The sequence below is a fragment of the Microbacterium sp. MYb72 genome (assembly GCF_002979415.1).
Classification (GTDB): Bacteria; Actinomycetota; Actinomycetes; order Actinomycetales; family Microbacteriaceae; genus Microbacterium; species Microbacterium natoriense.
This window is the reverse complement of sequence record NZ_PCOT01000002.1, coordinates 1-56,548: the sequence shown is the minus strand read 5'-3', so window position 1 is coordinate 56,548 and position 56,548 is coordinate 1. Positions and strand designations below refer to the sequence as shown.

Genomic DNA, 56,548 nt, shown 5'->3' with positions numbered 1-56,548 from the left:
TTCGGGCTGGTCGCGCTCGGTGTCGTGGCATGGGCCATGATTCAGCGGCGAAGTGGCCGTCACTCGCATTCGAACATCGTCTCGTTGTCTGCACTGTCTTTCGGCGTCCTCCTCGTCCTCGCAAATGCCCTCAACGGCGGCATGACCGTCCGCACCCCTCAGTTCGCGTTCATCTCGGATCCCAACCTCCGCACGTGGGGCGAGAACGTTCGAGACGCCGTGCCGACAGGGGAGATCATCATCGCGTCCCCGCGGACGGAATGGGTGAAGCTCGTCACGCAGCGCGCGGTTGTCGTGGATTGCAAGGATGTGCCCTACGGCGGCGAGGCGTGGACGCAGTGGAACGATCGTTTGGACGATCTCGGGGGCTGGCAGCAGTGCGTTGGTCCACTCCTGTATGACGCGATGTCTGCGGAAGAGCTCGTCGCTGCCGCAGACAAGTACGGGTCAGACTTCATCTCCATTTCCGCGAGCGTGCCCGAAGAGGTACCTGGTGACCTCGAGGATCTGGGGTGGCGGCCTGTCGTAGAGCCGGTCGGCGCCTCGGGAACAACGATCTATCAGCGCGGGTAGTACCGTTTCTGCGCTTCGCCACCTCGCGGGACGCTTCGTCGGTTCGGAATCGTCGTCAGAGGCGAGGCGGAGAGACCCACAGGGCGAGCGTGCGACGCGCCTCAACCCGAGGCGAAGAGGTCATGCGCGAGTCCATGCGAGGGCCAGAGACGCGGTGAGCGGCCTCACCGCGTCGTGTGGTCTGTGTGCGGCTCAGAGGCCGACGAGCGCAACGAGAGAGTTTGCCGCGCTGCGTGCATCATCGACCGCTCCGGACGTAGCGCCGCCCGAGACGACCGCGGTGCGGAGAGCGGCGAGCTTCTGCACATAGGCGTCGACGCCGTCGCGCCATGACTGCTCGATGGATGAAGGTGCTTGCGCATCCGACAGTCGCTGCCCGTCCTCCTGGAGAGTGTCGATCACGGACAGGGCATCCTGTCCGCCTGCTTGGGCGATGATATCGAGACCGCGCCCTGCATCTCCGAGCCAGCCGCCGACTTGCTGCCGGAACGCGTCGACGGTCGGATCCGCCGTGGGAGGCGTGCTCACGGGAGGGATCGAGGGAGAAGACGTCGGCGAGGACGAAGGAATCGGAGTCTCGGCAGACGACGGAGTGGGAGAGGAGGTCGCACTCGCACCAGGCGAAGGGGTCTCGCCGCGGGGGAGGAGGAAGAACAGCAGAACGCCGACGATCAGCAGAGCGGCGACCACGAGGCCGATCACGAGCCACACGCGTCCCTTGCGGGACGGCTTGGGCGGGATCGGCGCCCAGCGGAGCTCGGGCTGCGGTTCTTCGCTCATCGTCATGCCTCCAGTGGCGCCATGGGCTGCCAGGAGCGATCGCGGCTGAGCCGGCCGCCCTCCTTCAGCCCGCGGAAGAGGTTGCTGGTTCCGCGCACCGTGCGCTCGACGAAGAAGAGCCGGATGAGCTCCTTCGCGAACGTCATCGACGTGCCGAGACCGAAGAGTACCGGGTTGTAGTTGCCGTGCACGCGGTAGTACTTCTTGATGTACGCGCGGTTGCGCATGATGTAGAAGCGGTACGCGTTGCTCGAGGCGTTCATGTGGCGGATGCCCATGTCCCACTGCTTGATCTCGCGGGTGCGGCGCAGGACGAACTCGTCGACGATGACGGCAGTGGTCTTGCGGGAAGCGAGCCAGCCGTACATCTGGTCATCCCAGTAGATGAAGAACCGGGGGTCGGGGAGTCCGATCTGCGTCACGATCGAACGGTGGATGAACATGCCCTCGAAGCAGCCGCTGTTCATCTCCTTGAAGCCGGAGCCGTCGAATCCGGAGGGTGCGAACGGGATAGGGATGCCCATCCGTTCGGCGATGCGGTACTGCCAGTAGAACTCGCTGCCGTCGTAGTCGTAGCGGCGTCCCTGGATGCTCTTGAACCGAGGTGCCCACTTGCCCATCTTCGCCAGGCCGTCCGGCAGGACCTCGACGTCGTCATCCATCATCCAGATCCATTCGGACCCGAGTTCGTACGCGGTGCGCATGCCCTCGCTGAATCCGCCGGATCCGCCGGTGTTGGTGTCGAGGCGGCGATAGACCAGTTCGGTGCCCAGCCGCGGACGGAAGGAGTCGACGACCTCGGTGGTGTCATCGGATGAGGCGTTGTCGATGATCACGACGTGGCCGGGCTTCGGATCCATCGTGATGATGCTCTCGAGCAGGCCGGTGAGGAGGTGCGAGCGGTTGAACGTGACGATGACGATCGTCGCGGATGCCGGGTCGAAGGGGACGTTGGTCACGAGTGGGATCTCCGAAAGCTTTCGGCCCGCAGGACGCCGCGAGCGATCTCAAGCCTACCCGGCGCAGTTCAGAATCCCCCGAGGGCGCGGCGGGGCACTCAGCCCTCGGCGCGCAGGGTGGGGATCACGCCGGTCTGGGCGGCGTCGATGTTCTCTCGCCAGGAGCGCGACTGCCCGGCGCGCAGCGCGCACAGGACGAGCATGAACCAGCCGGCCCCGACGATCGTGAAGCTCTCGAACATGGACTCGACCGCCAGAGTCACGAGCATGAGGGGCGTCCAGGCGTACACGACCGAACGACGCACGCTGGCCACGAGCCAGGAGCGCACCAGGGCGACTCCGCCGAGCAGCAGGAACAGCACCAGACCTGCGGCGCCGAGCTGCAGCAGCACATCGAAGTAGGAGTTGAGGGCGCTCTGGTGGTGGTCGTCGAGCTGGAAGTTGATGTAGGTGAAGGGGTACTCGCCGCGTGCCCAGGAGCCGAACCAGCCCCAGCCCTGGATCGGCTTCACCGCGCTGAAGTCGAGGATCGTGTTCCACAGCGTCGCCCGGATGGAGAAGTCGGAGCCGGCGTCCATCAGCGCGATGATCGGATGCCGCAGCGCGAACGCGGCGGCGAGCGCCAGCGCGACGAGGACGCCGAGCACCCACTGCACGATGTTGCGTCGCTCTGCGGGGGCGTGCCGCACGATCGTAAGCGCGACGGTGACGACGCCGACGGCGAGGGCGAGGACCAGCACGGTGGGGGAGGCCGAGAGGATGGCCAGCATGGCGGCGAGGGCGATGGAGGGGATCGCGATGCGGGAGGTGAGGGATTGGGAGCGCCATTCGATCACGAAAGTGATCAGAGCGATGACCGTGACGAAGCCCAGCATGTTGCGGCTGCCGAAGATGCCCTGCACCGGACCGCCGCTGGCGAGGTCGCCCTGGATGCCGAGGAACGTGAACGGGATGTCGAGGAGGACCCCCGACAGGATCTCCAGCCCGAGCGAGATGAGCAGCAGCACGCGCAGCGTGTCGCCGAGTGCCCGCACGGTCTGCAGGGTGTCCCGGATGTGCCCGACCGTGATGGCGAGGAAGCCGTATCCGAACAGCGCCATCCAGCCGAACAGCGTGTCGGACCGGTCGGTGGTCCAGAGGACGCTGACGAGCGCCCAAGCGAGGAAGACGAGAAGGGAGGTGGGGGCGAGTCGCAGCAGCGACAGCTCCTCTCTCCGCACCCAGAGGATGGCCGCGCCGATCGCGCACAGCACGGCGAGGATCGTCGCCTGGGTCACCGGCGACGACATCCGCTCGATCGTGAACGCCGAGAACACGGCGGCGAGCACCGCGATCGTGAAGGCCCTGGCCATCTCGGCGGAGGTGAGCAGCCGCCTCATGCGCTGACCCGGCGTCACGGCACCCGCCGGCGCCGCTCGCCCCGCTCGATCACGTGCTCCCGCTCGCCGATGCCGACGAGCGGCGTGGTCTTGATCTTGAACGACAGCAGGATGAGCAGCATCCACCCCCAGAGCATGATCGGGGTCGACTCGGTGAGGCCCTGCACGAGCAGCGCGACGGTGAGCAGGCTCGGCAGCAGCGTCAGCGGAGAGTACTCGCGGTCGGACGCGAGATCCCACCGCGGGCGGTCGATCGCGAAGAACCAGGAGCGCCAGAGCAGGCTGAGGAACGCGATCGCCACGAGGACGAGACCGACGACGCCGAGCTGCATGAACACGTCGAGCCACATGTTGTGGGCGTGGAACACGGTGATGTCGTGGTCTTCGATCCACCCCGCGAATGCGGGATCGGTGGGGAGCCAGGGGCTCGAGAAACCGTTGCCGAAGACCGGATGCTCGGACGCGCGCTCGATGACGGCGGTCCAGATCTTGTTCGAGCGTCCGGTGAGGTCGGAGTCGCGGCCGAGGAGGGCGAGCAGGGGCTTCTGGAGGAACCAGACCGCGGCCGCCGCGATGGCCCCGCCGCCGAGGAAGACCACGTAGAGCCGGGTGCGGGCGCCGGGGGACTTCGCGCGACGCATCAGAAGCGCGACGACGAGGACGACGGCTGCGGCAGCGGCGCAGGCGAACGCCGTCGCCGACGAGGCGCGGAGCAGGAAGAACGCGGCCAGCAGCATCCACAGCGCGAGCGTGGTGCGCCAGCGGGCCCGGGCGGCGAACAGGACGCCGAAGGTGAGCAGGGCGAACAGGCTGATGATTCCCAGCAGGTTCGCGTTGCCGACGATGCCCTGGAGGCGCCCGCCGTCGAAGAGGTTGCCGCGCACCCAGTACCACTGCGGGTCGAGCTTGCCCTCCGGCAGGTCGGCGAAGTTGGGGAGAAGCGGAGCCTTGACGACCAGCGACACCCAGAGCTCCAGGAGGAGCGAAAGCCCGAGGATCCACTTGAAGGCGGACGCCATCGCGCGGATGATCTCGCGCCAGGTCAGGACATGGGCGATGAAGAGGGCGTTCACCGTCACCGTGGCGAGCAGGACCCAGGTGATCGCCGTCGCGAAGGGCCAGCGCGACCACGCGAGCGAGGCCAGTGCGAGCACGGTGTAGCCGATCGCGGACCACGGGAGCCGTCGCCAGGCGAACGTCTGCGGGCGATTCCTCGCGAGCATCGGGATGCCGATCGCGAGCGTCGCGACGAGGAACACGCCCAGCGTGATGCCCGCTCCCTCCATGCCGAGGAGGTTGTACACCGCGGAGTGCGCGAAGGTCGCGAACATCACGAGGATGATGTAGCCGCGCAGCAGGAGATGCCCCGTCGACTCGCGCTCTGGCGCGGTGGGCGGGGCGGAGATCGGGTGCTTCGTGTACTGCGCCATCGCGTTCAGGCTACCGCGCCGGGCTGGACTCTCACCTGAGCGCGGCGTCCTTTCTCGCGAGCGGCTTCCGTGGCTCTACGCTGGGGGCATGCTGCTGAGCCTGTCGAACACGCCCCGCGACTACGCCTGGGGATCCCGTACTCTCCTCGCCGCTCTCGAAGGCCGTGATCCCGCAGCGGGTCCCGAGGCCGAGGTGTGGTTCGGCGACCACCCCGGCGACCCAGCTGACGTGGCAGGCGGAGGGACGCTCGACGCCGTGACCGGCGGCTCGCTGCCCTATCTGCTGAAACTGTTGGCCGCGGCTTCGCCGCTGTCGATCCAGGTGCACCCCACGATCGCGCAGGCGCAGGCGGGGTGGGCGAGGGAAGCCGGGATGGATGCCGCCGACCCGCGACGCAACTACCGCGACGACAACCACAAGCCGGAGCTGATCGTCGCGCTGAGCGAGCGTTTCGAGTCGCTGAGCGGGCTGCGTCCCGTGGGCGACACGCTGCGGCTGCTCGCGCTGCTCGGCGACGGCCCCGGCGTCGCCGCGCTTCGGGATCGGCTCCTCGCCGAGGGGGACGTGCTGCGCGACGCGATCGGATGGCTGCTGTCGGGTGACGCGCGCACCGAAGTGGACGAGATCATCGCTGCGGTGCGCCACGCCGCCGCGACGAGCACGGGGGAGTGGGCCGAGGGACTGCGTGCGATCGCCGGTATCGCCGACAGCTACCCCGGTGACCCCGGTGTGGTCGTCGCACTGCTGATGAATCACGTCGTGCTGTCCAGGGGCGAGGGTCTCTTCCTGAGAGCGGGGCTCCTGCACGCGTACGTCTCGGGCCTCGGCGTCGAGATCATGGCCGCGAGCGACAACGTCCTGCGCGGCGGCCTCACGCCCAAGCACATCGACGTCGCCGAGCTGCTGTCCATCCTCGACACGACGCCGGGGGAGGTGCCGGTTCTTCGTCCCGCATCCGACGGAACGATCACCGACTACCCGGTCGACGTGCCGGACTTCGCCCTGCGTCGTGTCGTGCTGAGCGGAACCCCGGTGCGCGTCGAGGTGTCGGGTCCGACGATGGTGCTCGCGACCGGCGGTCGGGTGTCGGCGAGCACGGCGGATGGGGAGAGCGTCGACGTCGCCGTCGGCGCCGTGGCATTCGCAGGCGTCGAGGAGACCGCCCTGACGATCTCGGGCGATGGTGAGGCCTTCATCGCGACCCCCGGGCGCTGATCGCGACACGCCGATGCGCCGTCAAGAACCTTCAAGATCTGATTGAGGGTTTACCATCCGCGACTTGACCGCAGCGAATGACACGGGTGTAATTAGTTGAGCACGGCCCGCCGGGGGGCGGAGACAAGGGTTGGAGGGATCGACATGACGGGATACCGTTCCGAGGTACCGGAGAACTGGTTCGTCGACCCGGTCAACCTCGGAGTTCCAGGGGTTCGCAGTGTCCAGGCTGACGACGACAACGCCCTCGCCTGGCAGAGCGACGCACTGTGCGCGCAGACCGACCCGGAGGCGTTCTTCCCCGAGAAGGGCGGATCCACGCGTGACGCGAAGAGGATCTGCACCTCCTGCGACGTCCGCGGCGAGTGCCTCGAGTACGCGCTCAACAACGATGAGCGCTTCGGCATCTGGGGCGGACTCTCCGAGCGCGAGCGCCGGAAGCTCAAGCGCCGCGCCAGCTGATCCACCGCATCGCGCATCACCGCTTCGCGGGCGCGCCGCACCCGCTGCTCCAGCCGCCCCTTGTGCGCGCTTAGGCTGACGACGTCATGCCAGCCCGAGTACACGCCATCATCGTCGCGCGCCCCGGATCATCGGCCCGTGCCCAACTGCTCCGCACCCTGGACGCACTGCGCGCTCAGTCGACCCCGCCCGCGGCGATCACGCTCGTTGTGTGCGGTGATGCCGGATCCATCCGCCAGAGCGAGGTCGTCGCGGCCACGGTCGAGGGGATCATCGCAGCCCGCAGCGGCACGTCGTTCGCCGACGCCGTCGAGCTCGCACGTCCTCGTGTACTGGAGGGCAGCGCGATCTGGCTGCTCGCTCAGGACACCGCGCCTCACCCCCGTGCGCTCGAACGCCTCGTCGGCAGTCTCGAGCGCTCGCCGTCGGCGGCGATCATCGCGCCGAAACTGGTGCAGACCGACGACGATCGGGAGATCGTCTCGCTCGGCGTGGGCATGACCGCCCTCGGGCGCTCCGTGGAACTCGCCGCGGGCGAGCTGGATCAGGGGCAGCACGACGGCAGGGACGATGCGCTGGGGGCCGACATCCGCGGCATCCTGATCCGCGGGGAGGTGCGCGACGCCCTCCGGCCGGATCGCGCGCTCGCGGGGGCGGACGAAGGCCTCGACCTCGGCGTGCGCGCGCGTCTCGGCGGGGGCCGTGTCGTCCTCACGCCCTCCGCGCGCATCGCCGTCTCACCCGACGGTCCTGCCGCGCTGCCTGCAGGGGGCGCCCGTCGTGCGTACGCGACCAGGACGGCCCAGCTGCATCGGCGTCTCGCCTACGCGCCGGCGATCGCGCTCCCGCTCCACTGGCTGACCCTGCTTCCTCTCGCTCTCTGGCGGTCGATCACCCATCTCATCGGAAAACGCCCTGAGGCCGTCGCTCCGGAATGGGGAGCAGCGCTGACCGCGATGTTCCGCTTCGGCGCCGTCAGCCGCTCGCGGCGCGGCATCCGCTCCTTCCGCACATCGAGCTGGGCGAGCGTCGCCCCTCTCCGCGTCACCCGTGGCGACCTCCGGCGCAGGCTGGACGACGGCCACGGAAGCGAGGGCGGCGCGGTCAGCGAACTCCGCTTCTTCTCGGGTGGTGGGGCCTGGGCCGTGCTCGCAGCTCTCGTGGTGAGCATCGCGACGTTCACGACCCTCCTCGCCTGGCCCGTGCTGGGCGGCGGCGCTCTGCTGCCCTTGCGCACGACGGTCGCGGCGCTGTGGGCGGATGCGGCGTGGGGCCTGCGCGGCGTCGGCGTCGACCTGATCGGACCGGCGGATCCGTTCGCGGCCGTCGTCGCCGTCCTCGGCTCCCTGTGGCCGGCCGGACCGTCCTTCTCGCTCGTGCTGCTGTGGATCCTCGCTCTGCCGCTCGCCGTCCTCGGCGGCTGGTTCGCGGCCACCCGGGTGACGGATCGCTCCGGGCTGCGGATCTTCGCCGGCGTCGTCTGGGCGCTCGCGCCCACCTTCCTCGCCGCGCTCATGGACGGGCGTCCCACCGGCGTCCTGGTCCACCTGCTGCTTCCCTGGCTCTTCCACTCCGCCGTCGTCGCGCACCGCTCCTGGGGAGCAGCAGGCGCGGCATCCCTCCTCTTCGCAGCGGTCGCCGCCTGCTCGCCCTCTCTCGCCCCGGCCCTGCTCCTGCTCTGGGTGGTCGCGATCGGCATCACCCTCGGCGGCGCACGCATCCGGGGCGCGGTGCGGCTGCTCTGGCTGCCGGTGCCCGCGATCGCACTGTTCGCGCCGATCGTCATCTGGCAGCTCCGGCACGGCAGCATCCTCGCTCTCCTCGGCGATCCCGGTCAGATCTGGGCGGGTCCGCAGGCCGGCGCCGACGCCGCAGGGCGCCTCGCCCTCGCCACCGGCTTCCCCACGGCATCGTTCGGAGACTGGACCGCCGTGGTGGGAACGCCGCTGGGCACATGGGCGGGCGTCCTGCTCGCCCCGCTCGCGCTCCTGGCGCTCGCCTCGGCCGTGGCACCGCGATGGCGGGCCGGGATCACGCTGCTCGTCGTCTCGCTGGCGGGGCTCGCGACCGCGTTCCTGGCCGTCGGCATCGCCGTCTCCTTCGCCCAGGGGACTCCCGTCGCGATCTGGCCCGGGGCCGGACTCAGCCTCGCCTGGATCGGCCTGACCGGGGCCGCTCTCGTCACGCTCGACACCATGCTCACGATGCCCCGCGTGCGCGTCGTCGCCGCGGTCGTATCCGCCCTCGCCGTCCTCGTCTGCGCCGTACCGTCGCTGCTCTCGTTCCACGGCGAAAAGCCGGTGCTCACCGACGGTCCCTCCTCGACGCTCCCCGCATATGTGGCGGCGCAGGCGGAGGGCGAGAAGCCGGTCGGAACGCTCGTCCTCACCCCGCAGAACGACGGAGGTCTCGCGGCGGAGGTCGCCTGGGGCGTCAGCGAGACGCTCGGAGCGCAGAGCACGATGCTGACGACAGCGACCGACATCCGCGGAACCGACATCACCACGCTCTCCGTCGATCTGCTCTCGGCGCGCGATTTCGACGCCGCGGGGAAGCTCGGAGAACTCGGGATCGGATACGTCCTCCTCGCGAAGGTCGCAGACGGGGAGGGGGATCGCGCGCTCACGCTCCGCACGTCGGCGGTCACCGCCCTCGATCAGCGGGCGGGCTTCGTGCAGGCCGGCAACACCGCGCGCGGCGTGCTCTGGCACCTCGAAGCGGATGCCGCCGATCGGGCCGAGCCCTCCGCGAGCGAGCACGCGACGGCGCGCCTCGTCACGACGGTGCAACTGGTGCTGGTCTTCGCCGCGCTGCTGCTCTCCATCCCCACGCGCTCCTCCCGCCGCGCGGCCCGTGCGCAGTCGCGCATCGCGGGACGCACGCCGGACGAGCCGATGGTTCTGCCGCGACACGCGGAGGACAGGGAGTTCGAAGACGCCTACCCCGCGGGCGAGCCCGCACCCGATGATCGCGCGACTCAGGATCCGGAGCCGGTCGATGACCCGCAGCCGACGGATGCCGGCGCAGAGACGGCGCCGACCGATGCCGGTGAGGAGCCGGAGCCGGACGAGCCGATGGTGCGGGATCGCACCGAGACGCCGGAGGAGGAACGATGAGCGGCAACCGGACGATCCGCGTGGTGGCGACGAGCGCCCGCCTCCTCACAGGGGCCGCGGTGGCCGTGGCCTGCGTGGCCGGGGTGGTCGTGGCGATCACCGCGCCTTGGCCGTCGGTGTCCTCCCGACCCGCGCAGGCGGAGGTGACGCCGCTGCCCGGCGACACCGTGCTCGTCTGCAACGGCGACTTCCGCGCGCTCGGGCGTGACACATCCGATCCGCTCCGCATGGACTCCGCGGCGAGCCCCCGCTTCACCATGGAGGGCACCGAGGGCGAACCGGAGATCGGCTCGCTGACCGCGGGAGACCTCGCGGGCGCCGGTGAGGTGCGCCGTCTGACCGGGGCCGTCGAAGGGCGGAAGGCGCCGCTCATCGGCGCGACGGAGTCGGTGACGCTCCAGGCGGAGGACCTCTCCGGATTCGCGGCGGCGCCGTGCCGCGAGGCGAGCACGGAGTCCTGGCTCATCGGCGGGGCCGTCGTGACGGGCGCCGAGGATCTCGTCGTTCTGACGAACCCCGGTGCGGTGCCCTCCACCGTGACCCTCACCGTGTACGGGACCACGCGCACGTCGACGACGTCGATCGTCCCCGCAGGCGCCCAGGTCGCGCTTCCGCTCGCGGCGATCGCCGGCGGCACCGCTGCTCCCGTGGTCAATGTCACGGCCACCGGGTCTCCGGTCCGTGCGGTTCTGCAGTCGTCGCTCATGCAGACCCTCGACCCCGTCGGCGTGGATCTCCAGGACGCCGTCTCCGCCCCGCAGCAGCATCCGGTGATCCCCGGGGTGCAGATCTTCCAGAACGAGGGCGACGACAGCTCCGCCAACATGCTGCGGCTCTTCTCGCCGGAGACCGAGACCCAGGCCACCGTCACGATCCGTGCGGTCGGCGACGTCGAGGCGTCGGCGGTGTTCCAGATGGACATCCCCGCAGGGGTCGCGACCGATGTCGGGCTCCCCGACCTCGACCCGGGCCTCTACACCGTGCAGGTCGACGCGGAGTCCGCGGTCCTGGCCGGCGTGCGCGTGCAGGACGGTGCAGGTCCTGGCAGCGACTTCGCCTGGGCGATGCCCGCACCGGAGTTCACCGGTGAGACTCTCGTCGCCGTGCCGTCGGGCCCTGCCGCCGTCCTCGTCCTCACGAATGACGAGGCCGAGGACGTGCAGGTCACCGTCGGCCCGGTGGGCGGAGGCGGAGGGGAGGAGCAGGTGACCGTGCCCGCTGGCTCTTCGGCGTCGGTCGACGTGACCGACGGCACCGTCTACTCGGTTCGCAGCGCGGCGCCCGTGCACGCGTCGGTCTCCATGACCGGTGACGGCGCGCTGGCGGTCTGGCCCGTGTGGCCCCCTGCAGGGGCGGAGAAGAGCGTCGTCGTCTACCCCTGAGCCGCGTGCTCAGTGGTCGTGGCCGAGGTCCCAGGGCTCGCGGCCGACGTACTCCGCCGCTGCGCGGAACACGGCGCCCTCTATGGCCATGCGCCGATGGGCTGCGTCGTCGTGACCGGGCGGCAGCAGCCGCTCGATCGGCAGCCGGAACAGAACGATGCGCCGGTTGTCGCGGTCGAGGTACCAGCGGGGCACCTCGTCTCCCGATTCGTACAGCGGCATGGCGCCGATCTCGAAGCGCACGTCCTGCAGTTCGGTCCACGTGCCGCGCAGGAACTCCACCGCCGTGCCGACGGTGAGGTCGAACCGGTCGATCCGCCCGTCGAGCGGGGCGAGGGGAGGTCGGACCACCTCACTGCGGCCGAGGCGGCCGTGTCGGCCGTGACGGGCGCCCCTCCGCGGAGCGGCGGAGGCGCGATCGGCGCGACGACGGGGCATGTTCAGAAGTCTAGGCGGTGTGCCTCCGCATGCGGCGCGGCATCCCCCGACCGGCGTCCGCCGGACGTAGCCTGGCGGTGATGGACGGAAGACTCTGCTCGAAGGTCGGCTGCGCTCGCGAGGCCGTGGCGACGCTCACCTACGACTACGGCGATCAGATGGCGGCTCTGGGGCCGCTCGGCATCGCGCACCACGCCAACGCCCACGACCTGTGCGCGCCGCACGCCGACAGGCTGTCGGTCCCCGCAGGCTGGCTCGTCGTGAGGCACGAGGCTCTTCGCGCCTGAACATTTCTCTATACCCGGAAACTATTTTCTGGTTATGCTGACTCCGGGCGCGCCATGGTGGCGTGGCCGGAAAGGCAGCCGTGATCGTCTGGCGTCGCTGGATCTTCCCTCTCCTTCTCGTCATCGTGCTCGGCGCGACTGCTGTGGCGCTCGTGAAGATCGCGTTCTTCCCTGACCAGACCGTGGCGGCGGTCGTACCCGAGGCGGCGATCACCGATCCGGTCATCGCGGTCGAACGGGGATCCGTCGTCAACGAGCTCTCGCTCAGCGGCAACGTCGCGCGCGACGACGCGTTCACCGTGCGCAGCGAGATCACCGGGGCCGTCACCGCGGTGCACGTCGGCGAGGGCGCGACGGTCACCGCCGGTCAGAAGCTCTTCACGATCAAGCAGGACGATCCGAAGAAGGACATCGACGTCCTCGCGCCAGAGGCGGGCGAGATCTCCGAGATCGCGCTCGTGAAGGGGCAGCCCACCAGCGTGGGGACCGAGATCTACAAGATGACCCCGGCCCGGTATCACCTGCTCGCCACCGTCGAGCCCGTGCAGCTCTACCGGCTCGTGAATGCGCCGACCGAGGCATCCGTCACGATCACCGGAGGACCCGCGCCCTTCACCTGCACCGGAGTGCGGGTCGAAGTGAGCCCAGAGGGCACGGCGAGCGTGCGATGCGCGATCCCAACCGATCAGGTCGTGTTCGCCGGGCTTCCGGCCACGCTCGATCTCGCACTCGGGAAGGTCGAGGACGCCCTCGTGATCCCGGTGACGGCGGTGCAGGGCGGAGCGGGCAGCGGCAACGTGTGGGTGGATGCCGGAGACGGCGCCGACCCCGAGGAGCGCGCCGTCACGCTCGGCGTCAACGACGGCACCATCGTCGAGGTGGTCTCGGGTCTCGATGAGGGGGAGTCGATCAGGCAGTTCGTCCCCGGCTTCGTCGCCCCCGTGCAGGAGAACTGCTACGAGGTCGCACCAGGGGTGGAGCAGTGCGACAGCGGGACGAACTGGTGACCCTCGTCAGGCTCGACGACGTCACCAAGAGCGTGACGCTCGCCGACGACTCGACGCTCGAGATCCTGCGCGGCATCAGCCTCAAGGTCGGGGCGGGCGATCACGTCTCGATCGTCGGGCGCTCCGGCTCGGGGAAGTCGACCCTCCTGAACATCCTCGGGATGCTGGACGCCCCGACCACGGGAACGGTCGCCTTCGAGGGCACGGAGGTCCGGCGCATGCGGGCGGGAAGGCTCGACCGGCTGCGCGGGAACAACGTCGGCTTCGTGTTCCAGCAGTTCAACCTGCTCCCGGGGCGGACGGCGCTCGACAACGTGATGATGCCGCTCGGGCACGCACGCGGTCATCTGTTCTGGAATCGCCGCCGGATCGCGGCCGACATGCTCGAGCGTGTCGGACTCGGGCATCGCACCGGACAGATCGCCGACCGGCTCTCCGGCGGCGAGCAGCAGCGGGTGGCGATCGCCAGGGCGCTGGTGCGCCGGCCCGTGCTGATCCTCGCGGACGAGCCCACCGGCGCGCTCGACATCGACACCGGGGCGTCCGTCATGGCGCTTCTCGACGAGGTCGCCACCGAGACGGATGCCGCGCTCGTGACGATCACGCACGATCTCCACGTCGCCGCACGCGCGCGGCGGCACTATCGACTCGATGCCGGACGCCTGGAGACGGCCGACCTCAGTCTCGCCTTCGAGGCGTCGACGCTCGCGGCGTCCGTGCCGTCATCCGCCTCCGAACCGGAGGAGGCATCGTGACCGGCATCCTCGGTGCTCTGGCCGACGCCTGGGCGGAGATCAGGGTTCACAAGCTGCGGGTGCTGCTCAGCCTGATCGGCATCGCCGTCTCGGTCGCGGCGCTCACCGCGGTCTTCGCGTTCTCGGAATATCAGCGCCAGTATCAGACGGAGCAGTCGGACAGATCCGGTGGGCGCGCAGCGACCCTGGTCGTCAGCCAGATGAGCGAGGACGGCGCACCCGTCGACCTGGACGCCTTCGACGCACGCGTCGCCGGCGCCGCCGCGCGGTTCGACTTCAGTCACGCGGCGAGGGTCGTGCAGGGGCTCAGCGTGCCCGTGGCGCTGCCCGACGGCATCGTCGACGTGTACGCACGGCTGTACGACCCCGTGTACCCGCAGATCCACCGAGAGGAGCTGCTCGACGGGCGCTGGCTCGCCGACGCGGACGTCGAGGCCCTCGCGCCGCCGGTGATCATCACGGAGGCCCTGTGGGAGAGGATCGGCAGGGTTCCCCTGGCACAGCATCCGACGCTGTCGCTCGCGGGTCCGGCCGGCGGCGCCTACCAGGTGGTCGGTGTCGTCCCGCGTCAGGGATACATGGACGACTCGCTGCGGGTGGACCTCCTCTTCGACTCCTACCGGGCGAGGGTCGACGCCCTCCCGGAAGGCGCCCAGGTGCAGTACGAGGTGTGGGTCTCGCAGAGCAGGGTCGACGAGATCGCGCCGGTGTTCGCGATGGATCTGCGGGCCGGTCTCCCCGAGGGGCAGACCATCACGGTGATCCGTTCGGACTGGGCCGCGCAGCCGGGGAACGTGAACGCGATGGCGACGTTCGAGATGGTCGTCGGAGGCATCGCCGGGGTCATCCTCGCGCTCGGCGCCCTGAGCCTGATCAACATCCAGCTCGTCGCCATGCGGCAGCGCGTGCGTGAGATCGGGGTGCGCAGGGCGTTCGGGGCGACCTCGGGGCGGGTGTTCGTCTCGGTGCTGCTTGAGAGCCTGGTCGCCACGACGGTCGCCGGAGTGATCGGGATCGCGATCGTCGTGGCCGTCCTGCGATCGGACTGGGTGGTCACCTCGATGTTCTACGGGATCCAGGACATCCCGCCCTTCCCGATGCGCGCGGCCATGATCGGTCTGATCGCCTCGGTCGCGGTCGGCGCCGTGGCCGGATTCATCCCGGCGATCGTCGCGCTGCGGGTGAAGGTCATCGACGCGATCCGGTTCTGACGGGATGACAGAATAGGGGCATGCCCGAGCTCGAGTACCGCGTCGCCGATCTGTCCCTGGCCGAAGCCGGCCGCCACCAGCTGCGGCTTGCAGAGAACGAGATGCCGGGGCTTATGGCCCTGCGCGCCGAGTTCGGCCCGGCGCAGCCGCTCAAGGGCGCCCGGATCGCGGGTTCCCTGCACATGACCGTGCAGACCGCCGTGCTGATCGAGACCCTGACCGCTCTCGGCGCCGAGGTCCGCTGGGCGAGCTGCAACATCTTCTCCACGCAGGACGAGGCCGCCGCTGCGGTCGTCGTCGGCCCGACCGGAACCGTCGACGCCCCGGCCGGTGTGCCGGTGTTCGCGTGGAAGGGCGAGACGCTCGACGAGTACTGGGCCTGCACGGAGCGGATCTTCGACTGGTCGGCATCCGGATTCGACGGACCGAACCTCATCCTCGACGACGGGGGAGACGCGACGCTGCTCGTGCACAAGGGCGTCGAGTTCGAGAAGGCCGGAGCCGTGCCCGCTGCGACGGATGCCGACTCGCACGAGTACACGATCATCCTCGACCTGCTCCGCGCCTCGCTCGCCGCGTCAGCCGACCGATGGACGAAGATCGCCGCCGGACTCATCGGCGTGACGGAGGAGACGACGACCGGCGTCCACCGCCTGTACGAGCTCGCGGCCGCCGGCGATCTCCTGTTCCCGGCGATCAACGTCAACGACTCGGTGACCAAGAGCAAGTTCGACAACAAGTACGGCATCCGCCACTCGCTGCCCGACGGCCTGAACCGTGCGACCGATGTGCTGATGGGCGGCAAGGTCGCTTTCGTCTGCGGCTACGGCGACGTCGGCAAGGGTGCGGCGGAGGCCCTGCGCGGGCAGGGCGCCCGCGTGATCGTCAGCGAGGTCGACCCGATCTGCGCCCTGCAGGCCGCCATGGACGGCTTCCAGGTGGCGCGTCTCATCGACGTCGCAGGCGCCGTCGACATCGTCGTGACGGGCACGGGCAACCGCGACGTCGTGACGACCGAGCATCTGCTGGCGCTCAAGCACCTCGCGATCGTGGCCAACGTCGGTCACTTCGACAACGAGATCGACATGGCCGGTCTCGAGGCGCTCGACGGAGTCTCGAAGGTCGAGATCAAGCCGCAGGTGCACGAGTGGCGCCTCCCGAACGGACGCAGCGTGCTGGTGCTCAGCGAGGGCCGTCTGATGAACCTGGGCAACGCCACGGGGCACCCGTCCTTCGTCATGAGCGCCTCCTTCGCCAACCAGGTGCTGGCGCAGCTCGAGCTGTTCACGAACATCGAGGCGTATCCGACCGGCGTCTACACGCTGCCCAAGGCTCTCGACGAGAAGGTCGCCCGTCTGCACCTGGATGCTCTGGGCGTGCAGCTCACGCGACTCAGCGACGAGCAGGCCGCCTACATCGGCGTCCCCGTCGGGGGTCCGTACAAGCTGGAGCACTACCGCTACTGAGCGGGATGCTCAGACGCCGACGCGACGACCGGTCAGCTTCTCGGCGCGCGCGCCGGCGTTCTCCAGCGCGCGGCGCTCGCGCTCGCGGCGCAGCACGGTGACGCCGACGAGGACGACCTCGGGCGGCGCGGCGGGGATCGGCGAGACGAACGGCGAGGCTTCGGCCAGCAGCTCCCTGGCCACGCGCTCGCGTGCGGACGGCGTGAGGCGCGGCGCGCTCACCAGGAACTGCGAGATGCGGCGGGCGAGCCGATCGGGGAGACGCGCGACGTCGGCGATCTGCGCCCAGCCCGCGAGCATCGGCGGAAGGACGGGCGCCAGGGGGACGAGCTTCGGGGTGCGCACGCGCTGACTGTACGTGCCGGCCACCATGTCGCCCAGGCGCTGCGACCGAGCGCTGAACGCGCCGGCGAGGACGGCGACGCCGCCGAGGGTCATGTAGATCTCCAGCACGCCGAGCAGCGCGCGGATGAAGGCGTGGCGGAAACCGGTCGCTCCGCCGTCGAGGCGCACGATGCGTCCTCCGACGGCGAGCTTCCCGAGGCTGCGTCCCTTCAGGACGACCTCCATCGTGATCGGCAGCACCACGAAGCTGACGATGATCGCCATGATCGAGGCGATCGTGTCGGTCGCCTCGTCGAGCACGCCGATGCCGAGCAGCCACAGACGCACGAAGATCCACATCACGAACACCGCGACGCTGACGAGGATGTCGATGATCGCTCCGGCCGCCCGCAGCACGAAGCCGATCGGCTGCACGTCGATCGCCACGGCTTCGCCGGAGAGCATCTCGTCTGACGTATCGAACGGCACGGACATGAGTACAGTAAATCAGGTGGATGCCGATGCGCTGACCGATGCACGCCGCGCCGAGTGGGAACGACTCGACGAACTGAGCCGTGCGCGGCTGGACGGCGCCGGGGTCGACGAGCTCATCGTGCGCTACCGCGCGGCATCCGCGGATCTCGCCGATCTCAAGACCTCGGTGGGAGAGTCCCCGCAGGGCGCGTACCTGTCGACGATCCTGATCAGGGCGCGGCTGCGGCTGACCGGCGCGTCCGACAACGTCCTGACCCTCGCCGCCCGCTTCTTCGCCAGGCAGCTTCCCGCGGCGCTGTACCGGCTGCGCTGGACGACCCTCGTGATCGCCCTGTCGTTCATCGCGATCGCCGTCGGCACCGCCGTGTGGATCTCCAGCGACCCGGCCCTGATCGCGACGCTCGGCACTCCGGCCGACCTGAAGCAGTACGCGGATGAGAGCTTCACCGGGTACTACACCGAGAACCCGGCTGCCGTGTTCATGGGCATGGTGTGGTGGAACAACTTCTGGATCGCCCTGCAGTGCGTCCTGTTCGGCATCACGGGGATCTGGCCGGTCTATGCGATGGTCCAGAATGCGATGGGCCTCGGCGTCTCCGGCGCGGTCATGGCCGCGCACGACCAGGTCGACGTCATGATCCTCTACATCCTGCCGCACGGGATGCTGGAGATGACGAGCATCTTCGTGGCCGGCGCGGGCGGGCTGCACCTGTTCTGGGCGTGGGTCGCGCCGGGCCATCGGACCAGGGGGGAGTCCCTCGCCGCCGAGGGACGCTCTCTCGCGACCGTCGCGATCGGCCTGATCTTCGCGCTGTTCCTCGCCGGTCTGATCGAGGGTTTCGTCACGGGATGGTCGCTGCCCTGGCCGGTCAAGATCGGCATCGGCGCCGCGGCGCTCGCCGTGTTCCTCATCTACATGCTCGTCATCGGAGGTCGCGCGTACCGTCGAGGCGAGACCGGAGACCTCGTGGAGTACGAGGCCGGCACTCCGCGGCTCGTCGCCGGCTGAGTCGACTCCTGCGCGCCGGGCGAAGGCCCCGACGTGCGAGAGATCGACGCGCGGCCGCGCGGCTCAGAGCCGTCCGGCGGCCTTCAGCTCGAGGTAGCGGTCGGCGATGCGCGGGGGGAGCGTCTCCGGATCGGAGGCGATCGCCTCGCCTCCGGCGCGTCGGATCGCATCGGCCACGTTCTCGGCGTCGCGCATGGTGCGCTCGGCCGCTGCGGCGAGGTAGACCTCCTCGCGCGAGTCGCGCCTCCTGGCGAGGTCCGAGATGCCGTCATCCGTCACCGAGCCGACGAGGATCGAGGTCGCCCGCGACGCATCGGGGAAGGCGCCGAGGAAGCCTCGGGCAGACTCCGCGGCATCCTGTGCGGTGAGCACGACGATCAGCGAGGGGCGTGTGGTGAGCGTGCGGACGGCGGCGAAGGCGCTCGGCCAGTCGGTGTCGACGAGACGCGCGTGCACGGGGGCCATCGCGTCGGTCAGCGCCGGGAGCAGCGCGGCGCCGTCGACGCCCGTGACCCTCGCGCGCACGACTCGGTCGTACATGAGCAGGTGCACGTGGTCTCCGGCGCGCGTCGCCAGGGCGGCGAGCAGAAGCGCGGCCTCGAGGGCCGCATCCACCCTGGTGCCGTCGCCGACGCGTGCGGCGGCCGTGCGGCCGGTGTCGATGATGATGACGACGTGACGATCGCGCTCGGGCCGCCAGGTCCGCAGCATCGTCGTGCCCGCGCGTGCGGTCGCCCTCCAGTCGATCGAGCGCACGTCGTCGCCGCGGACGTACTCGCGCAGCGAGTCGAACTCGGTGCCCTGCCCTCGGACCTGGATGCTCGTGTTGCCGTCGAGCTCCCGCAGCCGTGCGAGCCGCGAGGGCAGATGCTTGCGGGAGGAGAACGCGGGCAGCACGCGGATCGCACCGCGAACTCGGTGCTTCGACTGCCGGCCGGCGAGGCCGAGAGGGCCGCGCGAGCGGATCACCACGAACTCGCTGACGAGCTCGCCGCGCCGGCGGGGGAGCAGGGGGATGTCCGCGCGGCGGCGTTCGCCCGCAGGGATGCTCAGGCGCTGCCGCTCCGGCCCGGCGCCGGCGGTCGGCTGCCAGGCGTCGCGGATGAGGGCGTGCAGCGTGCGCGAGCCGAGATTGTGCACCGCGACGCTCACCGGGACCTGTTCGCCCAATCGTGCTCGCGCGGGCACCCGGCGCGTCACCACGGCTCTCGCTGGGCTCGCCGCCGTGAGCACGTCGACCGCGACGAGAACCGCGCACAGTCCCGCCCAGATGCCCAGCGCGGCGTACCCCGAGTAGCCCGCGAGTCCGGCGAGGACCAGCGGGATGATGCCGATGCCGAGAGCGACGGCGAGGCGACCGGTGACGAACACCTAGATCGGCACCCTGGTCTGCTGGACGACGGAGGTGAGCACGGCATCCGCCGAGACGCCTTCCATCTGAGCGTCCGGGCGCAGCTGGAGCCTGTGCCGCCAGACCGGTACCAGCATGGTCTGGATGTGGTCCGGGGTGACCGCGGTGGAGGAGTTCAGCCAGGCCCACGCCTTCGCCGCCGCGAGCAGGCCGGTGGATGCACGAGGGCTCGCTCCGAGCTCGACCGACGGGGACTGCCTGGTCGCCCTGGCGAGGTCGACCACGTAGCCGAGCACGTCGTCCGTGACCTCGACGAGGGCGGCCGCCGCCTGCGCGGCGCGGATCTCGTCGGCCGTCACGACGGACTCGACGCCGGTGAGCTCACGCGGCGAGAAGCCCGAGGCGTGCCTGCGGAGCACAGAGACCTCCGCGTCGCGCTCCGGCATGCCCACCACGAGCTTCATGAGGAAGCGGTCGAGCTGCGCCTCGGGCAGCGAGTACGTGCCCTCGTGCTCGATCGGGTTCTGCGTCGCGGCGACGAGGAACGGGTCGGGCAGGGCGCGGCTGACGCCGTCAGCGGACACCTGGCGCTCCTCCATGGCCTCCAGGAGCGCCGCCTGCGTCTTGGGCGGAGTGCGGTTGATCTCGTCCGCGAGGAGGATGTTGGTGAACACCGGGCCCGCGCGGAAGTCGAATTCGCCGGTGCGGGCGTCGTAGACGAGGGAGCCGGTGACATCGCCGGGCATCAGGTCGGGGGTGAACTGCACGCGCTTCGTGTCCAGGCCGAGGGCCCGTGCGAACGATCGCACGACCAGGGTCTTCGCCACGCCGGGCACGCCCTCCAGGAGCACGTGCCCGCGGGCCAGCAGTGAGACGAGCAGGCCCGTGACCGTGCCGGCCTGGCCGACGACGGCCTTGTCCACTTCCGCGCGCACGCGATGCATCGCCTGCCGCAGCTCGGCGTCGTTGAAGTTCTCAGCGGTCACGTGTCGTCCTCGGCTTCCGTCGGTGTGGAGAGGGTCATTCCGGCGTGCGCGGGCTGCGGGTCGAGTCGTCGACCGAGGTCTCCAACTCGTCGAGCTGACGCGCGAACAGGATCAGCGATGGGTCGTCTGCGGGCAGCGGTCCCGCCAGCAGGGTCTGCAGCGTGCCGCGGGGGATGCGCAGCCGGTCGGATGCGGCGTCCGCGATCTCGTCGGGGGTCGCGGTCACGGCGAGGCCGAGCCGTCTGGCGAGCCGACGTCGGCTTCCGTCGCGCAGCGCCTCGGCGGCGTGTGCGGAATCGGCCGCCTTGGCGGTCAGCCGCGCGCGGCCCTGCATGGTCTCGGATGCCCGCACCGTCACGGGAAGGGTCTCCGCCACCAGCGGGCCGAAGCGCTGGCCCCGCCACCAGGCGGCGGCGGCGCCGGCGAGGAAGAGGAGCAGAATCGCCGGTGTCACCCAGCCGGGGGTCAGGGATCCGAGGGTGTCGGGCGACTCGCCCTGGATGTCGGAGTCCTCGAAGGAGGGCACGTACCAGACGACCTTCTCGCTCTGGCCGAGCAGGGCGAGCCCGAGCGCCGCGTTGCCGTCCTCGGCGAGGTACGCGTTGCTGAAGAGGCGGCCGGCCTCGACGACGGTCCGACGGACGCCGCCGTTGTCGTCGACCAGCACGGCGGCGGCATCCGCGTCGCCGAAGCACCCCTTGACGCCGTCCGCGGGGGCGAACATCCGGTCGGGGCGGATGTCGCCGACCTTCGCGAACTCGGGCACGGTGCAGTCCGCGGAGACCGGGGTGGAGAGGCCGTTCGCGCTCGTGCCGATCCCCAGCAGGCTGAGCAGGTGCGAGCTCGTCGAGAGGAAGACGACCCGATCGGCCGGCTCGATCAAGCGCTCCAGCCCTTCGTCGGTGAGGGTGTAGGGGTTGGACATGACGAGAGTCGTGTTCTCGTCGAGTGCGGCGCGGGCGTCGTCGCGGGAGCGGGCGACGGTGACCTCGACCCCCTGGTCGCGGAGGAGCTCAGCCAGCGCCATCGCTCCGGAGTCGCCGACTCCTTCCGGGTCGAGGGATCCGCGTGACGACGGCATGGACACGCCCACCTGGATCGCGACGAACGCCCCGAGGATCACGAGGATCGCGACGATGGCCCAACCGCCCAGCGTGCCAAGACGGCGCCGACGTGGTGGGCGTTCCGCGGTGGACGCCGCAGACGCCGTCGCGGTGTCCTCTGCGACGAGGCTCATGCGGTCACCGCCTCGGGGTGCAGTGCGCAGAGCCGTTCGTCCACAGCGGCGAGCTGGGCGTAGCTGTCTGCCGTCGCCGGATGCCGCAGGTAGCGGACATCGTCGAAGGAGCCGGCGGCTGTCCGCACGGCAGAGGATTCGGACGCGAACACCGTGCCGACCTCGCGCGCGATCGACTGGGCCGTCGCCCCGGGGGCGGGGTCGATCAGGTCGCGTTCAAGGAGGCCGCGGGCGAGCGCCCGGAACCGGAGGACCGTGGCGTCGTCCCATTTGCCGGCGCGTGCGCTGCGCTCGGCGTCGGCCCGCAACTGCGCCGCGGTGCGGTCGTCGTCCGCTCCGAGCAGTCCGCCCAAGGCGCGCCGCACCGCTCGGGGGCGCTGCGGACGGCCCCAGATGATCAGCGCGGCGACGAGTGCGCCGAAGATCACGACGCTCACGACGATGAGGGCGCTCGGACCGACGGCGTTCGAGTTGTCGGAGGAGAACAGGTCGGCGAGGAAGCGGCCGATGTCGCGTGCCATGAGATCGAACCACGTCGGCTTCGCATCCGCGTAGCGAGGGTTCGAGAGCTCCTGCTCGGCCCACTGTCGCGCGTCGTCCCCATCGGGGACGACGACGTCGTCGAACGGACGGATCATGCCGCCCCGTCGGAACCGGGAGCAGCCCACCCGGTCTCCGGGGCGCGGTCGGACGGAGCGGCTTCCTGTGCGGGCGCGGCGGGCGGCTGCGGCGCCGCGGGCGTCGGATACGCAGGAGGCTGCGACGTCGGAGCAGGTGGCTGCTGTGCGTGTGCCGGCGGCTGCGGCGCATGCGGTTGCTGCGGAGCGTAGGCAGGTGGCTGCTGCGGTGCGTATGCGGGCGGGTGCGGGGTCGCCGCGCCGGTCTGCGGGTACGGCGGCGCCGGGGCGTACTGCTGCGGAACCGGGTATCCCTGACCCGGGTACGGAGCGGTGGGGTTGCTCTGCACCGGATACTGCGCTGCATACCCCTGTGCGGGGTACCCCTGACTCGCGGCATAGGTGGCCTGCGCCACCGCCCACTCCGGCGGCTGCACGGGCGGGGGAGCGTCGGTGACGGCACGCGCGGGGTCGACGACGAAGGGATCGCCGAGCTGATCCTCTGTCCAGCCGAGGTCGCGCCTCTCGACATGGGCGATCAGTGTCTGATCGAGGCCTTCGTAGCGCATCCGACTGTCGACGTAGACGAGCGTGCCCGCCGTGCTCTGCACGACCAGGGTGATCGCCTGGAGGATCAGGAGGAGGATCTGCGGCACCAGCAGAGCCAGCACGAAGCCGAACACGGCGCCGGGGTCGGCTGAGCTGCCCGTGGGCATGATGACTCCGCCCAGAAGGCCGGAGAACAGGGAGACGGGGATGCTCACCACCTGGGTGGCCACACCCATGATGATGCCGATGAGGATCGTCACGCCCCACGCGACCCAGAAGCGCCCGCGCGTGAGTCGCCAGGAACGCACGAGGGCGCCGCGCAGGGTCGCGCGTTCGAGCACGAGCACGGACGGCACCAGCAGGAGCTTGGTGCTCAGCCAGACCGAGAGCGGGATCATCGCGAGGATCAGGATGATGACGACCGCCACGATGATGCCGATCTGGTCGGTCCCGTTGCCGCCCACGGCGACGATGATCCCGGCGATCACGGCGAACACGACGGCGACGACGCCGAAGACGGCGAGCACGGCCAGCATCGAGAAGCCGGCGAGACGCCAGAAGGACGGCGCCATCCTGCGCCACAGCGTGCCCAGCGACGCCTTCACGCCGACCGCGCCGTATCCGACCTCGGCCGCGACGACGCCCTGCATCATCGCGGTGAAGGCCACCGAGGCCAGTCCGACCGCGATGCCGGCGACGAGATTCATGGCGATGGTCCCCGCGAAGATCGACTCGAAGTCGGGGGACGAGATCGACACGGACTGCAGGCGCGCGAACGTGGTGAAGAACACGTAGCCCATCACGACGGAGCTCAGCACGACGACGAACAGCTGCACGACGACTCCGAAGCCGAACAGCACCTTCGGATTGTGGCGCAGCGCCGAGAACGATCGCCCCAGCAGCATCCCGAACGTCAGCGGATGCAGGGGGATGAGCCCCTTCTTCGGGGCAGGGGTCCAGGTCTGGCCACTCACAGCACTCCCTCCGTCGTGCGCTCCCATCGTGTCACAACACGTCCAAGATGCGCAGACACCGGATCGGTGGTACCCAGTGCCATAAGGTAACTGTTATGACCTCACGCATTCTTGTGGTCGACGACGACACCGCGCTCGCAGAGATGATCGGCATCGTGCTGCGCACCGAGGGCTTCGAGCCGGTGTTCTGCGCCGACGGTGCGCGGGCGGTCGAGGAATGGCGCACCCAGCGCCCCGATCTCGTGCTGCTCGACCTCATGCTCCCGGGTATGGACGGGATCGAGATCTGCACCCGTATCCGTGCAGAATCCGGCGTGCCGGTGATCATGCTCACGGCTCGCAGCGACACCGCCGACGTGGTCCGCGGACTGGAGGTCGGCGCAGACGACTACATCGTCAAGCCCTTCAATCCGAAGGAGCTCGTCGCGCGCATCCGCACGAGGCTCCGTCCGGCCCCGCAGCAGACCAGTGAGCAGCTGCGCGTCGGCGACCTCACCGTCGACGTCGACGCGCACGAGGTGCGCAGAGGAACGGCTCCGATCGCCCTCACTCCGCTGGAGTTCCAGCTCCTGGTCGCTCTCGCCTCCAAGCCGCAGCAGGTCTTCTCGCGCGAGATGCTCCTGGAGCAAGTGTGGGGCTACCACTACAAGGCAGACACCCGTCTGGTGAACGTGCACGTGCAGCGACTGCGCGCGAAGGTCGAGCTCGACCCGGACAACCCCAAGATCGTCATGACGGTGCGTGGCGTCGGCTACCGCGCCGGGAGCGTCGGCTAGGCGCATCATGGCCGCGACGACAGCGACCACCACGGCGGTCGCTGTCCTTCGCGACTGGCGCGGCTGGCCGTCCTCTCTGAGCCTGCTCTGGCGGCGCTCGCTGCGGTTCCGGACCTTGACCGTCACTCTTCTGCTGACGTCGCTGGCGATCCTCGTCACCTGCGTCACGATGGCGCTCGTCATCCAGGGGGATCTCTTCGACTCGCGGAAGAACGAAGTGCTGGAGGACGCGCGCAGGGCGGTCGATCAGGCCCAGGCCGTGCTCGACTCCGCGGCGATCAGCGACGACCCCGCTGCGCTGTCCGAGCTGTGGGACAGCGTGCAGAGGGACCTCGCGCGCAACTCGACCGCGGAGGGGATCGCGGGCATCCGGATCAACGCGAAGGCCGGGACGGATACGGCCGCCGTGCGCCTGAACGGGTTCACGGCGGGACTGAGCGAGAACCTCATCACGCAGGCGCTGCGCTTCCGCGTCGTCGAGTTCGACGACAGGCAGACATGGCAGTCCGTCGCGCTGACGGTGTCGGGCAGGGAGGTGCCGGGGATCATCGTCGGCCAGCAGATCAAGGTGCCTCAGGCCGGTCCGTTCCAGATGTACTTCTCCTACGATCTCTCCGACGCCGATCAGACGCTGTCCTTCGTGCAGCGGACGCTGTGGATCGCCGGGATCGGCCTCGTCGCGATCGTCGCCGCGATCTCCTTCGTCGTGCTCAGGACCGTGTCGACGCCGATCGTCGAGGCCGCGGAGACGAGTGCTCGGCTCGCCTCCGGTGATCTCGGCGTCCGCCTCGAAGTGCGAGGCGAAGACGAGCTGGCGACGCTCGGTCGTTCGTTCAACGCCATGGCGGACAGCATCGAGGCGCAGATCAAGGAGCTCGGCGAGCTCTCTCTCGTGCAGCAGCGGTTCGTGTCCGACGTGTCGCACGAGCTGAGGACGCCGTTGACCACGATCCGCCTCGCGGCAGACATGCTCAACGACCAGCGCGACGAGTTCGACCCCGTGATGTCGCGGACGACGGAGCTGCTGCACACCCAGGTGCAGCGGTTCGAGACCCTGCTCTCCGACCTGCTCGAGATCAGCCGCTACGATGCGGGCTCCGTGCAGCTGGAACTCGAGGCGACGAGCCTCGCGCACCTCGCCGAGGACATGATCGATCAGATGCGGCCGCTCGCCGAGGGGCACGACACCGAACTGCGTCTCGTCGCCCCCGGCGGATACTCTCCCGTGGACATGGATCCGCGCAGGGTGCGGCGCGTGCTGCGCAACCTCATCGGGAACGCGATCGAGCACGGCGAAGGACGCCCCGTGGTCATCACGGTGGACAGCAATCAGCACGCCGTCGCCGTCGGGGTCAGGGATTCCGGCCTCGGGATGGAACCGGACGACGCAGAACGCGTGTTCGACCGGTTCTGGCGGGCCGACCCCTCGCGCCAGCGCACGATCGGCGGGACGGGTCTCGGCCTGTCGATCGCGCTGGGCGACGCGATGCTGCACGGCGGCACCCTCGCGGTGTGGTCGGAGATCGGTGTGGGCACCAATTTCGTCCTCACGCTGCCCCGTCATCAGGGAGTGATCGACGGGCCGTCCCCGGTGCCGCTGGAACCGCAGGAGCCCCTGGCCGAGCTCACCGATGCGACCCAGCCGATCGAGCTCGCCGACCTGCCCCCGCATCTGTTCGACGAGGGGAGCCTCTGATGGCGCGGCGCACCTCACGCATCCTGCGCACGATCGTCGCGGCGGCGGCGGCCGCCCTCCTGCTCTCGTCGTGCACCGGCCTGCCGACCAGCGGAGACCCGAAGCAGGGACTCGCGCTGGGGGAGTCGTCAGAGGTCCCCGAGATCCTCCTGCTCGCGTCGGATCCGCTTCCCGGGGCGAGTCCGAGGAAGATCGTCGACGACTTCCTCGAGGCTGCGGTGACGCCGACCGACGTCTGGGCCGTGGCGAGGAAGTTCCTCACGCCCGAACTCGCGGCGACCTGGCGCCCCAGTGAGGGCGTCTCCATCGACGAGAGCTCGTCCTCGCGGACGTTCGTCTCCGATGCGGAGGACGTCTCCGACGCGAAGAACGGCGACACCGTGGAGATCCAGGTCGGGATCGACATGGTCGCGAGCGTGGACGGAACGGGCGCGTACTCGGCGGCCACGGGGACCTCCTCCCTCACCTTCTCCGTCGTCAAGACCGAGGGCGAATGGCGCATCTCGAAGGCCCCGAACGGCATCGTCATCGACCAGTCGCGCTTCCCGCAGGTGTTCGGCGACTATCCGCTGCAGTACTTCGACGAGGGCTGGTCGCGGCTGGTCCCCGACGTCCGCTGGCTTCCTCGACGCGAGAGCATCGCGACGGCGGTCACGCAGACCCTGATCGAGGGCGCACCCAGCCCGTGGTTGGAGCCGGCGGTCCAGAGCGCGTTCCCGTCCGATGTCAAGCTCGCCCGCGACGCCGTGTTCATCGATGCCGAACTGGTCGCGGACGTCGCATTGAACCGGGCCGCGCAGGGCCTCGACCCGACGACGCTCTCGCGCATGCGCACGCAGCTCCAGGCGACGCTCAAAGCGGCGGGCATCCACGTCAGTCAGGTGCGGTTCACCATCGACGGACGCGCCCTCAACGCGGGAGTGGTGAAGGTCGTCGAAGAGCCTGCGGATGTGGGGAGCATCGTGCTGAAGGACGGCGCGTTCGGGACCATCGTGGGCACGGAGATCACCCCGCTCGCCGGGATCAGCGGGGCGGTCCTCGGCCTCCCGCTGCCCGCGACGGCGATCGATGTGTCGGTGGACGAGTCCCACGCGGCCATCCGGCTCACGGACGGAAAGGTGTTCCTCGCAGGAGGTGGCAGTCTCGACGAGCTCGACGCGAGGCCGGGGCTGATCGCGCCGTCTCTCGACCCCTATGGCTACACGTGGTCCGTGCCGGCGAGCGCGCCGGGACAGCTGTTCGCGGTGGGCGACGATGTCGTGCGTCATGATGTCGCCGATGCCTGGCCGGGCGCGTCCGAGGTGTCGGCGATCCGGGTCTCCTCCGATGGAGCTCGCGTGGCCGCGATCGTGGTGGTCGGCGGGGAGCGGTGGGTCGTCGTCTCCGCGGTGGTGCGGGACGGCAACGGCATGCCGACGAGTCTCGGCGACGCCCTGCAGGTCGCTCGGCTCGACGGACCCGCGAACGACGTGGTGTGGCTCGGTTCCGATCGCCTCGGCATCCTGACGGAAGTGGATGGGCCCAAGATCCTGACGCAGATCGTCGGAGGCCCGGGGACCTTGGAGACCGCGCCGGCCGGGGCGGCGTCGATCGCGGGCGCGAAGAGTTCATCGGGTATGCGGGTGCTCGCCTCGAGCGGCTCGCTCTTCGCGCGCAGCGGGTCCGCCTGGCGGGAGTCGACCACGGGCATCCTGCTGCTCGCAACGCGCGCAGGGCGCTGAGAGACCTCTCCTCCCCAGTGTGAAGCCGGAGGGAGAGTCTCCACCGATCCCGGTGACCACGACCGCTCTCACGTCGTCTCCGTGCCGAAGGACGGCATGATCGGTGGATGCATCCTCCACACTGGCGCGCGATCGGCGCCGAGATCGGGGCGTTCCTGCTCGCCGCCTCGTGCGCCGGCTGCGATCTGCCGGGCGTCTTCCTCTGCGAGGGTTGCCGCGGCGCGCTGACGCCCGCTCCGCGCGAACTCCGGACCCCGGCCGGGCTCCGAGTACGCGCGGCGTTGCCGTTCGAGGGGGTGGCGGCGCGCTGCATTCGCAGCCTGAAGGGAGAGGGCGCAACGGTGCTCGCGCGCCCACTCGGCACCACGCTGTCGGGCGCTCTCCTCGATGAGCTCGACGATGGCATCCGTGCGTCGCCGATCCCGACCTCACGCGCGGCCTTCCGCCGTCGGGGGTACCGGGTGCCCGACATGCTCCTCGCGCGTGCCGGTGTCGCTCCGTGGCGCCTGCTGGGGCACGCCGGTGCACGCGCCGACCAGCGCGGGCTGGGGAGGGCGGAACGCGCGCAGAACGTGCGGGGGAGCATGCGCGCTCGGCGGCGGGGTGAGGGCGCACGCGTCGTGCTGGTCGACGACGTCGTCACGACGGGGGCGACGTTCGACGAGGCCGCGAGAGTGCTCGGTCAGGCGGGATTCGAGGTCGTCGCGGCCGTGGCGCTCGCGGCGACGGCGCGTCACAGCGGGCTCAGAGGAGACGCACCGACGACACGGAGCAATTGAGTGGTGACAACGGCCGACGAGCGGACTACGGTTGGGCAGAACAAGGCGACCACGGTCCGCCCTTGGCCGGGTGGACCGGGACAAGGAGGCAGCAATGGAAACAAGCATCGTTGGCGTCGGAGTGGGTATCACCGATCGCTTCCGAACCGTTGTCGAAGAGAAGATCGCCAGGATCCAGATGCTCGCGTCCCGAGCGCAGCGGCTGGACGTGAAGGTCACCCACCGTGTGTATCGGAACGGGCACGTACCTGACGAGACCGTCGAGCTGACGCTGGTCGGCAAGGGACCCGTGGTCCGTGCCGAGGCCACGGACGGCGACAAGTTCGTCGCCCTCGACCTCGCGGTCGACAAGATGTCCGAGCAGCTGCGTCGGGCGAAGGAGAAGAGGGTCGACGGGCGCCAGCACCCACGAGGCGCGCACTTCGAGAAGGGCAGCGGAGCCCTGGAGGGAATCGACGTGCAGCCGGCATCCGTCGACGTCCTGCACGCCGTCGCCACCGGGAGCGTCCCGGTGCAGAGCGAGGAAGAAGACGTCTACTCGCCCGTCGTCATCCGCACCAAGAGCTTCGACGCCGAATGGATGACGGTGGAGGAGGCGGTCGACCGCATGGAGCTGGTCGGACACGACTTCTTCCTGTTCGTCGATGTGCGCACCGACCACCCGAGCGTCGTGTATCGCCGCAAGGGATGGGACTACGGCGTCATCGCGCTGAGCACCCAGGCGCCGCCGTCCGAGGCACTCGCCTCCTGAGAGGAAATGCGAAAGGCCCGGTCCCTCCACAGGGGCCGGGCCTTTCGGCGTGAGAAGACGCGTCGCCGTGTCAGTCGAAGATCCCGTCGAGGATACTGCCGATCACGAGTCCGCCGAGGATGCCGGAGGCGATGTCGCCGCCGCCGCCCCGACTGCCGCCGCGGGGTCCACCGCCCCATCCGCCGCCGCCCCAGCCCTGATCCTGCGGGCGTGAGGAGTCGATGTCGCGCTGAGCGAGCTGCAGCGCCTCTGACGCCAGGTGAGCCACGCGGCGAGCGCCGGTGAGCGCCTCCTCGCGCGTCTCTTCGGCGGGAAGCAGGTCGGAGAGATCGACGCGCAGACGCTCGGCTTCGGCGAGCCGTGTGCGTGCGTCCGCGCCGATCCAGCCGCGGTGTCCGGAGATGAGACCGCGGGCGACGCCGAGCTGACGATCGGCGTCATCGATGGCGTGCTGCACCTGCTGGATGCTGGGGAGAGGGTTCTCCGCGCGGTACCGTGCCTTGGCGATGGCCTCGTCGAGCGCCGTGTTGGCGGCGCGGAGCTGGGAGAGCTCGCCGAACGGGTCGCCGGGGGTGCCGGCGGGGGTGAGCGCGTCCAGGGCCTTCTGAAGCGCGGTGACGGCGGAGGCCACCGCGGGGACCTGAGGGGCCGTACGCGCTGCGATGAGGTCAGATCGGGAATCGGCGACGACCTCGGCCAGCGTCGACTCGGCGCGAAGGGCCTCGATCTCGAAGTCCTCGACCGCGTCGAGCAGTGCGGACGCGCGCCGGGTGGCCTCGGTCGCCGTCTCCAGCGCGAGGTTGGCCTCTTCGTTCTGCTTCGACGCGCGGCGTCGCTCCGACACATCGGCGCCGTGAGTGGCGAACGCGATGAGCTGCTCCGCCTCGGCCGCGCTCGCGGTGATCTGGTTCATCGCCGAATCGGCGTACCGGGAGTTCAGGCGGTTGACCGTGTCGTTCGTCTGCGGGATGCGGGCGCTGAGGGCGGCGGCATCCGCGCGCACCTGCGCGATCACCTCGGGAGCTCGCCGCACCTTGGCGATCGACTCCGCCAGCACGGAGGTCTTCTCGTCGAGGAGATCCTGGGCCCAGTCGCACAGCTGTGCGATGCGCGCGTTGCGTGTGCGCAGCTCCTCTGGCGTGTCCGGGATCTCGTCGTGGTTGAGCTGGTGCAGCTGGAACGCCTCGCGCAGGTGGGTGCGAACGGCTGTCAGCGCCGCCTTGAGGTCGGCGGTCAGCGACTCGCCGAGCTCTGCCTCCGCGAACGACAGCTCATCGGAGGTCGAACGGATCCGCTCGTCTGTCGCGACCAGTGCCTGTTCCGCCCGCCGTGCGAGATCGGCGTCCTGAGCCGCCAGCTCTTCCTGCTCGCGCTTGCGTCTGCCCCAAATTCCAGCCATGATCCGATCCTAGTAATCCGTGCGAATGCGCAGGCTGTGCATCCGCCTGAGAGCGCGCCGGTTCGCTCACAGCGTGTCAGGCGATCGAGGTTCGTCGGATCAGCTCGGGTCTGCGGGGAGGCACGAGCCAGCTCACCAGCGCGATGCTCACCGGCAGAGCGAGCACGAAGAGCGCGAGCACGGTCCAGGGCGCATCAGCCAGGAGAAGGTCGCCGCGCGACTGGATGGCGAACCCGATCGGCGGGAGCACCCCGGCCGCCGCTCCGGCGATCGTGCCGAACCCGGCGATGATCAGGCCCTGCCAGAATCCGATGCGGCGGCGCAGACCCGCCGTCCCTCCCACAGCGGAGAGCGTGGCGTCATCGGGCCGGCGTTCGACCCGCGCGAGGCTGAGCGCCACCGCGCTGGCGCCGAGGACCAGCGTCGCGACGGCGGCGATGATCGGCGCCATCCACATCGCATCGTCGGGGGGACCCTGCTCCCATCCGGCGGTGAGCGCCCAGGAGGAGGTGCTGAGCGTGTCCGCCTCCGACATGATGCGGTCGCGGGTCTCGGCCGACGGCGGCGAGTCGAAGGACGCGACGAGAGATCGCGGCTGCCAGGCGATGCCGAGCGACGCCGCGGTGTCGGGTGCGATCGCGATCAGGGTCGGCTGAAGGGGGAGCGGCACCGAGATCGCCGGGATCGTCTTCTGCCAGACAGGGGCGTGATCGACGGATTCCGCGGAGATCCAGATGTTGTCCGGCATCCCTCCCTCGTACGCCTGCGCACCCGTCCACGCGGCGAGCTCGACGGACCCGTCGGTGACGAAGCGCGGATCGGCGGAGAGCGCGGCGCCGTCGCGGTAGTCCCGCAGCTGCTGCGGGGTCAGTCGGACACCGAGAGCCGTCTCGATCTCCTCCGGCGCGATCACCGAGAGCGGGTTCGACGGATCCTGTCCGCGAGACGTGTAGGAGTCCTGTTCCGTGGGGTCGATGAGATGCTCGTCGGGCAGCAGGGCGATCGCCGAGACGACGTCGTCGGGGACCTCGTCGGCTGACGGGTAGATCCAGACGGGCACCTGGGCGCCGATGGTCGCGATGCCGGTGGCGCTCGCCGCGTGCGCGAGCTCTCTGGCCGCCGTCTCGGCATCGGCGGCCTGCTCCGTGGTGAGCGCGAAGGGACCGGCCGTGTCCGAAGGCTGGAAGGCGACGGACATGCTCCCGACGGGCGCCTGGTAGAACCAGTTCCGTGCGGACTGCGCATTCTGCATCGAGTACGCGCCGAGCGCGAAGACGCCGATGAAGACGGTAGCGGCGATGGCAGCGAACGCCGGAACGGTGCGCGAGGCGTTCGTCGAGGCGTCCCGCGCGGCGAGACGGGCGGCCAGCCCGATCCGGGACATCGCGCGTGCGGTGATCCAGAGCAGCCAGCGCCCGGAGAGCAGGATGCCGATCTGCGCGACGATCGGGCCGACCACGATGCCGACCGGCGGGATCGTGCGCAGCGGCGAGTCCCACGGGAGGTCCGAGGAGGTCACCGCGACGACCGCGAGAGCCGAGCCGATCGTGACGGCGACGCCGAGGAGCATGAGCGCGGACCCGAGCACCGGTCGGGATGCTCGGGGCGTCTGAGGGCGGCGCGAGCCGCGCAGCGCGCCCAGGACGTCGGAGCGCGCCACGGTGTGCGCAGGAGTCGCGGCAGACACCGTTCCCACGATGACGGCGAACACGAGGATCGCGAGGAGGAACTCCCAGGGGAGGTGGAACCCGGGGAACGCGGTCGCTGATCCGTCGTCGAGCATCCGCAGGATCAGGGCGGCGGCGCCGACGCCGATGACCGCCCCGACGACGCCCCCGATCGACCCGAGCATCGTGCCCTGCAGGACCACGATCCTGCGCAGGTCGCCCGACGAGGCGCCGACGCTCGCCGCGACCGCGAGCGCATGCTGCTGGCGCCGGGCGGACACGGCGAACGCGGCACCCGCGAGCATGACCACCACGTAGGCGGCGAACACCCCGGCGGCGGAGAGGATGATGAGCATCGAGTACCGCGCAGACCAGTACTCGTCGTAGGGGAGCTCCGCGTCCGTGCCGCGGAGGTCGGGCGGGTCCAGAACCACCGTGCGGGAGAACGCGACGATCCCCTGCTCGTTCAAGGACGTGACGTCGCTCCAGCCCAGTTCGTGCTCGGGAAGGTACCAGCGCTTCTCTCCGGCGAGAGCGTCGGACGACGGGAGGAAGAGAGCGGGGACATCGTCTGCGAGAGGAGCGGCGCTCATCGTCCCGACGACCGTGAACCTCGATCCGCTCTCGGCGAGGGTGACGGCATCTCCGACGGAAATCTGCAGCCGCGTCATCGTCGCGGGTGTCGCAAGAGCCTCCCGGGCGTCGTTCGGCCTCCGTCCGTCGATGAGGTCGAACCGCCCCGACAGTCGCGGATCCCAGGACTCCCCGGACCAGGCGGGCATCCCGGTCACGCCGTCGGGGGTGACGACGCGCACCGTGCCCTCGACGAGGGGGATGGCGGCGGTTCCCTCCGGCAGGAGAGCCATCGGGTCGGCGACGGCGGTACCGGACGGGGCGTCGACGAGATCCGACGAGTAGCCGGTCCAGTCCGGCTGCGTCGGCGACTGCCAGAAGCCGTCGCCGGGGAGCCCCTTCACCGCGATCCAGGCCTCGGCGCGCCCCAGCTCGCTGGTGACGCGCTCCTGTGGGGTGGCGATCGTGCTGGCCGCGATGATCGCGTACGCGGTCATCGCGGCGATCGGCAGCATGATGAGCACCCCGATGAGGATGCTCGACAGCATCGCCCTGCGCACCTGACGCCGGGCCAGTCGCGCGGCCACGCGCCAGCGCGCACCGGATCCGCCGCGGGTCATCTCCCGCTGCCCGCGAGCAGGACCTCCGCGCCCTGGCGTCTGGTCTCGTCCACGATGCGTCCGTCGCGGAGGAACACGATCCTGTCGGCGAACGCCGCGTGGCGGGCCTCGTGGGTCACGAGGATGCCGGCGGCACCGGCGTCGATCCTCTCCCGCAGCATCCTCAGCACCAGCTCGCCGGTGACCGAGTCGAGGGCGCCGGTGGGCTCGTCGGCGAGGATCAGCCTGCGTCCTCCGACGACGGCCCTGGCGATCGCGACCCGCTGCTGCTGACCTCCGGAGAGGTCGTCGGGATAGGCGTCGATCCTGTCGGCGAGGCCCACGGAGAACAGCGCCTCCTCCGCGGCCCGCCTGGCCACGCCGTTGCGGAACCCGTCGAGCTCGAGCGGAAGAGTCACGTTCTCGATCGCGGAGAGGGTGGGGATGAGGTTGAAGTCCTGGAAGACGAAGCCGAGCGACCGGCGACGGAGCTGCGCGAGCTCCTTCGGCGACTGCTCGCTGAGGTACGCACCCTCGATGATGACCTCTCCGGTCGTCGGCTTCGCCAGGCCCCCTGCAATCGAGAGAAGAGTCGACTTCCCCGATCCGGAGGCGCCCATGACCGCGACGAGCTCGCCGCGGGATACGTCGAGATCGACGCCGGACAGGGCCGACACCGCGGTCGCTCCCTGTCCGTACTGCTGGGTCACTCCGACGAGTCGGAGCACCGTCTCGGTCATCAGCTCTGCTCGGCGCCGGCGAGTGCGGCATCCGTCTTCGCCGGACGGCCTCGCTTGGGCCGATCAGCGGTGAGCTCGAGTCCCATGGTGTGCCGCGGGTGCAGCGCGAGCCGCTGCTCGGTGTGGTCCAACCAGCGCACCTCCGCCTCTGCCGCGAAGATCATCGAGTCGATGACGAGAGCCCAGGACAGCTCCTCCGGCCCCTCGGGGTCGCCGCCGGCGTACTTCGCGCGCTGCAGAGTCTGCAGCTGCGTGAGCGACGCGGTGCGCTGGGTCTGGATCACGCCGGCGACGTCGACCCCGGGCAGGGTCGCCGCCACGGCCAGCTTGATCGCGAGCTCGTCCCTCGTCGCCTGTGCGCGCACGACAGGGGAGGACAACCAGTCGGCGACCTCCGCCGAGCCCGCCTCGGTGATCTGCCAGTAGATGTGCCCCTGCTCGTCGGCGTCGCCGCGTTCGACGAGGCCGTCGCGTTCGAGCCTCTCCAGGGTGTTGTAGATCTGACCGACGTTCAGCGGCCAGGTCGACCCGGTGCGACGATCGAACTCATGGCGCAGCTGGTAGCCGTAGCAGGCGCCCTGATCGAGGATGGCGAGCAGGCTCTGACGAACCGACATGGGGGACCTCCCTGAGCGTGAAGCGGGCATACCGAGTATATGGATACCGGGTATGCAGGGGAACCCCCGCGCCGTCAGGACGTGCGGTTCCGCGGTGCGCGCTCCTTCGGGAGTCGGAGCGCGGCGATGATCAACCACACCATCGAGGGGAACCTCGCGATGGGCAGGAGCACAGCGAGAGCGGGCACGGCGACGGCGAGCGTGCCGAGGACGGCGATCCCCGCGAGGACGAGACCGGTGATCGCGAGCCAGCGGGGGAGTAGCCCAGCGAGCAGCCCCGGAACGGCGATGCCTGCCACGAGAAGACCCAGGGGGACGACGGCGCCTGGCCCGCCGGAGATGAACGCGAGGTCGTGGAGCGTGCGCACGAGAGCGTCGTCCGCGAGGGTCGCCGGTCGTGTGAGGCCCCAGGATGCGAACGCCGAGATCGTCATGGCTGCGGAGGAGAGGATGCCGCCGGCGAAGGCGATCGAGACTCCCGGCGCGCGGATCCCGAGACGGTTCAACCGTGTCGTCGAGACCGCCGCGTAGATGGCGAGGGGCAGGGCGGCGGCGAACTGCAGGAGGGCGGTGATGGTCGTGGCGGCGGTGTTCTGGCGGAAGTAGTCCAGGATCGCCCGATCCTCGCCGAACGGGGAGGGGTAGGTCGTGCCCGCGAGGAGCAGCGGGATCGTGAGCGACATCATGAACAGCGCCATGGTGACGATTGCGATCGGTGCGAGAGGCGGGCCGGGCTGGCGACGGGTGGATGCCGTCGACGTTTCAGTCGTAGTCATGAATCATTCATAGCACAGAATGATTACTGTGGGTGGATAAACTGTCGACATGCCCGCACCCTCCACCCCGCCATTCCGACGCATCGCGTTCCTGCTCTCCCAGGTGGGATCCGCCGTCAGCCAGCGATTCGCCGAGCGGGTGGCGCCGCTGGGCGTGCAGCCGAGCGATCTCGGCATCCTGCGCCTCATCGCGCAGTCGGACGGGCTCAGTCAGCAGGAGCTCGCCGGCCAGCTCGGCGTCGTTCCGAGCCGTGTGGTGGCGCTGATCGACTCCCTGCAGGAGAAGGGGCTCGTGCGGAGGGTGCGCAGCCAGTCCGATCGGCGGGTCCAGCGGCTCGAGCTGGACGCCCGAGGGCGAGAGGTGCTCGCCGAGATGCGCACGGTCGGTGCGGCGCACGAAGCGGCGACGATCGAGGTGCTGACGGAGCAGGAGCGCACGACGCTCGCGGAGCTCCTGGGCAAGCTCGCCGAGGCCCACGGGGTCGATCGCGACGTGCATCCGGGGTACCGCACGGGCCGCTGAGACGGCGTGCAGACGATCTGCAGGTCACAGACCGGTAACATGAGCACGTATGCCTGCTGTTCGCCGTGCGGCGAGCGGGCTGTTCACCCACTGACAGGGAGATGACATCCGTGGCCAATCCTCTTGAGAAGCTGCTGCGCGCCGGTGAAGGGCGGGTCATCCGTCGTCTGAACCAGGTCGTCAAGGCGGTGAATGCGCTGGAAGAGGACATCTCCAAGCTCACCGATGACGAGCTGCGCGACGAGACGACCGTGCTGCGCGAGCGGTACGCGGCAGGCGAGACACTCGACCAGCTCATGCCCGAGGCGTTCGCCGCTGTCCGCGAGGCGGCCAAGCGCACACTCGGCATGCGCGCGTACGACGTGCAGATCATGGGCGGCGCGGCCCTCCACCTGGGCAACATCGCCGAGATGAAGACCGGTGAGGGCAAGACCCTCGTCGCCACGTTCCCCGCCTACCTGAACGCGATCGCCGGCGAGGGCGTGCACGTCATCACGGTCAACGACTTCCTCGCCTCCTACCAGGCCGAGCTCATGGGCCGCGTGTACCGCGCGCTCGGGATGACGACGGGCATCATCGTCTCCGGGCAGACGCCCGCCGTGCGCCGTGAGCAGTACGCCGCCGACATCACCTACGGCACGAACAACGAGTTCGGCTTCGACTACCTGCGCGACAACATGGCGTGGCGCAAGGAAGACCTCGTGCAGCGCGAGCACTACTTCGCGATCGTCGACGAGGTCGACTCGATCCTCATCGACGAGGCGCGCACGCCGCTGATCATCTCCGGTCCGTCGTCGGGAGAGGCGAACCGCTGGTTCGCCGAGTTCGCGAAGATCGCCCGGACCCTCGAGGTCGGCGAGGACTACGAGGTCGACGAGAAGAAGCGCACCGTCGGCGTCCTGGAGCCCGGCATCGAGAAGGTCGAGGACTACCTCGGCATCGACAACCTGTACGAGTCCGCGAACACCCCGCTGATCTCGTTCCTGAACAACTCGATCAAGGCGCTCGCCCTGTTCAAGAAGGACACCGACTACGTCGTCATGAACGACGAGGTCATGATCGTCGACGAGCACACCGGCCGCATCCTGGTCGGACGCCGTTACAACGAGGGCATCCACCAGGCCATCGAGGCCAAGGAGGGCGTCCCCGTCAAGGCGGAGAACCAGACCCTCGCCACGGTGACGCTGCAGAACTACTTCCGCCTCTACGACAAGCTCGCAGGCATGACCGGTACCGCCGAGACCGAGGCGGCGGAGTTCATGTCCACCTACAAGCTCGGCGTCATCCCGATCCCGACCAACAGGCCGATGATCCGCAAGGACCAGGCCGATCTCGTCTACAAGAACGAGACCGCGAAGTTCGCGCAGGTCGTCGAGGACATCGCCGAGCGCCATGCCAGCGGTCAGCCGGTGCTGGTCGGCACGGTGAGCGTCGAGAAGAGCGAGTACCTCTCCCGCCTGCTCGCCAAGAAGGGCGTCAAGCACGAGGTCCTCAACGCGAAGAACCACGCTCGCGAGGCCGAGATCGTCGCCCGCGCCGGTCGTCTGGGCGCCGTCACCGTCGCCACGAACATGGCCGGTCGCGGTACCGACATCATGCTCGGCGGCAACGCGGAGTTCCTCGCCGTGCAGGAGCTCAAGTCCAAGGGGCTCGACCCGGTCGAGACCCCCGAGGAGTACGAGGTCGCCTGGGACGAGGCGTACGCCGCGACCAAGTCCGTCGTCGCCGAGGAGGCCGAGAAGGTCATCGAGGCCGGCGGGCTCTACGTCCTCGGCACCGAGCGTCACGAGTCGCGACGGATCGACAACCAGCTCCGAGGCCGCTCGGGTCGTCAGGGCGACCCCGGTGAGAGCCGCTTCTACCTGAGCCTCACCGACGACCTCATGCGCCTGTTCCAGTCGGGGGCGGCGGAGGCGATCCTCAACCGCACCAACTTCCCCGACGACGTGCCGATCGAGTCCGGCCTGGTGTCTCGCGCGATCCGCAGCGCGCAGTCGCAGGTCGAGGCGCGCAACGCCGAGATGCGCAAGAACGTCCTCAAGTACGACGACGTGCTCAACCGTCAGCGCGAGGCGATCTACGCCGACCGCCGCCACATCCTGCAGGGCGATGACATCGCCGACCGCGTGCAGCACTTCATCGAGGACGCGATCACCGGAGTCGTGAACGACCACACCGGCGAGGGCCACAACGAGAGCTGGGACTTCGACGCGCTCTGGACCGAGCTGAAGACGCTCTACCCGGTGGGCGTGACGATCGACGAGGTCGTCGCCGAAGCCCAGGGCCGCAAGGGCGGCATCTCCGCAGACGGCCTCACCCGTGAGCTGCTGTCCGACGCGACGATCGCCTACGAGAAGCGGGAGGAGTCCCTCGGCGAGGCGGCGACCCGCGAGCTCGAGCGCCGCGTCGTGCTGCAGGTGCTCGACCGCCGCTGGCGCGACCACCTCTACGAGATGGACTACCTCAAGGACGGCATCGGCCTCAGGGCGATGGCGCAGCGCGACCCGCTGATCGAGTATCAGCGCGAGGGCTACGCGATGTTCCAGTCCATGATGGGGCAGATCAAGGAGGAGTCGGTCGGCTACCTCTACAACCTCGAGGTCGAGGTCCGTCGCGCGGGAGACGCCGAGACCGCAGAGGTCGAGGCCAAGGGTCTCTCCGAGGGCGGCGGCGAGCAGCGACTCGAGTACTCCGCGGCGAACGACGCCGGCGAGGTCGAGGTGCGCAACGATCGAGGGCAGGTCCAGCAGGCTGCGACCGAGCGTCTCCGCCAGGCCGCGGCCGCACGCGCAGCGGCGGAGCAGCCCGAGGCGGAGGCCGAGGCCCCGCGCGGCGCCTTCGGCCAGAAGACGGATGCCGCCGCCCCGGCGCCGGCCGCGGGCAACCGCGAGCAGCGCAGGGCGCAGGGCAAGAAGAAGAAGTAGCCCACGAAGACGAAGGGGTCGATCCGCACGGATCGGCCCCTTCGTCGTGGGAGGGCGCGGGGGATCCGCGCTGGGGCCGCTGCGAGGCTCGACGAGGGCATCGTCAGAGCCGGCGACGTCGAGTGGAGGACCCGCGCACCGCTGATCGGGTCTCGGCGGAACCCGGTGGAAGAATGACGGGGTGAGCACTGCAGAAGAGCGGGTCCTCGAATCGACCAGAGTCGCGGACTGGATCCGCGGAGCCATCCTCGACGGCGTGCGCGAACCGGGAAGCAGGCTCATCGAGCGCGACCTCGCTGCGGAGTTCGGCGTGAGCCGCGTTCCTGTCCGCGATGCTCTGAAGGTGCTCGAGGGGGAGGGGCTCGTCATCCTGCGGCCCCGTACCTGGGCGGTGGTTCGCGAGTTCACCTCCGCCGACATGACGGATCTCGACGAGGTGCGTGCGGTGCTCGAACCGCTGGCCTTCCGTCTCGCCGCGGAGCGCCATCGCCGAGACGGACTCGAGGAGCTACGGAGGGCGCTCGAGGCGGAGAAGAGCAGCGCCGTCATCGAGGATCGGGTCACGTCGCGGCGCGCCGCCGCGGACTTCCACGAGGTCGTCACCGCGCTGGCCGAGAACCGCCTGCTGCAGGACCTGATGCGGAGCATGCGCAGCAGACTGCGCTGGGGACTCTCCCAGCACGACGACCTCGTGCACGTCACCGACGAGCACGAGGCTCTGTTCCAGGCGATCAGTGCCCGGGACGGCGAGCGGGCGAGCGCACTGGCTCTCGCTCACATCGACACCAGCCGACGCGAGCGAGAGGCGCATGAGGCCGCGCTGCGCAGCGCGGCCTCGCGAGCGTGACGAGGAGGTCTCGAAGCGGCGCTAGGCTTGGGCGATGACACCATCGCGCCACTTCGACCAGTCGTCGAAGCTCAAGAACGTCCTGTACGAGATCCGCGGAAACGCCCTCGTCGAGGCGGCGCGGCTCGAGGCGGAGGGCCATCGGGTCCTCAAGCTCAACACGGGCAACCCCGCGATCTTCGGGTTCGAGGCTCCGCACCAGATCGTCCGCGACATGCTCGCCGCGCTTCCCACCGCCCACGGCTACAGCGACAGCAAGGGCATCGTCTCCGCCCGTCGTGCGGTCGTCAGCCGGTACGAGGAGATCGAGGGCTTCCCGCGTTTCGATCCGGATGACGTCTACCTCGGCAACGGGGTCTCCGAACTCATCACCATGACCATGCAGGCTCTCCTCGACGAGGGCGACGAGGTGCTGATCCCGGCCCCGGACTACCCGCTGTGGACCGCGATGACCAGCCTGGCCGGCGGCACCCCGGTGCACTATCTGTGCGACGAAGACGACGAGTGGCAGCCGTCGCTCGAGGACATCCGCTCGAAGATCACGCCGCAGACCAAGGCGCTGGTCATCATCAATCCGAACAACCCGACCGGCGTCGTGTACTCGAAGGAGATCCTCGAGGGAATGGTGCAGATCGCGCGCGAGCACGAACTGCTGCTGCTGTCGGACGAGATCTACGACCGCATCCTGTTCGACGACGCCGTGCACATCCCCACGGCCACGCTCGCGCCGGATCTTCTCTGCCTCACCTTCAACGGGCTGTCCAAGACGTACCGCGTGGCCGGCTATCGCTCGGGGTGGATGGTGATCACCGGACCGAAGTCGCATGCCAAGGGGTTCATCGAGGGCATCACCCTCCTCGCCTCCACACGGCTGTGCCCCAACGTCCCCTCGCAGTACGCGGTGCAGGCGGCGCTCTCCGGAGTGCAGTCGATCGACGCGCTGATCGCGCCGACCGGGCGCCTGCACGAGCAGCGCGACGTCGCGTGGGAGGGGCTGGAGTCGATCCCCGGGGTCTCCTGCGTGAAGCCTCAGGGTGCCCTCTACGCCTTCCCTCGACTCGATCCGAACGTGCACGAGATCCGCGACGACGCCAAGCTCATCTACGATCTGCTGGTCTCGGAGCACATCCTGCTCGTGCAGGGGACGGGCTTCAACTGGCCGACGCCCGATCACCTCAGGGTGGTCACGCTTCCCGAGCCGCGCGTGCTCGCCGAAGCGGTCGAGCGGCTGGGGAACTTCCTCTCGAGCTATCGGCAGTAGTCGCCGCTGACGGGGAGAGCGACGTCGCGAGGCGGCGGACAGCGGCGACGAGCGTCGAACGGGGGACGACATCGGCGACGGGCCCCGCGTGGAGCAGCGCGGCGTCGGTGGAGCGCCGATCGAACGGCAGGAACGAGACGTCGGTGATACCGGCGAAGCGATCGAGCGTGCGCCGGATCTGTCCGCGAGCATCGATGCCCAGAGGGCCGGGGCGCACCTGGTTGACGACGACCGTGACGGGCGTGGGCGACGTGAGTCGACGCAGCTCGGCATGCTCTCGCAGGAAGCGGCTGATTCCGAGCGGGTCGGCCGCGGCGACGGCGACGATCGCATCGGCCTCCTGGAGCGCGGCCATGGTGGCGGCGTGGCGACGCGGCCCGACGAGGTCGTAGGTCGCCTCCTCATCGGCGTCGAAGGCGGCGGCCACGTCGACGATCGTCTCGTCGGCCCAACCGCGGCATGCCTGCAGCGCCGCTCGAAGGCGCGCAGCGGAGAGCTCCGGCCATCGGCTGGGGCGGTTGATGCCGGACAGGACGTCGATCTCCCCGCCGCTCGTCTCGACGATGCTGCACAGTCTGGTCAGCTCGGCGCCGTCGAGGGCTCCGAGCTCCGCACGGCGACATGCGGCGGCGATGCCGGGAGCATCGTCGCCGAGCCCGAGCAGGAGTGCGATCGACGGCGCGACGGTGTCGGCGTCGATGAGGGCGGTGCGGCGCCCCGTGCGCGAGATCTCGACGGCGAGCTGCACCGCCAGGGTCGAGCGACCGGGCGCCCCGGCAGGACCCCAGATCGTGATGACTCGACGCGGACGTTCTGCGGGGCGCGGAACGACCTCCGGAGCATCGGCGGCGAGTGCTTCGGCGATCTCCCAGCCGGCGGAGGCCGCCGGGAGCGCGGGTGGCAGACCGTAACGGGAGAGAACACGATCGTCGCCGTCTCCCACGGGGATGATGCGCACTCCGGCCCGGTCGCATGCGGCGATGAGAGCAGGACTGAGCACCGCCCGCGTGCCGGGAGCGATCACGGCGATGACGCCATCGGGCAGGGGCAGGATCGCCCCCGGCTCGGTCACCGCGGCGACACGCACGCCCTCGAGCTCGAGCTCGGCCGCGAGGATGCTCGCCCTGGGCTCGGCGATCGCGACGACGACCGTGCTCACGGCGTCGCTCCGATGGGTACGACGGACAACGCCGCGCCGCCCGTGATCGCGGCGAGGACGTCGGCCACGTCGGCGCGATCGATGACGACCTCCACCATCGCCGTGTCTGAGGCCAGCATCCCCTCCGCCTCGACGACCGTGCCGATGACGACGTCGGAGACGAGGATGCGCGGGACGTCGAAACCCCGGCCGTCAGGCAGCGGAGGCGCCTGCCAGAGGTCGACGGGGGTTCCGGTCGAGACGTCTTCGGGGATGCCGGTGCCGCTCTCGACCACGATCGTCGTGCGTCGGCTGCTCTCGGCCGTGGCGATCGCGGTGGCGGGGACGAGCTCTCCCTCGGCGAGTGTCCGTGCCGCCACCTCGCCGGCCTTCAGGTCCTGTGGTGCGAGGTAGTCATCGGTGAGGGCTCCCAGACTCACGTCCACCGCCTGGAAGTCCGCGGAGGACAGCGCCTCGCCCTCGACGATGGTGCGATGGGCCTGGAGCACCGGTGTCGTGCGCCCGGATGAGGACACGATCGCCCAGACCCCCGCGATGGAGATCACGACGAGCGCTATGCCGATCAGGAAACGCACGTCGCCCCAGAAGGCGCGGCGGGATCGTGTCAGGGATGTCATGGCCATATGGTCACAGAATCCGGACGAGAGCCTCGAAAGTTCTCCACAGGTCGATGTCGAGGGGAGGTTCCTCCTCGGTCCGGTGGAGAATGGACGCATGGTCGACTCCGATGCTCCCGCGCCGCGCTTCCTGGCGCCCGCCCAGGTGGCGGAGCTGTTGAGCATCGAGGTCGATGAGGTGGTCGCGCTGATCTACGCGGGGAGACTGCGGGGGTCGCAGCTGGGCTCGCCCGCGCGCTGGCGCGTCGAGGAGCCGAGCCTCGCCGAGTATCTCGCCGAGCAGTCGGAGGAGGCCAGGCGCATGGCCCTGTGGCGTCAGTCGAACGAAGCGAGCTTCCCTGAGGTCTGGGGGACGTCGTCCGCTCAGGGCAGCTGATCCCCTGAGAGGTCCACGGCGGAGAGCGCCGTGAAGGGCACGATGCGGAATCCGTGCACGGCGCTCGCTCGTCTGGCGGCCCCGCGATCATGCACGGCGAGATCGAGATGGTCTGAGCCGGCTCGATCCACGGTGCCGTGCAGCCGCTCGCCGTCGATCGTCGTGAGGTGCACGGGCACACGACGACGGGCGAGATCGCGGAGGATGAAGCCCAGGGTCATCCGCTCTCGCATCGATCGCTCCTGCGCGGCCGAGTCGTCGAGGCTTCCGAGCAGCGAACCGTGGTCCGTGGCGAGCCCGCGGATCGCATGCAGGGGAACGATCCGCACCGTCGCTGCTGCAGACGCGCCGTCGGCGGCCGTGACGGTCGCCGCGGTCCAATCCGCTCCCAGCGAGCGCAGCAGCAGACCGCATCGGCCGATGCCGGGGAGGTCCAGGGTCACCGCGGTCCCTTCCGCGCACAGCAGCCGCAGCCGGCTGCGCAGATCGAGGCGGGAGATCCGCAGCCGTTCCGATTCCGCATCGAGCGTCGCCCGCTCCGCCTCCCACTCCGCGGCGAGCTGGCCTTCGAGGTCGTCGAACAGTCTGTCCCAGTGCATCTGACCGAGACTAAAGGACCCGTCAGAAGTGCGTACGAGTTATCCACATTCATCATGAGGCATGAGCTGCAGGCCACGGCCCCCGTGCTCTACTTGCCGCAGTCTTTCCCCGATCGAGAGCACGACGATGACGCTTCACGAGTACTTCGCACCGCAGCCGACGCCCCGCGCCGAACTGCCGGACCCCGTTCCGCTGCTGCGCAGTCTCACCCAGGGCGTCCTCGAGGTCCTCGCCGGGGTCAGAGAGGTCGATCAGCTCGCCCGCTGGTTCAGCGAAGACGCATTCCGGAGCCTGGTGGCCAGGGCGAACCTGTCGGCAAGGGCGCGCAGCGCGAGGGGGGTTTCGCCTGCGCGCCCGACCTTCGACATCCGATCGATCCGTACCGCCGAGCCGGTCGACGGCGTCGTGGAGGCCGTCGTGGTCGTGGCGGGCCCAGGGCGGACACGCGCCGTGGCCATCCGCCTCGACGGGGTGGATCGCCGCTGGCGAGCCACCTCCCTCGCTGTGCTCTGACCTGCCGGGTACGAGGCGCGGCCCCAGTAGGCTTGGGGGGTGTCAACCCTCAGTGATCTCGCCCAAGCGCAGGGCCGCCTGACCGACAACGACGTCGAATGGCTTCACCGCCTCGCCGGCGACGGTCAGCTCCTCGCGGACCTCGCCTCCGCCGACATCGTCGTGTGGATCCAGACGGAGGACGGCTCCTTCATGGCCGTCGCGCACGCACGTCCGAGCGGCGCGGCCACCCTGTTCTACCGTGACATCGTCGGCGAGCGGGTACGACCGCAATGGCGCACCCAGGTGCAGGGCGCGTTCGAGTCGGGGGAGATCGTCGACTCCTCTTCTCCCGACTGGTTCGAGGAGACGCCGACCCGCGTCCGCGCGGTGCCGATCCTGAACGACCGCCGGGGTGCGGAGCGTTCGACATCCGTCATCGGCGTCGTGACCAGGCACACCAACCTCGGAGAGGCGCGCACCCCCTCGCGTCAGCAGATCACGTTCGACGAATGCGCGAACGATCTGTTCCGCATGATCGCCGACGGGAGCTTCCCCGACCTCGCCGCGCCCACGTCACCGCGCCGAGGGGCGCCGCGTGCGTCCGACGGGCTGATCCGGATCGACGTCGACGGCATCACGACCTTCGCGAGCCCCAACGCGCTGTCGGCCTTCAACCGCATGGGCTTCGACGACGAGCTCGAGGGCGAGTCGCTCGCGGAGGTCACGACGCGCCTGGTCCCGCCTTCTCGTCAGGTCGACGAGTCGCTGCCCGTGGTCGTCACCGGCCGAGCGCCGTGGCGCACCGACATCGAGGCGCGCGGCGTCACCGTGTCGTTGCGGGCGATCCCGCTCAAGGACCACGGCACCCGCATCGGCGCCATCGTGCTGTGCCGCGACGTCTCCGAGCTGCGCCACCAGGAGCAGGAGCTCATCACCAAGGATGCGACGATCCGCGAGATCCATCACCGGGTGAAGAACAACCTGCAGACCGTCGCCTCTCTGCTGCGCATCCAGGCGCGTCGCACCCATTCGGACGAGGCGAGGGACGCGCTGACCCAGGCCATGCGCCGCGTCGACTCGATTGCCGTCGTGCACGACACGCTCGCCCAGGGGCTCACCCAGAAGGTCGATTTCGACGAGGTCTTCCATCGGGTGCTGAAGCTCGTCGCGGAGGTCGCCTCGGCGCCGAACACGCGCGCCCGCACCCAGTCGACAGGCCGGTTCGGAGTGCTGCCGAGTGAGTACGCCACTCCGCTCGCGCTCGCGCTGACCGAGGTCGTCACGAACGCGGTCGAGCATGGTCTCGCCGGGCAGGAGGGCATCGTGACGATCGACGCCAGCCGCACGGAGGAGAACCTGCGGGTGACCGTCCGGGACACGGGACACGGGCTTCCGGAGGGGCGGATCGGTCAGGGACTCGGCACGCAGATCATCCGCACGCTCATCCAGGGCGAGCTCGGCGGCACCATCGAGTGGCGCGGCAGCGAGGGGGAGGGGACCGAAGTGGTCATCGACATCCCGCTGCGCTGGCTGACGAAGTAGTCCGCGACACGACGAAGCGGCCCGAGATCCAGGGGATCTCGGGCCGCTTCGTCGTCGGTCTCAGGACGCGCGGCGGGCGCGGGCGGCGCGGCGCTTGAGGGCGCGGCGCTCGTCTTCGGAGAGGCCTCCCCAGACGCCCGAGTCCTGGCTGGTCTCGAGGGCGTACTGCAGGCAGATCTCGGTGACGGTGCAGGTGGCGCAGACGGTCTTCGCCTTCTCGATCTGGTCCACGGCCGGTCCGGTGTTCCCCACGGGGAAGAAAAGCTCGGGGTCGACAGTCAGGCAGGCGGCTTTGTCGCGCCAGTCCATGGGGGCTCCTCGGTGTGGATTTCAAGAGATGTCGCAGTGCGACGTCTCGGATTCGGGCGGCCATTCGGGGATCGGCTACCCTGTTCAGATGCGGGCGGATGCTCGCTGTTTGTGATGCGGGCAGGAAGCCCGCCCCACGCCGCTGTGGGAGCACATGACTTTGTCTATTCTGTTACATGAAACCTTCGAAATCAAGGGTTTTCCTCCTTCTCATTCGATTCTCAGGAGACGTCGTGCGTGCACCAGGACTCGCTCTCGCCGCCGCTGCGGTACTCGCCGTCGAGGGACTCGCGCTCGTCGTGTTCGCCCTCATCGAGCTGGTCGGCCTCGGCGCGGGGGACGCGGCATCCCTCCCCACCGCGCTCGCCCTCATCGTCCTCACGCTGATCGGTGCAGTGGCCTTCATCGCGTTCGCCTTCGGCGCGCGGGCGGGGCGCTCCTGGGCGCGCTCGGGAGGAGTCGTGTTCCAGGTGCTCGCCATCGCCCTCGCGCTGGCATCGCTCACCGTGCAGCCGATCTCCTGGACCTTCGTCGCCGGCGTGGGGCTGCCCGGACTCATCGGCTTCGCACTGCTCATCGCCAGCGCGCGCGCCGAGGGCGGGCGTCCTCAGGAGGACTGACGCCGCGCCCGTGGGGCCGGGGCGCCCGTCGGCATCCGATCAGGCGTCGATGCCGAGGAGCTTGCGCAGCCGGGCGACGTGCCCTGTGGCCTTGACGTTGTAGAGCGCGAGTGTGATCGTGCCGTTCTCGTCGAGTACGAAGGTCGAGCGGATGACGCCCTCGATGACCTTTCCGTAGTTCATCTTCTCGCCCCACACGCCGTAGGCGGTGTGGACGGCGTGGTCGGGGTCGCTCAGGAGCGTGAAGGTGAGTCCATCGCGCTCACGGAACTCCGCGAGCTTCTCCGGGGTGTCGCGGGAGATGCCGACGACGCGGTATCCGGCGCCCTGGAGGGAGGAGATGCTGTCGCGGAAGTCGCACGCCTGGGTCGTGCAGCCGGGGGTCATCGCGGCAGGGTAGAAGTAGAGCACGGTCTTCTCTCCACGGAGGTCCGCGAGACGCACGGCCTCGCCGTCCTGGTCGAGGAGGGAGAAGTCAGGGGCAGCGGTTCCGGGTTCCAGTCGCACAGTCACCCGATCAGCCTACCCGCCGTCGCGTCGGCCAACCGGGTGGGCGACGGCATGACGCGTCCACGCGGTGGACGCGAACGGCGTCACCGTCCCGGTGTCTGCTCTGCCTTGTCGGCGAACGTCTGCAGCAGGCGCTGCAGCGAGTCCAGGCGAGCTCGGCCGGTCTCTCCCAGCTCTCCGCGGTCCGCCGCCTCGATGAGGGCGCAGTCCGGCGCATCGGCCAGGTGCGTGCATCCACGAGGGCAGTTCTCGGCGATCAGCGCGAGCTCGGTGAAGGCCGCGAGGATGTTCGCGGGCTCGACGTGCCCGAGGCCGAACGACCGCACGCCGGGGGTGTCGATGACCCACCCGCTGCCCTCGGGAGTCCGATAGCGCAGCGACACGGTCGACGAGGAGGTGTGCCGTCCACGACCGGTCACCTGGTTCACATGACCGGTGGCGCGGCCCGCGGTCGGCACGAGAGCGTTGACGAGCGTCGACTTGCCCACGCCCGAGTGGCCGACGAACACGGTGGAGTGTCCGATGAGCGCCGCGCCGATCTCCTCGACGGGCATGGTCTCCTGGGCGCTCGTGAACACGCGCAGGTCGTCGAGGCCGTCGAAGTGCGAGAGGAACTCCGTGGGGTCGGCGAGGTCGGTCTTGGTCACGACGAGCAGAGGCCGGATGCCGGCATCCAGGGCGGCGACGAGATATCTGTCCACCAACCGCGCGCGCGGCTCCGGATCGGCGGCGGCGACCACGACGAGCATCTGGTCGGCGTTGGCGACGATCACCCGTTCGACCTGATCGGTGTCGTCCGCGCTGCGCCGCAGCAGCGAGGTGCGCTCGACGATGCCGACCATCCTCGCGAGGGTCCCCTCGTCTCCGGAGGTGTCGCCGACGACGCGTGCCCGATCGCCCGTGACGATGGGGGTGCGCCGCAGCTCACGCGCCCTGGTCGCGGTGATCGCTCGCTCCTCCGGCGTATCCTCGCCCATCAGCACCGAATAGCGGCCGCGGTCGACGCCGAGCACCCGTCCGATCTGCGCGTCGTCGTGCGCCGGCCGGCGCTTGGTCCGCGGACGGTTGCCCTTGGGGTTGGGACGCGTGCGGATGCTGCTCTCGTCGTAGTCCTCGAAGTCGTCCTCGAGGTCGTCGTCGTCGGAGAGCCAGCTCACGCGGAGTCGCCCCGCAGCATCCGCTCCCACAGCACGGTGAACTCGGGGAGCGTCTTGGCCGTCGTGCCGATGTCGTCGATCTCGACTCCGGGCACCCGGAGTCCGATGAGCGCTCCGGTCGTCGCCATGCGGTGGTCGTGATGCGCGGCCCAGACGCCGCCGTGCAGGGCGCTCGGGATGATGCGCAGCCCGTCGGGCAGTTCTTCGGCCTGACCGCCGAGAGCACGGACGTTCCCGATCAGGGCGGCGATCCGATCGGTCTCGTGAAGGCGGATGTGACCGATGCCGCGGATCGTCGTGGGGGAGTCCGCGAATGCGGCGAGTCCGACGAGAGTCGGGGTGAGCTCGCTCGCCGCCGACAGGTCGAGATCGAGGCCGCGGATGCCGGAGCCCGCGCGCACCGTCAGCGTGCCGCTGTGCCGGCCGACGTGGGCGCCCATCGCCTGGAGGATCTCGGGCAGCAGGTGGCCCGGCTGCGTCGAGTGCACCGGCCAGCCGGTGACGGAGACGGATCCGCCCGTGACGAGGGCGGCGGCGAGAAAGGGCGCGGCGTTGGAGAGATCCGGCTCGATCGCGATCTCCTTGGCGCGGGGCACCCCGGCCTCCACGAGCCATTCGCCGGTGGCCGGTCGCTCGATGCGGATGCCGCGGCGGCTCAGCGCCTCGATCGTCATGTCGATGTGCGGAAGGCTCGGCAGGTGCGTGCCGGTGTGGACCAGGTGCAGGCCGACGTCGAAACGGGGGGCGGCGAGCAGGAGGCCCGAGACGAACTGGCTCGACGCGGAGGCGTCGATCTCGACCCGGCCGCCGCGGATGCGCCCGTGGCCGCGGATCGTGAAGGGCAGCGCCCAGGTGCCCTCGTCGTCGATGTCGACGCCGAGATCGCGCAGTGCGCTGATGAGTCCGCCCATGGGGCGGTGCAGAGCCGTCTCGTGGGCCGTGAGGTGCACGTCGTGCTGGGCGAGGCCGGCGAGCGGGGCGATGAAGCGCATCACGGTGCCGGCCTGGCCGCAGTCGATGGTGGAGCCGCCGGTGAGCTTCGCGGGGGTCACGACGAGGTCGGGGCCGAACTCGCCGCCCGTGTCCTCCTCTTCGATGCCGACGCCCAGTGCGCGCAGCGCCTCGACCATGCGGCGGGAGTCGTCGGAGTGCAGCGGGGCGATCAGACGTCCTGGACCGTCGGCGATCGCGGCGATGATCAGCTCGCGGTTCGTCAGCGACTTCGAGCCGGGAATGGTCACCGTGGCGTGCACGGAGCCGTCGATGGCGGGCGCGGCGTAAGAGCCCTGGACGAGGGGAGGGGAATACCTGTTGGCGCTCATCGGTTCCCACTTTAGTGAACACCGATGTGCGCCCGACCGAACGGGGGCCGCATTCGGGGAGAAGGAGAGAGGATGCTCGCAACGCTTGAGCGCGAGTTCGTCGACCTCAGCGGCCTAGACTGGCCCGTGATGGATGACACCGCAACCGCAGGCACGGTCAGCGACCCTCGGCGCGAGTTCGAGGAGCAGGCGATCCCCTTCATGGATCAGCTCTACGCCGCCGCCATGCGCATGACCCGCAATCCCGCCGACGCCGCCGACCTGGTGCAGGAGACCTTCGTGAAGGCGTACGGCTCGTGGGCGACCTTCTCGCAGGGCACGAACCTCAAGGCGTGGCTCTATCGCATCCTCACGAACACGTACATCAACATCTACCGCAAGAAGCAGCGCGAGCCGTTCCAGGGCACGATCGACGAGCTCGAGGACTGGCAGCTGGGCGGCGCGGAGTCGACCACGGCGTCGCACAGCCGGTCGGCGGAGGCCGAGGCGATCGACCGCATGCCGGCATCCGTCGTCAAGGACGCGCTGCAGGCGGTGCCGGAGGACTTCAGGCTGGCCGTCTACCTCGCCGACGTCGAGGGATTCGCCTACCAGGAGATCGCCGACATCATGAAGACCCCCATCGGCACCGTGATGAGCCGTCTGCACCGTGGCAGGCGGATGCTGCGGGAGCTGTTGGCCGACTACGCCGCAGAGCGGGGCATCGCCGCGGCTGACACGAGGAGCAGGAAATGAGCGACTGCGGCTGCGACAAGGCCCGTCAGGATCTGGAGGAGTACCTCCGCAACGAGGTGTGCAAGACCGAGCACACCGAGATCCGCGAGCATCTCGAGAACTGCCCGTCGTGCCGCGATGAGGCTCTGGTCGCGACCACGCTCACCGAGGTCGTGGCCCGTGCCTGCAAGGAGACCGCTCCGGAGGAGCTGCGCGATCAGGTGTTCGCGCGTCTCCGCGAGGTGCAGGCGAGCGCGCACTGATCTGATCGAAGCCGTGTCGACATCTGACCGCTTCGGCCGATCCCCGCGTCGGAACCCCCGGCTACGGTAGAGGCATGACCACCCTCGATGCCCGAGACGTCCCGACCGAACCGATCTCCGCAGAACGACTCGCCGCCGCAGGGCTCGAGTACCGTCTCGTTGACTTCGCAGATGAGAGCGTCGCGAAGACCTATCAGCGCGCCGTGTCCCGCGGCTTCCTGGGCGGAGAGCCCACGGCCGAGGCGCTCGCGTACGGGAAGACCCCGTTCGAGACGCGGCGCAACACGGCGGTGTTCGACCCCGCCTCGCCGACGGCGGAGTTCCCCGTCGCGACCGTGAACTCCTGGGTCGCCCCGCTCACCGTGCCGGGCGGCTCCGAGATCGACATGTGGTCGATCAGCGTCGTCACGGTGGCCGCGACACACCGACGTCGTGGCATCGCCAGAGCGCTGCTCGAGGGGGAGCTCCGCGCCGCGGCGTCCGCGGGGGCGCCGATGGCCGGTCTCACCGTCTCCGAGGCGACGATCTACGGGCGCTATGGATTCGGCTCGGCCATCCCGATGTCCCGCTTCGAGGTCGACACGCGCCGTGCCGGCTGGGCGGGGCCGTCTCCCGCAGGGCGCATCCAGTACCGCGAACGCGAGGAGCTTGCCGACGATCTCGGCGTCGTGCACGACCGCGTGCGGCGCACCCGTCCCGGCCAGGTCTCGGGCTGGCGCACGCGCTGGGAGGGCTTCGCAGGCGTGTCGCCGTCCGATTCCGAGCGCGACAAGGTCCGCGGCGTCCGCTACCTCGATGAGAGTGGCGCGGTCCGCGGCGTCCTCGTCTACACGCTCGGCGAGAAGGGCGGCACCTTCCGCTTCGGACTGCACGTGAGGATGCTCGTCGCCGAGACCCCGGATGCGACGGCTGCGCTCTGGCGGTTCGCCCTGCAGCACGACCTGGTCGACGAGGTCACCGCGGAACTGCGTCCCCTCGACGATCCTCTTCCCTGGCTGGTCGCGGACCCGCGCGGTGTCGTGCAGACGGTCCACGACCACGGCTGGCTGAGGATCCTCGACGTCGCCGCCGCGCTGTCGGCGCGGCGCTTCTCCGCGCCGCTCGACGTCGTGCTGCGCATCGAGGACGCGCTGGGATTCGCGTCGGGAGACTGGCGTCTTCGTGTCGCCGAGTCGGGAGTCGCGACCGTCGAGCCTGCGTCCGCCGCCGAGGTCGACGCGACGATGGACGTCGCCGTGCTGTCCACGCTGTACGCCGGGGGAGTGCGCGTCTCGACGCTCCACGGGGCCGGGCTGATCGCGGCCGATGCCGACGTCGCAGAGCGTCTGGATCGGGCCTTCGCCTCGTTCCCCGTGCCTGCGCTCGACATCTGGTACTGACCTCGCACGAGTGGTCCGCTCGTCGTCGATCCCTGTGATCGAGGGCGTGGCGGTCGCTCGCGGTCATCAATCGGAAAGAATCTTCACAAAATAATTGGAAAGGTCTTTACCGGAAAGGACCTTTACTATAACCTCGCTTCGAGGGCGGATCCCCCTTCCGCTCTGCTCGACAAGCCAAAGAAGCCCTTGAGACGAGGTTCCCATGCACGACAACCGCTGGAGGAAAGCACTTCCTCTTGTCGCCGGCGCCGCCGCACTCGCCATCACCCTGGGCGGGTGCGCGCCGGCTGGATCTACCTCAGCCGGTGACCGCCCGCTGCGGATGTGGTCCGGATCGATGACGCCGATCACCAACAACTTCAACCCGTTCGCCGTCGACACCGCCACGCACATGACCTACGGTGCGATCTACGAGCCGCTGTTCTTCTTCAACCAGCTCTCGGCGGACGCACCCGTCGGATTGATCGGCGACTCATACGAGTTCAACGAGGACGGCACCGTCCTCACCATCAAGATCAAGCCCGACCTCAAGTGGTCGGACGACAAGGACCTCACGTCCGAGGACGTCGCCTTCAGCCTGGGATACGCCTCCAACCTCGATCCCGACATGGTGTCGGCCGAGGCTCCGGACGCCACGACCGTCGTCGTGACGTACTCGACGCCCAAGTTCACCGCGACCTCCATGATCCTCGGCTCGACGTGGATCATCCCGAAGCACATCTGGTCGGACATCACCGACTACATGACAGAGACCAACACGGACCCGGTCGGCTCAGGGCCGTACACGCTCAAGTCGTTCACCGACGCCGCCTACACCCTCGAGGCGAATCCGCTCTTCCGCGAGGGCGCGCCCGACGTCAAGGAGGTGCAGGACATCGGCATCGACTCGAACCAGTCGGCCGAGGACCTGCTCAAGACCGGCAAGCTGGACTGGGTCGGCCAGTTCATCGCGAACCCCGACGGCGTCACGTCGAACGGGCGGATCAGCACCATGAACCAGCAGCAGGACCCGACGGTGATCACGACCTGCTCCGACGTGTCCCTCGGCTGCGAGGGCGCCCAGACCGACCCCGCAGTGCGTCAGGCGCTGAACCTCGCCATCGACCGCAGCGCCATCACCTCGAAGGCCTTCGCGGGACTCGCCGGTGAGGCGTCCCCGAGCTTCGCGCTGCTTCCGCGCGACGAGAAGTGGCTCGGCGACCCCGAGCTCGCGACCAGCCCGCAGAAGCCCGACGCCGCGTCGGCGGCGGAGATCCTCGAAGCGGCCGGCTACACGAAGGACAGCGACGGCTTCTACGGCAAGGACGGCACGCCGATCGAGCTCGACCTGTTCTCGCCGGACGGCTGGACCGACTACAACGACGCCGCGAAGCTGATCAGCTCTCAGGCCGCGAAGGCCGGAATCCGCGTGACCGCCCGCACCGTCTCGGAGACCGAGTACTGGAGCCAGGTCGCGAACGGCCAGTTCCAGCTCGCGCTGTACGGCCTCACCCAGTCGCTCGTCGCCGATCCCTTCTCGAACTACGACCAGTACTTCGCCACTCCCGCCACGGCCAAGGTCGGCGAGACGCCGACGAAGGGGCAGAACTACGCCCGCTACAGCAACGCGACGGTCGACGCCGCGGTGCTCCAGGCGGGAAGCACGCTCGACGAGGCGACGAAGCAGCAGGCCTACGCAACGATCCAGACCGAGATCGCGAAGGATCTGCCCTACATCCCCGTGGTGCTGAACGCCTCGCAGTCGTTCTTCAACACGGCGGACTTCACGGGCTGGCCCACGGAGAGCGACATGTTCGCGGCGCCGCTGCCGTACCTGTCCACGGCATCCGCGGTCATCCTGACGCACCTGCGTCCGGTCAAGAAGTAAGGCCGGTTCCATGGTTCGATCCTGCGAGAGGAGGACGGCGTGAAGTTCTGGATCCGCCGCATCGTGTTCTACGTCGTGACGCTCTGGGCAGCCGTCTCCCTCAACTTCCTGTTGCCCCGGATGCTTCCGGGCGACCCTGTCGCGATCATGCTGGGCAAGCTCCGCCGTGGCGGACGTCAGCTGTCGCAGGAGACGGTCGACGCCGTCACCGCTCTCCTCGGCGGTGACAAGGGATCGAGCCTGTGGGACCAATACATCGCCTACTGGGGCCGGATGCTGCACGGAGACCTCGGGGTCTCCCTGACCAAGTATCCGGTCCCGGTGAGCGACCTCATCGCCGCGGCGCTGCCGTGGACGGTGACGCTCGTCGGAGCGGCCACCGTCATCTCCTTCGTGCTCGGCATCATCGGGGGCGCGTGGGTGGGATGGTTCCGCGGTACCTGGGTCGACCAGCTCGTGCCGATCACGACCTTCCTGCAGTCGATCCCGTACTTCTGGCTCGCCCTCGTGCTCGTCGCCGTGTTCTCGGTGCAGCTGGGGATACTGCCCATCATCGGCGCCTACGACGTCTTCGAGTACCCCGGAGGCCCCGAATGGAGCCTGCCGTTCTTCGGGAGCGTCTTCGTGCATGCGCTGCTCCCCGCCGCGACGATCGTCATCTCCTCGGTCGGCGGCTGGCTGCTCGGCATGCGCAACATGATGGTGCAGACCATGGCGGAGGACTACGTGCTCACGGCGGAGGCGAAGGGACTGCGTCCCTCCCGCATCCGCGGCGCCTACGCGGCCCGCAACGCATCGATCCCCAGCCTCGCGGGCTTCGGGATCGCGCTGGGCTTCGTCGTCGCCGGCTCCATCGTGACCGAGCAGGTATTCAGCTATCCGGGCATCGGCAAGCTGATGATCCAGTCGGTGCAGAGCCTCGACTACGCCCTCATGCAGGGAGTGTTCCTCGTGATCACCCTCACGGTGCTGGCGGCGAACTTCCTCATCGACCTTCTGTACGGCTTCATCGACCCGAGGGTGCGTCGCAATGGCTGATCTGATCGAGGCGCCCGTCGCCGACTCCACGCATGCCGTCGCGGTCTCCCGGGCGGACCGCCCGCGCCGCGTCTTCCCCAAGCTCTCGGGCAAGCTGCTCTCGGGCATCGTCATCATCGTCGCGATCGTCCTGTTCGGCCTGCTCGGGCCGCTCTTCACGGGAGACCCGAGGAACGCCGACTTCGATCCGCTGCTCCCGCCCAGCCTGGAGCATCCGTTCGGCACGACGAAGCTCGGCTACGACGTGCTCGCGCAGGTCGCCACGGGTACGCAGGGGTCGCTGTTCGTCGGCGTCGTCGCCGGCGTCGTGTCGCTCGTGCTCGCCCTCGTCTTCGGTGTGCTCGCCGGCTACTTCGGCGGCGTCCTCGACGAGACGCTGATGCTGCTGACGAACATCATGCTCGTGATCCCCGGTCTGCCGCTCGTGATGGTCATCGCGGCCTACGTGCAGCACACTGAGGGCCTCGGGGCGCTCGCGCGCAGCTCGCTGCTCGTGGCCCTCGTGCTCGGGGTCACCGGGTGGGCAGGATCCGCCGTGGTGCTTCGGGGCACCGCACGCTCGCTGCGGACGCGCGACTACGTCGCCGCCGCCGTGGTCGCCGGGGAGCGGCCGATGCGCGTGATCTTCGTCGAGATCCTTCCCAACCTCGTGCCGCTGCTGGCGGCCCAGCTCATCTTCGGCGTCATCTTCGCAGTGCTGGGGGAGGCGGGTCTTTCCTATCTCGGTCTGGGGCCGACGGGATCGATCACGCTGGGGACCGTGCTCAACGACGCCCAGACGGGCCAGGCCGTCGGCAGCGGTGCGTGGTGGTGGTTCGTGCCGCCGGGCGCGATCATCGCCCTGATCGGCACCGGACTGTCGTTGATCAACTTCGCGATCGACGAGATCGTGAACCCGAAGCTGCGCCTGGCTCCGGCCGCTGCGCGG

At 69.6% G+C, this 56,548-nt stretch carries 53 protein-coding genes (1 of these 53 cut by a window edge); 30 read left to right on the top strand and 23 right to left on the bottom strand.

The genetic code is table 11. From position 1 onward, the window contains the following. Window positions 1-573: the 3' end of a DUF6798 domain-containing protein gene (locus tag CQ047_RS01320; protein WP_146114246.1), read on the top strand. Its footprint begins 1,173 nt before the window's first position; only the last 573 of its 1,746 coding nucleotides appear in the window; its start codon lies beyond the left edge, outside the window; the stop codon is at window positions 571-573. A gap of 192 nt (window positions 574-765) precedes the next feature. Here CQ047_RS01320 and CQ047_RS01315 read toward each other — a convergent pair whose 3' ends face one another. The 4 genes from CQ047_RS01315 to CQ047_RS01300 all read right to left on the bottom strand — a co-directional run bounded on the left by CQ047_RS01315 (window position 766) and on the right by CQ047_RS01300 (window position 5,121). Next, a complete protein-coding gene (locus CQ047_RS01315; protein ID WP_105672612.1) occupies window positions 766-1,353 on the bottom strand; it encodes a hypothetical protein in 588 nt (195 codons plus the stop codon). A 2-nt stretch (window positions 1,354-1,355) separates the two neighbouring features. Continuing rightward, complete coding sequence (locus CQ047_RS01310; protein ID WP_105672480.1) at window positions 1,356-2,312, bottom strand: glycosyltransferase family 2 protein; 957 nt, start codon at window positions 2,310-2,312, stop codon at window positions 1,356-1,358. Between the two features lie 98 nt (window positions 2,313-2,410). Beyond that, window positions 2,411-3,691 carry an O-antigen ligase family protein gene (locus CQ047_RS01305; protein ID WP_258132423.1) on the bottom strand — a complete coding sequence of 427 codons (1,281 nt, stop codon included), beginning with the start codon at window positions 3,689-3,691 and terminating at the stop codon, window positions 2,411-2,413. Between the two features lie 14 nt (window positions 3,692-3,705). After that, the gene (locus tag CQ047_RS01300) at window positions 3,706-5,121 is read right to left on the bottom strand and encodes an O-antigen ligase (protein WP_105672478.1); all 1,416 of its coding nucleotides are present in this window, start codon (window positions 5,119-5,121) and stop codon (window positions 3,706-3,708) included. 88 nt (window positions 5,122-5,209) lie between these two features. On the opposite strand from CQ047_RS01300, the gene manA reads away from it, so the two are divergent. The 4 genes from manA (at window position 5,210) to CQ047_RS01280 (ending at window position 11,297) form a co-directional block, all read left to right on the top strand. After that, window positions 5,210-6,337, top strand: coding sequence for a mannose-6-phosphate isomerase, class I (manA, locus tag CQ047_RS01295; protein WP_105672477.1), 1,128 nt, complete (start codon window positions 5,210-5,212; stop codon window positions 6,335-6,337). Between the two features lie 144 nt (window positions 6,338-6,481). Beyond that, window positions 6,482-6,799, top strand: a complete 318-nt coding sequence (locus CQ047_RS19025) for a WhiB family transcriptional regulator (protein ID WP_105672476.1) — start codon at window positions 6,482-6,484, stop codon at window positions 6,797-6,799. Between the two features lie 86 nt (window positions 6,800-6,885). Then, the gene (locus tag CQ047_RS01285) at window positions 6,886-9,915 is read left to right on the top strand and encodes a glycosyltransferase (RefSeq protein WP_105672475.1); all 3,030 of its coding nucleotides are present in this window, start codon (window positions 6,886-6,888) and stop codon (window positions 9,913-9,915) included. Further along, window positions 9,912-11,297, top strand: a complete 1,386-nt coding sequence (locus tag CQ047_RS01280; RefSeq protein ID WP_105672474.1) for a DUF5719 family protein — start codon at window positions 9,912-9,914, stop codon at window positions 11,295-11,297. Before CQ047_RS01285 ends, CQ047_RS01280 begins: the two co-directional genes overlap by 4 nt. A gap of 9 nt (window positions 11,298-11,306) precedes the next feature. Here the strand turns inward: CQ047_RS01280 and CQ047_RS01275 are convergent, their stop codons facing one another. Then, a complete protein-coding gene (locus tag CQ047_RS01275) occupies window positions 11,307-11,735 on the bottom strand; it encodes a hypothetical protein (RefSeq protein WP_223586695.1) in 429 nt (142 codons plus the stop codon). 80 nt (window positions 11,736-11,815) lie between these two features. Here CQ047_RS01275 and CQ047_RS01270 point away from each other — a divergent pair, with 80 nt between their 5' ends. The 5 genes from CQ047_RS01270 to ahcY all read left to right on the top strand — a co-directional run bounded on the left by CQ047_RS01270 (window position 11,816) and on the right by ahcY (window position 16,461). Continuing rightward, the gene (locus CQ047_RS01270) at window positions 11,816-12,022 is read left to right on the top strand and encodes a DUF3499 family protein (protein ID WP_105672472.1); all 207 of its coding nucleotides are present in this window, start codon (window positions 11,816-11,818) and stop codon (window positions 12,020-12,022) included. Window positions 12,023-12,084: 62 nt separating this feature from the next. Beyond that, window positions 12,085-13,029 (top strand): efflux RND transporter periplasmic adaptor subunit, encoded by a 945-nt coding sequence (locus tag CQ047_RS01265; protein ID WP_258132422.1) that lies wholly within the window; start codon window positions 12,085-12,087, stop codon window positions 13,027-13,029. Next, window positions 13,026-13,784, top strand: a complete 759-nt coding sequence (locus CQ047_RS01260) for an ABC transporter ATP-binding protein (protein WP_105672470.1) — start codon at window positions 13,026-13,028, stop codon at window positions 13,782-13,784. The genes CQ047_RS01265 and CQ047_RS01260 overlap by 4 nt, the downstream gene beginning before the upstream one ends. After that, the gene (locus tag CQ047_RS01255) at window positions 13,781-14,995 is read left to right on the top strand and encodes an ABC transporter permease (RefSeq protein WP_105672469.1); all 1,215 of its coding nucleotides are present in this window, start codon (window positions 13,781-13,783) and stop codon (window positions 14,993-14,995) included. Before CQ047_RS01260 ends, CQ047_RS01255 begins: the two co-directional genes overlap by 4 nt. Window positions 14,996-15,015: 20 nt before the next feature. After that, a complete protein-coding gene (gene ahcY / locus CQ047_RS01250) occupies window positions 15,016-16,461 on the top strand; it encodes an adenosylhomocysteinase (protein ID WP_105672468.1) in 1,446 nt (481 codons plus the stop codon). 9 nt (window positions 16,462-16,470) lie between these two features. Here the strand turns inward: ahcY and CQ047_RS01245 are convergent, their stop codons facing one another. After that, on the bottom strand, window positions 16,471-17,280 hold the full coding sequence (locus tag CQ047_RS01245; protein ID WP_105672467.1) for an RDD family protein: 810 nt from the start codon (window positions 17,278-17,280) through the stop codon (window positions 16,471-16,473). A gap of 16 nt (window positions 17,281-17,296) precedes the next feature. Here CQ047_RS01245 and CQ047_RS01240 point away from each other — a divergent pair, with 16 nt between their 5' ends. Further along, window positions 17,297-18,289, top strand: a complete 993-nt coding sequence (locus tag CQ047_RS01240; protein ID WP_105672466.1) for a stage II sporulation protein M — start codon at window positions 17,297-17,299, stop codon at window positions 18,287-18,289. Window positions 18,290-18,352: 63 nt separating this feature from the next. On the opposite strand, the gene CQ047_RS01235 is transcribed toward CQ047_RS01240, so the two are convergent. From CQ047_RS01235 to CQ047_RS01215, 5 genes are all read right to left on the bottom strand, one after another. After that, on the bottom strand, window positions 18,353-19,660 hold the full coding sequence (locus tag CQ047_RS01235) for a DUF58 domain-containing protein (protein WP_105672465.1): 1,308 nt from the start codon (window positions 19,658-19,660) through the stop codon (window positions 18,353-18,355). Continuing rightward, the gene (locus CQ047_RS01230; RefSeq protein WP_223587469.1) at window positions 19,661-20,584 is read right to left on the bottom strand and encodes a MoxR family ATPase; all 924 of its coding nucleotides are present in this window, start codon (window positions 20,582-20,584) and stop codon (window positions 19,661-19,663) included. A gap of 76 nt (window positions 20,585-20,660) precedes the next feature. Further along, window positions 20,661-21,863, bottom strand: coding sequence for a DUF4350 domain-containing protein (locus tag CQ047_RS01225; protein ID WP_105672463.1), 1,203 nt, complete (start codon window positions 21,861-21,863; stop codon window positions 20,661-20,663). Beyond that, window positions 21,860-22,501, bottom strand: a complete 642-nt coding sequence (locus tag CQ047_RS01220; protein WP_146114245.1) for a DUF4129 domain-containing protein — start codon at window positions 22,499-22,501, stop codon at window positions 21,860-21,862. Before CQ047_RS01220 ends, CQ047_RS01225 begins: the two co-directional genes overlap by 4 nt. Further along, the gene (locus tag CQ047_RS01215; protein ID WP_105672461.1) at window positions 22,498-24,003 is read right to left on the bottom strand and encodes a hypothetical protein; all 1,506 of its coding nucleotides are present in this window, start codon (window positions 24,001-24,003) and stop codon (window positions 22,498-22,500) included. Before CQ047_RS01215 ends, CQ047_RS01220 begins: the two co-directional genes overlap by 4 nt. Before the next feature lie 95 nt (window positions 24,004-24,098). Between CQ047_RS01215 and mtrA the strand changes: the two genes are divergently transcribed. From mtrA to hpf, 5 genes are all read left to right on the top strand, one after another. Next, entirely contained in the window at window positions 24,099-24,779 is a 681-nt protein-coding gene (mtrA, locus tag CQ047_RS01210) for an MtrAB system response regulator MtrA (RefSeq protein ID WP_105672460.1), read from the top strand. 7 nt (window positions 24,780-24,786) lie between these two features. After that, window positions 24,787-26,475, top strand: a complete 1,689-nt coding sequence (gene mtrB, locus CQ047_RS01205; protein ID WP_105672459.1) for an MtrAB system histidine kinase MtrB — start codon at window positions 24,787-24,789, stop codon at window positions 26,473-26,475. Further along, the gene (locus CQ047_RS01200; protein ID WP_105672458.1) at window positions 26,475-28,196 is read left to right on the top strand and encodes an LpqB family beta-propeller domain-containing protein; all 1,722 of its coding nucleotides are present in this window, start codon (window positions 26,475-26,477) and stop codon (window positions 28,194-28,196) included. The genes mtrB and CQ047_RS01200 overlap by 1 nt, the downstream gene beginning before the upstream one ends. A 107-nt stretch (window positions 28,197-28,303) precedes the next feature. Next, the gene (locus tag CQ047_RS01195) at window positions 28,304-28,975 is read left to right on the top strand and encodes a ComF family protein (protein ID WP_105672457.1); all 672 of its coding nucleotides are present in this window, start codon (window positions 28,304-28,306) and stop codon (window positions 28,973-28,975) included. Between the two features lie 94 nt (window positions 28,976-29,069). Continuing rightward, the gene (gene hpf / locus CQ047_RS01190) at window positions 29,070-29,726 is read left to right on the top strand and encodes a ribosome hibernation-promoting factor, HPF/YfiA family (RefSeq protein ID WP_105672456.1); all 657 of its coding nucleotides are present in this window, start codon (window positions 29,070-29,072) and stop codon (window positions 29,724-29,726) included. Between the two features lie 70 nt (window positions 29,727-29,796). Here the strand turns inward: hpf and CQ047_RS01185 are convergent, their stop codons facing one another. From CQ047_RS01185 to CQ047_RS01165, 5 genes are all read right to left on the bottom strand, one after another. Then, window positions 29,797-31,125 (bottom strand): hypothetical protein, encoded by a 1,329-nt coding sequence (locus CQ047_RS01185; RefSeq protein WP_105672455.1) that lies wholly within the window; start codon window positions 31,123-31,125, stop codon window positions 29,797-29,799. 76 nt (window positions 31,126-31,201) lie between these two features. Continuing rightward, window positions 31,202-33,985, bottom strand: a complete 2,784-nt coding sequence (locus tag CQ047_RS01180) for an FtsX-like permease family protein (protein WP_105672454.1) — start codon at window positions 33,983-33,985, stop codon at window positions 31,202-31,204. Beyond that, entirely contained in the window at window positions 33,982-34,704 is a 723-nt protein-coding gene (locus CQ047_RS01175; RefSeq protein WP_105672453.1) for an ABC transporter ATP-binding protein, read from the bottom strand. The genes CQ047_RS01180 and CQ047_RS01175 overlap by 4 nt, the downstream gene beginning before the upstream one ends. Further along, window positions 34,704-35,321, bottom strand: coding sequence for a PadR family transcriptional regulator (locus tag CQ047_RS01170; RefSeq protein WP_105672452.1), 618 nt, complete (start codon window positions 35,319-35,321; stop codon window positions 34,704-34,706). The genes CQ047_RS01175 and CQ047_RS01170 overlap by 1 nt, the downstream gene beginning before the upstream one ends. A 74-nt stretch (window positions 35,322-35,395) precedes the next feature. Continuing rightward, a complete protein-coding gene (locus tag CQ047_RS01165) occupies window positions 35,396-36,097 on the bottom strand; it encodes a hypothetical protein (RefSeq protein ID WP_219844576.1) in 702 nt (233 codons plus the stop codon). Between the two features lie 49 nt (window positions 36,098-36,146). Between CQ047_RS01165 and CQ047_RS01160 the strand changes: the two genes are divergently transcribed. The 4 genes from CQ047_RS01160 (at window position 36,147) to CQ047_RS01145 (ending at window position 41,652) form a co-directional block, all read left to right on the top strand. Continuing rightward, window positions 36,147-36,620: a MarR family winged helix-turn-helix transcriptional regulator gene (locus CQ047_RS01160; protein ID WP_105672450.1), complete on the top strand. Its 474-nt coding sequence runs from the start codon at window positions 36,147-36,149 to the stop codon at window positions 36,618-36,620. 110 nt (window positions 36,621-36,730) lie between these two features. Next, the gene (secA, locus tag CQ047_RS01155) at window positions 36,731-39,544 is read left to right on the top strand and encodes a preprotein translocase subunit SecA (RefSeq protein ID WP_105672611.1); all 2,814 of its coding nucleotides are present in this window, start codon (window positions 36,731-36,733) and stop codon (window positions 39,542-39,544) included. 181 nt (window positions 39,545-39,725) lie between these two features. Beyond that, window positions 39,726-40,391 carry a GntR family transcriptional regulator gene (locus CQ047_RS01150; protein ID WP_105672449.1) on the top strand — a complete coding sequence of 222 codons (666 nt, stop codon included), beginning with the start codon at window positions 39,726-39,728 and terminating at the stop codon, window positions 40,389-40,391. Between the two features lie 34 nt (window positions 40,392-40,425). After that, entirely contained in the window at window positions 40,426-41,652 is a 1,227-nt protein-coding gene (locus CQ047_RS01145) for a pyridoxal phosphate-dependent aminotransferase (RefSeq protein WP_105672448.1), read from the top strand. On the opposite strand, the gene CQ047_RS01140 is transcribed toward CQ047_RS01145, so the two are convergent. Continuing rightward, complete coding sequence (locus CQ047_RS01140; protein WP_105672447.1) at window positions 41,576-42,811, bottom strand: P-loop NTPase; 1,236 nt, start codon at window positions 42,809-42,811, stop codon at window positions 41,576-41,578. The two genes, CQ047_RS01145 and CQ047_RS01140, sit on opposite strands and share 77 nt — an antisense overlap. Next, a complete protein-coding gene (locus CQ047_RS01135) occupies window positions 42,808-43,428 on the bottom strand; it encodes an SAF domain-containing protein (RefSeq protein ID WP_105672610.1) in 621 nt (206 codons plus the stop codon). Before CQ047_RS01135 ends, CQ047_RS01140 begins: the two co-directional genes overlap by 4 nt. A 97-nt stretch (window positions 43,429-43,525) precedes the next feature. Here CQ047_RS01135 and CQ047_RS01130 point away from each other — a divergent pair, with 97 nt between their 5' ends. Next, window positions 43,526-43,804 (top strand): helix-turn-helix domain-containing protein, encoded by a 279-nt coding sequence (locus tag CQ047_RS01130; RefSeq protein ID WP_105672446.1) that lies wholly within the window; start codon window positions 43,526-43,528, stop codon window positions 43,802-43,804. On the opposite strand, the gene CQ047_RS01125 is transcribed toward CQ047_RS01130, so the two are convergent. Then, window positions 43,792-44,403, bottom strand: a complete 612-nt coding sequence (locus CQ047_RS01125) for a hypothetical protein (protein ID WP_105672445.1) — start codon at window positions 44,401-44,403, stop codon at window positions 43,792-43,794. The genes CQ047_RS01130 and CQ047_RS01125 overlap by 13 nt on opposite strands. A 127-nt stretch (window positions 44,404-44,530) precedes the next feature. Between CQ047_RS01125 and CQ047_RS01120 the strand changes: the two genes are divergently transcribed. Next, entirely contained in the window at window positions 44,531-44,917 is a 387-nt protein-coding gene (locus CQ047_RS01120; RefSeq protein ID WP_105672444.1) for an Rv3235 family protein, read from the top strand. A gap of 39 nt (window positions 44,918-44,956) precedes the next feature. Further along, a complete protein-coding gene (locus CQ047_RS01115) occupies window positions 44,957-46,441 on the top strand; it encodes a sensor histidine kinase (protein WP_105672443.1) in 1,485 nt (494 codons plus the stop codon). Between the two features lie 60 nt (window positions 46,442-46,501). Here CQ047_RS01115 and CQ047_RS01110 read toward each other — a convergent pair whose 3' ends face one another. Next, complete coding sequence (locus tag CQ047_RS01110) at window positions 46,502-46,750, bottom strand: WhiB family transcriptional regulator (RefSeq protein ID WP_017203224.1); 249 nt, start codon at window positions 46,748-46,750, stop codon at window positions 46,502-46,504. A gap of 233 nt (window positions 46,751-46,983) precedes the next feature. Here CQ047_RS01110 and CQ047_RS01105 point away from each other — a divergent pair, with 233 nt between their 5' ends. After that, window positions 46,984-47,370: a hypothetical protein gene (locus CQ047_RS01105; protein WP_105672442.1), complete on the top strand. Its 387-nt coding sequence runs from the start codon at window positions 46,984-46,986 to the stop codon at window positions 47,368-47,370. 39 nt (window positions 47,371-47,409) lie between these two features. Here CQ047_RS01105 and bcp read toward each other — a convergent pair whose 3' ends face one another. The 3 genes from bcp to aroA all read right to left on the bottom strand — a co-directional run bounded on the left by bcp (window position 47,410) and on the right by aroA (window position 50,359). After that, the gene (gene bcp, locus CQ047_RS01100; protein WP_105672441.1) at window positions 47,410-47,883 is read right to left on the bottom strand and encodes a thioredoxin-dependent thiol peroxidase; all 474 of its coding nucleotides are present in this window, start codon (window positions 47,881-47,883) and stop codon (window positions 47,410-47,412) included. An 80-nt stretch (window positions 47,884-47,963) separates the two neighbouring features. Further along, window positions 47,964-49,037 carry a ribosome small subunit-dependent GTPase A gene (rsgA, locus tag CQ047_RS01095; RefSeq protein WP_105672609.1) on the bottom strand — a complete coding sequence of 358 codons (1,074 nt, stop codon included), beginning with the start codon at window positions 49,035-49,037 and terminating at the stop codon, window positions 47,964-47,966. Beyond that, entirely contained in the window at window positions 49,034-50,359 is a 1,326-nt protein-coding gene (gene aroA / locus CQ047_RS01090; protein WP_105672440.1) for a 3-phosphoshikimate 1-carboxyvinyltransferase, read from the bottom strand. Before aroA ends, rsgA begins: the two co-directional genes overlap by 4 nt. Window positions 50,360-50,431: 72 nt before the next feature. Here aroA and CQ047_RS01085 point away from each other — a divergent pair, with 72 nt between their 5' ends. From CQ047_RS01085 to CQ047_RS01060, 6 genes are all read left to right on the top strand, one after another. Continuing rightward, entirely contained in the window at window positions 50,432-51,094 is a 663-nt protein-coding gene (locus CQ047_RS01085; protein ID WP_105672439.1) for a sigma-70 family RNA polymerase sigma factor, read from the top strand. Continuing rightward, window positions 51,091-51,336 (top strand): zf-HC2 domain-containing protein, encoded by a 246-nt coding sequence (locus tag CQ047_RS01080; RefSeq protein ID WP_105672438.1) that lies wholly within the window; start codon window positions 51,091-51,093, stop codon window positions 51,334-51,336. Before CQ047_RS01085 ends, CQ047_RS01080 begins: the two co-directional genes overlap by 4 nt. A gap of 74 nt (window positions 51,337-51,410) precedes the next feature. Beyond that, window positions 51,411-52,715, top strand: coding sequence for a GNAT family N-acetyltransferase (locus tag CQ047_RS01075; protein WP_105672437.1), 1,305 nt, complete (start codon window positions 51,411-51,413; stop codon window positions 52,713-52,715). 337 nt (window positions 52,716-53,052) lie between these two features. After that, window positions 53,053-54,582, top strand: coding sequence for an ABC transporter substrate-binding protein (locus CQ047_RS01070; RefSeq protein WP_223586675.1), 1,530 nt, complete (start codon window positions 53,053-53,055; stop codon window positions 54,580-54,582). A 39-nt stretch (window positions 54,583-54,621) separates the two neighbouring features. After that, window positions 54,622-55,620, top strand: a complete 999-nt coding sequence (locus CQ047_RS01065) for an ABC transporter permease (protein WP_105672435.1) — start codon at window positions 54,622-54,624, stop codon at window positions 55,618-55,620. After that, the coding region (locus CQ047_RS01060; protein ID WP_105672434.1) for an ABC transporter permease at window positions 55,613-56,548 on the top strand (936 nt) is incomplete at its 3' end. The genes CQ047_RS01065 and CQ047_RS01060, both read left to right, overlap by 8 nt.

What these genes read in the sequence shown, in the direction of transcription:
- CQ047_RS01315 (WP_105672612.1), bottom strand. Translation starts at nt 1,353, where the DNA reads ATGAGCGAAGAACCGCAGCCCGAGCTCCGCTGGGCGCCGATCCCGCCC.
- CQ047_RS01305 (WP_258132423.1), bottom strand. Translation starts at nt 3,691, where the DNA reads ATGAGGCGGCTGCTCACCTCCGCCGAGATGGCCAGGGCCTTCACGATC.
- CQ047_RS01300 (WP_105672478.1), bottom strand. Translation starts at nt 5,121, where the DNA reads ATGGCGCAGTACACGAAGCACCCGATCTCCGCCCCGCCCACCGCGCCA.
- manA (WP_105672477.1), top strand. Translation starts at nt 5,210, where the DNA reads ATGCTGCTGAGCCTGTCGAACACGCCCCGCGACTACGCCTGGGGATCC.
- CQ047_RS19025 (WP_105672476.1), top strand. Translation starts at nt 6,482, where the DNA reads ATGACGGGATACCGTTCCGAGGTACCGGAGAACTGGTTCGTCGACCCG.
- CQ047_RS01285 (WP_105672475.1), top strand. Translation starts at nt 6,886, where the DNA reads ATGCCAGCCCGAGTACACGCCATCATCGTCGCGCGCCCCGGATCATCG.
- CQ047_RS01280 (WP_105672474.1), top strand. Translation starts at nt 9,912, where the DNA reads ATGAGCGGCAACCGGACGATCCGCGTGGTGGCGACGAGCGCCCGCCTC.
- CQ047_RS01275 (WP_223586695.1), bottom strand. Translation starts at nt 11,735, where the DNA reads ATGCCCCGTCGTCGCGCCGATCGCGCCTCCGCCGCTCCGCGGAGGGGC.
- CQ047_RS01270 (WP_105672472.1), top strand. Translation starts at nt 11,816, where the DNA reads ATGGACGGAAGACTCTGCTCGAAGGTCGGCTGCGCTCGCGAGGCCGTG.
- ahcY (WP_105672468.1), top strand. Translation starts at nt 15,016, where the DNA reads ATGCCCGAGCTCGAGTACCGCGTCGCCGATCTGTCCCTGGCCGAAGCC.
- CQ047_RS01245 (WP_105672467.1), bottom strand. Translation starts at nt 17,280, where the DNA reads ATGTCCGTGCCGTTCGATACGTCAGACGAGATGCTCTCCGGCGAAGCC.
- CQ047_RS01230 (WP_223587469.1), bottom strand. Translation starts at nt 20,584, where the DNA reads ATGCATCGCGTGCGCGCGGAAGTGGACAAGGCCGTCGTCGGCCAGGCC.
- CQ047_RS01225 (WP_105672463.1), bottom strand. Translation starts at nt 21,863, where the DNA reads ATGAGCCTCGTCGCAGAGGACACCGCGACGGCGTCTGCGGCGTCCACC.
- CQ047_RS01220 (WP_146114245.1), bottom strand. Translation starts at nt 22,501, where the DNA reads ATGATCCGTCCGTTCGACGACGTCGTCGTCCCCGATGGGGACGACGCG.
- mtrA (WP_105672460.1), top strand. Translation starts at nt 24,099, where the DNA reads ATGACCTCACGCATTCTTGTGGTCGACGACGACACCGCGCTCGCAGAG.
- mtrB (WP_105672459.1), top strand. Translation starts at nt 24,787, where the DNA reads ATGGCCGCGACGACAGCGACCACCACGGCGGTCGCTGTCCTTCGCGAC.
- CQ047_RS01200 (WP_105672458.1), top strand. Translation starts at nt 26,475, where the DNA reads ATGGCGCGGCGCACCTCACGCATCCTGCGCACGATCGTCGCGGCGGCG.
- CQ047_RS01195 (WP_105672457.1), top strand. Translation starts at nt 28,304, where the DNA reads ATGCATCCTCCACACTGGCGCGCGATCGGCGCCGAGATCGGGGCGTTC.
- hpf (WP_105672456.1), top strand. Translation starts at nt 29,070, where the DNA reads ATGGAAACAAGCATCGTTGGCGTCGGAGTGGGTATCACCGATCGCTTC.
- CQ047_RS01185 (WP_105672455.1), bottom strand. Translation starts at nt 31,125, where the DNA reads ATGGCTGGAATTTGGGGCAGACGCAAGCGCGAGCAGGAAGAGCTGGCG.
- CQ047_RS01180 (WP_105672454.1), bottom strand. Translation starts at nt 33,985, where the DNA reads ATGACCCGCGGCGGATCCGGTGCGCGCTGGCGCGTGGCCGCGCGACTG.
- CQ047_RS01175 (WP_105672453.1), bottom strand. Translation starts at nt 34,704, where the DNA reads ATGACCGAGACGGTGCTCCGACTCGTCGGAGTGACCCAGCAGTACGGA.
- CQ047_RS01170 (WP_105672452.1), bottom strand. Translation starts at nt 35,321, where the DNA reads ATGTCGGTTCGTCAGAGCCTGCTCGCCATCCTCGATCAGGGCGCCTGC.
- CQ047_RS01165 (WP_219844576.1), bottom strand. Translation starts at nt 36,097, where the DNA reads ATGACTACGACTGAAACGTCGACGGCATCCACCCGTCGCCAGCCCGGC.
- CQ047_RS01160 (WP_105672450.1), top strand. Translation starts at nt 36,147, where the DNA reads ATGCCCGCACCCTCCACCCCGCCATTCCGACGCATCGCGTTCCTGCTC.
- CQ047_RS01145 (WP_105672448.1), top strand. Translation starts at nt 40,426, where the DNA reads ATGACACCATCGCGCCACTTCGACCAGTCGTCGAAGCTCAAGAACGTC.
- CQ047_RS01135 (WP_105672610.1), bottom strand. Translation starts at nt 43,428, where the DNA reads ATGACATCCCTGACACGATCCCGCCGCGCCTTCTGGGGCGACGTGCGT.
- CQ047_RS01130 (WP_105672446.1), top strand. Translation starts at nt 43,526, where the DNA reads ATGGTCGACTCCGATGCTCCCGCGCCGCGCTTCCTGGCGCCCGCCCAG.
- CQ047_RS01125 (WP_105672445.1), bottom strand. Translation starts at nt 44,403, where the DNA reads ATGCACTGGGACAGACTGTTCGACGACCTCGAAGGCCAGCTCGCCGCG.
- CQ047_RS01120 (WP_105672444.1), top strand. Translation starts at nt 44,531, where the DNA reads ATGACGCTTCACGAGTACTTCGCACCGCAGCCGACGCCCCGCGCCGAA.
- CQ047_RS01110 (WP_017203224.1), bottom strand. Translation starts at nt 46,750, where the DNA reads ATGGACTGGCGCGACAAAGCCGCCTGCCTGACTGTCGACCCCGAGCTT.
- aroA (WP_105672440.1), bottom strand. Translation starts at nt 50,359, where the DNA reads ATGAGCGCCAACAGGTATTCCCCTCCCCTCGTCCAGGGCTCTTACGCC.
- CQ047_RS01085 (WP_105672439.1), top strand. Translation starts at nt 50,432, where the DNA reads ATGCTCGCAACGCTTGAGCGCGAGTTCGTCGACCTCAGCGGCCTAGAC.
- CQ047_RS01080 (WP_105672438.1), top strand. Translation starts at nt 51,091, where the DNA reads ATGAGCGACTGCGGCTGCGACAAGGCCCGTCAGGATCTGGAGGAGTAC.
- CQ047_RS01075 (WP_105672437.1), top strand. Translation starts at nt 51,411, where the DNA reads ATGACCACCCTCGATGCCCGAGACGTCCCGACCGAACCGATCTCCGCA.
- CQ047_RS01070 (WP_223586675.1), top strand. Translation starts at nt 53,053, where the DNA reads ATGACGCCGATCACCAACAACTTCAACCCGTTCGCCGTCGACACCGCC.